The sequence below is a fragment of the Marichromatium sp. AB31 genome (assembly GCF_003718685.1).
Classification (GTDB): Bacteria; Pseudomonadota; Gammaproteobacteria; order Chromatiales; family Chromatiaceae; genus Marichromatium; species Marichromatium gracile.
Genome location: NZ_RHFI01000008.1, coordinates 115,344 through 158,799, shown reverse-complemented (window position 1 = coordinate 158,799; position 43,456 = coordinate 115,344). Strand labels below are relative to the sequence as shown.

General features: G+C 68.4%; 46 protein-coding genes. 31 read left to right on the top strand and 15 right to left on the bottom strand.

All coding sequences use genetic code 11. The annotated features are described in order from the left end of the window. The 7 genes from EBL84_RS08500 to minE form a co-directional block, all read left to right on the top strand. A partial coding sequence (locus tag EBL84_RS08500; RefSeq protein WP_305027359.1) for a DNA polymerase III subunit gamma/tau C-terminal domain-containing protein occupies nucleotides 1–524 on the top strand: 524 nt, incomplete at its 5' end. A gap of 172 nt (nucleotides 525–696) precedes the next feature. Beyond that, nucleotides 697–1,020 (top strand): YbaB/EbfC family nucleoid-associated protein, encoded by a 324-nt coding sequence (locus EBL84_RS08495; protein ID WP_062275538.1) that lies wholly within the window; start codon nucleotides 697–699, stop codon nucleotides 1,018–1,020. Nucleotides 1,021–1,039: 19 nt separating this feature from the next. After that, complete coding sequence (gene recR / locus EBL84_RS08490; protein ID WP_123140426.1) at nucleotides 1,040–1,636, top strand: recombination mediator RecR; 597 nt, start codon at nucleotides 1,040–1,042, stop codon at nucleotides 1,634–1,636. A gap of 78 nt (nucleotides 1,637–1,714) precedes the next feature. After that, nucleotides 1,715–2,059 (top strand): histidine triad nucleotide-binding protein, encoded by a 345-nt coding sequence (locus EBL84_RS08485; protein ID WP_123140425.1) that lies wholly within the window; start codon nucleotides 1,715–1,717, stop codon nucleotides 2,057–2,059. A gap of 199 nt (nucleotides 2,060–2,258) precedes the next feature. Further along, entirely contained in the window at nucleotides 2,259–2,990 is a 732-nt protein-coding gene (minC, locus tag EBL84_RS08480; RefSeq protein ID WP_123140424.1) for a septum site-determining protein MinC, read from the top strand. Between the two features lie 51 nt (nucleotides 2,991–3,041). Then, complete coding sequence (gene minD / locus EBL84_RS08475; protein WP_123140423.1) at nucleotides 3,042–3,851, top strand: septum site-determining protein MinD; 810 nt, start codon at nucleotides 3,042–3,044, stop codon at nucleotides 3,849–3,851. Nucleotides 3,852–3,854: 3 nt separating this feature from the next. Then, nucleotides 3,855–4,130, top strand: a complete 276-nt coding sequence (gene minE / locus EBL84_RS08470) for a cell division topological specificity factor MinE (RefSeq protein WP_005220349.1) — start codon at nucleotides 3,855–3,857, stop codon at nucleotides 4,128–4,130. A 30-nt stretch (nucleotides 4,131–4,160) separates the two neighbouring features. Here the strand turns inward: minE and dapE are convergent, their stop codons facing one another. The 6 genes from dapE to map form a co-directional block, all read right to left on the bottom strand. Continuing rightward, nucleotides 4,161–5,303, bottom strand: coding sequence for a succinyl-diaminopimelate desuccinylase (gene dapE / locus EBL84_RS08465; protein WP_123140422.1), 1,143 nt, complete (start codon nucleotides 5,301–5,303; stop codon nucleotides 4,161–4,163). Continuing rightward, complete coding sequence (locus EBL84_RS08460) at nucleotides 5,300–5,653, bottom strand: ArsC family reductase (RefSeq protein WP_123140421.1); 354 nt, start codon at nucleotides 5,651–5,653, stop codon at nucleotides 5,300–5,302. Before EBL84_RS08460 ends, dapE begins: the two co-directional genes overlap by 4 nt. Continuing rightward, a complete protein-coding gene (gene dapD / locus EBL84_RS08455) occupies nucleotides 5,650–6,471 on the bottom strand; it encodes a 2,3,4,5-tetrahydropyridine-2,6-dicarboxylate N-succinyltransferase (RefSeq protein WP_123140420.1) in 822 nt (273 codons plus the stop codon). Before dapD ends, EBL84_RS08460 begins: the two co-directional genes overlap by 4 nt. A gap of 55 nt (nucleotides 6,472–6,526) precedes the next feature. Then, entirely contained in the window at nucleotides 6,527–7,723 is a 1,197-nt protein-coding gene (dapC, locus tag EBL84_RS08450) for a succinyldiaminopimelate transaminase (protein ID WP_123140419.1), read from the bottom strand. Nucleotides 7,724–8,057: 334 nt separating this feature from the next. Beyond that, nucleotides 8,058–10,718 (bottom strand): [protein-PII] uridylyltransferase, encoded by a 2,661-nt coding sequence (gene glnD / locus EBL84_RS08445; protein WP_123140418.1) that lies wholly within the window; start codon nucleotides 10,716–10,718, stop codon nucleotides 8,058–8,060. A gap of 4 nt (nucleotides 10,719–10,722) precedes the next feature. Next, nucleotides 10,723–11,493 carry a type I methionyl aminopeptidase gene (gene map / locus EBL84_RS08440; protein WP_123140417.1) on the bottom strand — a complete coding sequence of 257 codons (771 nt, stop codon included), beginning with the start codon at nucleotides 11,491–11,493 and terminating at the stop codon, nucleotides 10,723–10,725. A gap of 535 nt (nucleotides 11,494–12,028) precedes the next feature. Here map and rpsB point away from each other — a divergent pair. The 15 genes from rpsB to rnhB all read left to right on the top strand — a co-directional run bounded on the left by rpsB (nucleotide 12,029) and on the right by rnhB (nucleotide 26,451). Continuing rightward, nucleotides 12,029–12,760 carry a 30S ribosomal protein S2 gene (gene rpsB / locus EBL84_RS08435; RefSeq protein ID WP_123140432.1) on the top strand — a complete coding sequence of 244 codons (732 nt, stop codon included), beginning with the start codon at nucleotides 12,029–12,031 and terminating at the stop codon, nucleotides 12,758–12,760. A 156-nt stretch (nucleotides 12,761–12,916) separates the two neighbouring features. Then, nucleotides 12,917–13,804 carry a translation elongation factor Ts gene (tsf, locus tag EBL84_RS08430; protein WP_123140416.1) on the top strand — a complete coding sequence of 296 codons (888 nt, stop codon included), beginning with the start codon at nucleotides 12,917–12,919 and terminating at the stop codon, nucleotides 13,802–13,804. 72 nt (nucleotides 13,805–13,876) lie between these two features. Then, on the top strand, nucleotides 13,877–14,605 hold the full coding sequence (pyrH, locus tag EBL84_RS08425; protein ID WP_123140415.1) for a UMP kinase: 729 nt from the start codon (nucleotides 13,877–13,879) through the stop codon (nucleotides 14,603–14,605). 1 nt (nucleotide 14,606) lies between these two features. Beyond that, on the top strand, nucleotides 14,607–15,164 hold the full coding sequence (gene frr, locus EBL84_RS08420; protein WP_123140414.1) for a ribosome recycling factor: 558 nt from the start codon (nucleotides 14,607–14,609) through the stop codon (nucleotides 15,162–15,164). A gap of 80 nt (nucleotides 15,165–15,244) precedes the next feature. Beyond that, entirely contained in the window at nucleotides 15,245–15,985 is a 741-nt protein-coding gene (uppS, locus tag EBL84_RS08415; protein WP_223806158.1) for a polyprenyl diphosphate synthase, read from the top strand. A 4-nt stretch (nucleotides 15,986–15,989) separates the two neighbouring features. Next, nucleotides 15,990–16,820 carry a phosphatidate cytidylyltransferase gene (locus tag EBL84_RS08410; RefSeq protein WP_123140412.1) on the top strand — a complete coding sequence of 277 codons (831 nt, stop codon included), beginning with the start codon at nucleotides 15,990–15,992 and terminating at the stop codon, nucleotides 16,818–16,820. Continuing rightward, entirely contained in the window at nucleotides 16,821–18,008 is a 1,188-nt protein-coding gene (ispC, locus tag EBL84_RS08405) for a 1-deoxy-D-xylulose-5-phosphate reductoisomerase (RefSeq protein ID WP_123140411.1), read from the top strand. Between the two features lie 6 nt (nucleotides 18,009–18,014). Next, nucleotides 18,015–19,379, top strand: coding sequence for an RIP metalloprotease RseP (rseP, locus tag EBL84_RS08400; protein WP_123140410.1), 1,365 nt, complete (start codon nucleotides 18,015–18,017; stop codon nucleotides 19,377–19,379). 78 nt (nucleotides 19,380–19,457) lie between these two features. After that, entirely contained in the window at nucleotides 19,458–21,788 is a 2,331-nt protein-coding gene (gene bamA, locus EBL84_RS08395; RefSeq protein WP_123140409.1) for an outer membrane protein assembly factor BamA, read from the top strand. A gap of 17 nt (nucleotides 21,789–21,805) precedes the next feature. Continuing rightward, entirely contained in the window at nucleotides 21,806–22,327 is a 522-nt protein-coding gene (locus tag EBL84_RS08390; RefSeq protein WP_123140408.1) for an OmpH family outer membrane protein, read from the top strand. A 40-nt stretch (nucleotides 22,328–22,367) separates the two neighbouring features. Next, on the top strand, nucleotides 22,368–23,414 hold the full coding sequence (gene lpxD / locus EBL84_RS08385) for a UDP-3-O-(3-hydroxymyristoyl)glucosamine N-acyltransferase (protein ID WP_123140407.1): 1,047 nt from the start codon (nucleotides 22,368–22,370) through the stop codon (nucleotides 23,412–23,414). Nucleotides 23,415–23,467: 53 nt separating this feature from the next. Further along, nucleotides 23,468–23,911, top strand: a complete 444-nt coding sequence (gene fabZ, locus EBL84_RS08380; protein ID WP_123140431.1) for a 3-hydroxyacyl-ACP dehydratase FabZ — start codon at nucleotides 23,468–23,470, stop codon at nucleotides 23,909–23,911. Continuing rightward, nucleotides 23,908–24,678, top strand: coding sequence for an acyl-ACP--UDP-N-acetylglucosamine O-acyltransferase (lpxA, locus tag EBL84_RS08375; RefSeq protein WP_123140406.1), 771 nt, complete (start codon nucleotides 23,908–23,910; stop codon nucleotides 24,676–24,678). The genes fabZ and lpxA overlap by 4 nt, the downstream gene beginning before the upstream one ends. Nucleotides 24,679–24,712: 34 nt before the next feature. Then, complete coding sequence (gene lpxB / locus EBL84_RS08370; RefSeq protein ID WP_123140405.1) at nucleotides 24,713–25,870, top strand: lipid-A-disaccharide synthase; 1,158 nt, start codon at nucleotides 24,713–24,715, stop codon at nucleotides 25,868–25,870. Continuing rightward, the gene (rnhB, locus tag EBL84_RS08365) at nucleotides 25,867–26,451 is read left to right on the top strand and encodes a ribonuclease HII (protein WP_123140404.1); all 585 of its coding nucleotides are present in this window, start codon (nucleotides 25,867–25,869) and stop codon (nucleotides 26,449–26,451) included. The genes lpxB and rnhB overlap by 4 nt, the downstream gene beginning before the upstream one ends. A 321-nt stretch (nucleotides 26,452–26,772) precedes the next feature. Here rnhB and EBL84_RS08360 read toward each other — a convergent pair whose 3' ends face one another. The 6 genes from EBL84_RS08360 to ubiG form a co-directional block, all read right to left on the bottom strand. Then, entirely contained in the window at nucleotides 26,773–27,267 is a 495-nt protein-coding gene (locus tag EBL84_RS08360) for a DUF4124 domain-containing protein (protein ID WP_132230545.1), read from the bottom strand. Between the two features lie 504 nt (nucleotides 27,268–27,771). Next, complete coding sequence (locus tag EBL84_RS08355) at nucleotides 27,772–29,091, bottom strand: MFS transporter (protein WP_123140402.1); 1,320 nt, start codon at nucleotides 29,089–29,091, stop codon at nucleotides 27,772–27,774. A gap of 12 nt (nucleotides 29,092–29,103) precedes the next feature. Then, nucleotides 29,104–29,844, bottom strand: a complete 741-nt coding sequence (locus EBL84_RS08350; protein WP_123140401.1) for an SDR family NAD(P)-dependent oxidoreductase — start codon at nucleotides 29,842–29,844, stop codon at nucleotides 29,104–29,106. Nucleotides 29,845–29,961: 117 nt separating this feature from the next. Continuing rightward, a complete protein-coding gene (locus tag EBL84_RS08345; RefSeq protein WP_123140400.1) occupies nucleotides 29,962–30,771 on the bottom strand; it encodes a squalene/phytoene synthase family protein in 810 nt (269 codons plus the stop codon). Next, on the bottom strand, nucleotides 30,768–31,445 hold the full coding sequence (locus EBL84_RS08340; protein ID WP_123140399.1) for an HAD family hydrolase: 678 nt from the start codon (nucleotides 31,443–31,445) through the stop codon (nucleotides 30,768–30,770). The genes EBL84_RS08345 and EBL84_RS08340 overlap by 4 nt, the downstream gene beginning before the upstream one ends. Next, nucleotides 31,438–32,163 carry a bifunctional 2-polyprenyl-6-hydroxyphenol methylase/3-demethylubiquinol 3-O-methyltransferase UbiG gene (ubiG, locus tag EBL84_RS08335; RefSeq protein WP_123140398.1) on the bottom strand — a complete coding sequence of 242 codons (726 nt, stop codon included), beginning with the start codon at nucleotides 32,161–32,163 and terminating at the stop codon, nucleotides 31,438–31,440. Before ubiG ends, EBL84_RS08340 begins: the two co-directional genes overlap by 8 nt. Before the next feature lie 206 nt (nucleotides 32,164–32,369). Here ubiG and glyA point away from each other — a divergent pair, with 206 nt between their 5' ends. From glyA to EBL84_RS08290, 9 genes are all read left to right on the top strand, one after another. Next, the gene (gene glyA / locus EBL84_RS08330; RefSeq protein WP_123140397.1) at nucleotides 32,370–33,626 is read left to right on the top strand and encodes a serine hydroxymethyltransferase; all 1,257 of its coding nucleotides are present in this window, start codon (nucleotides 32,370–32,372) and stop codon (nucleotides 33,624–33,626) included. Between the two features lie 83 nt (nucleotides 33,627–33,709). After that, nucleotides 33,710–34,210 (top strand): transcriptional regulator NrdR, encoded by a 501-nt coding sequence (gene nrdR, locus EBL84_RS08325; RefSeq protein WP_123140396.1) that lies wholly within the window; start codon nucleotides 33,710–33,712, stop codon nucleotides 34,208–34,210. A gap of 25 nt (nucleotides 34,211–34,235) precedes the next feature. After that, entirely contained in the window at nucleotides 34,236–35,333 is a 1,098-nt protein-coding gene (ribD, locus tag EBL84_RS08320; protein WP_123140395.1) for a bifunctional diaminohydroxyphosphoribosylaminopyrimidine deaminase/5-amino-6-(5-phosphoribosylamino)uracil reductase RibD, read from the top strand. A 73-nt stretch (nucleotides 35,334–35,406) separates the two neighbouring features. Beyond that, nucleotides 35,407–36,069 carry a riboflavin synthase gene (locus tag EBL84_RS08315; RefSeq protein WP_123140394.1) on the top strand — a complete coding sequence of 221 codons (663 nt, stop codon included), beginning with the start codon at nucleotides 35,407–35,409 and terminating at the stop codon, nucleotides 36,067–36,069. 515 nt (nucleotides 36,070–36,584) lie between these two features. Further along, nucleotides 36,585–37,718, top strand: a complete 1,134-nt coding sequence (gene ribBA / locus EBL84_RS08310) for a bifunctional 3,4-dihydroxy-2-butanone-4-phosphate synthase/GTP cyclohydrolase II (protein WP_123140393.1) — start codon at nucleotides 36,585–36,587, stop codon at nucleotides 37,716–37,718. Between the two features lie 14 nt (nucleotides 37,719–37,732). Then, nucleotides 37,733–38,203, top strand: a complete 471-nt coding sequence (ribE, locus tag EBL84_RS08305) for a 6,7-dimethyl-8-ribityllumazine synthase (protein WP_005220409.1) — start codon at nucleotides 37,733–37,735, stop codon at nucleotides 38,201–38,203. Nucleotide 38,204: 1 nt separating this feature from the next. After that, complete coding sequence (gene nusB, locus EBL84_RS08300) at nucleotides 38,205–38,714, top strand: transcription antitermination factor NusB (protein ID WP_123140392.1); 510 nt, start codon at nucleotides 38,205–38,207, stop codon at nucleotides 38,712–38,714. Beyond that, a complete protein-coding gene (gene thiL / locus EBL84_RS08295; protein WP_123140391.1) occupies nucleotides 38,704–39,666 on the top strand; it encodes a thiamine-phosphate kinase in 963 nt (320 codons plus the stop codon). Before nusB ends, thiL begins: the two co-directional genes overlap by 11 nt. Then, nucleotides 39,644–40,141, top strand: coding sequence for a phosphatidylglycerophosphatase A (locus EBL84_RS08290; RefSeq protein ID WP_123140390.1), 498 nt, complete (start codon nucleotides 39,644–39,646; stop codon nucleotides 40,139–40,141). The genes thiL and EBL84_RS08290 overlap by 23 nt, the downstream gene beginning before the upstream one ends. Nucleotides 40,142–40,197: 56 nt before the next feature. On the opposite strand, the gene EBL84_RS08285 is transcribed toward EBL84_RS08290, so the two are convergent. From EBL84_RS08285 to EBL84_RS08275, 3 genes are all read right to left on the bottom strand, one after another. Then, a complete protein-coding gene (locus EBL84_RS08285; RefSeq protein WP_123140389.1) occupies nucleotides 40,198–40,569 on the bottom strand; it encodes a PilZ domain-containing protein in 372 nt (123 codons plus the stop codon). A 239-nt stretch (nucleotides 40,570–40,808) separates the two neighbouring features. Then, a complete protein-coding gene (locus EBL84_RS08280) occupies nucleotides 40,809–42,542 on the bottom strand; it encodes a cation acetate symporter (RefSeq protein ID WP_123140388.1) in 1,734 nt (577 codons plus the stop codon). Beyond that, nucleotides 42,539–42,847: a DUF485 domain-containing protein gene (locus EBL84_RS08275; RefSeq protein WP_123140387.1), complete on the bottom strand. Its 309-nt coding sequence runs from the start codon at nucleotides 42,845–42,847 to the stop codon at nucleotides 42,539–42,541. Before EBL84_RS08275 ends, EBL84_RS08280 begins: the two co-directional genes overlap by 4 nt. Nucleotides 42,848–43,456 lie beyond the last annotated feature (609 nt).

The following is a 43,456-nucleotide window of genomic DNA, read 5'->3' as shown; positions in this document are numbered from 1 at the left end:
CAGCTGCGCCCTCGCCGGGCAGTGCGCCCGCCGCTGGTGTGCCGCCTTGGGAGGTCGCCGACCCGAGCCCGGCCCCCGAGCCGTCCGCGCCCGAGCCCGTTGCGCCGCCGCCCACGCCTGCCGCCGCCCGTGCCGATCTCGGCTCCCCGGCGCAGTGGCAGCAACTCGTCGCCGGGTTGCGGGTGCGCGGTATCGCCGGCGAGCTGGCGCACAATTGTGGTTTTCTCGACTGGGCCGATGGCCGGTTGCTGCTGAGTCTGGACCCGGCGGTCGAGCATCTGCGTGTGGCCTCGGCCGAGAGTCGTTTGCGCGAGGCGCTCGAGGCCGCGCTCGGCGAACCGGTGCGCCTCGAGTTCCAGGTTGCCCGCCCCGAACAGGAGACGCTCGCCCAGCGCCGCGTGCGCGAGGCCGAGGCGCGTCAGCGCACGGCCGAGGAGACGATGCACGCCGATCCGGTGGCCGAGCGAATGCGCGAGCAGTTCGCCGCCGACTGGGTCCCGGGCAGTATCGAGCCGCAGGGCTGAGTCCGCGCATGCCGGGCGCTGGCCGCTGTCATGCCTCCCCGCGTCCGCTCGAGCCATGTATCCTTGCGTCCGGTCGCGACGCGCACACCGCCCCGGGCCGGCGCTCCGTCATGCGCTGTCCCTTGCCGGGGGCGCGATGTCCCCAATCATCCGTCAACGAGGTAGATCCAAGATGAAAGCTGGACTCGGTGGCCTGCTCAAGCAGGCGCAGAAGATGCAGGAAGAGATGCAGCAGGCGCAGGCGCGTCTGGCCGAGGAAGAGGTGACCGGCGAGGCCGGTGGCGGTATGGTCAAGGTGACCATGAACGGCAAGTACCAGGCCAAGCGTGTCGAGATCGATCCCTCGCTGCTCGGCGACGACAAGGAGATGCTCGAGGACCTGATCTCCGCGGCGATCAACGACGCCACCCAGCGCGTCGCCGAGAAGATGAAGGAGACCATGTCGTCGGTGACCGCCGGCATGCCGCTGCCCCCGGGCATGAAGTTCCCCTTCTGAGCCCGTTGGTCGAGCGCGCATGAGCGAGCGGGCCCTGCTCGATCAGCTGATCGATGCGCTGCGCTGTCTGCCCGGGGTCGGGCCGAAGTCGGCGCAGCGCATCGCCTTCCACCTGCTCGAGCGTGATCGTGAGGGCGGGGCGCGGCTGGCGCGGGTGATGGCCGAGGCGATGACCCGCATCGGCCACTGTGATCGCTGCCGCACCCTGACCGAGCGCGAGCGCTGTGCGATCTGCGCCGATCCCCGTCGCGATGCCGGATTGCTGTGCGTGGTCGAGCAGCCCTCCGAGGTCGTCGCCATCGAACAGGCCACCGACTTCGGCGGGCGCTATTTCGTCCTCGGCGGGCGGCTCTCGCCGCTCGACGGCATCGGTCCGGCCGAGCTCGGGCTCGACCGGCTCGAGGCGCTGCTGGCCGAGGGCGGGGTGCGCGAGCTGGTACTCGCCATCAGCCCCACGGTCGAGGGCGGAGCGACGGCCCAGTTCGTCGCCGAGCTGGCCGCGGCGCAGGGTGTTGCGGTCACCCGGATCGCCCAGGGCGTGCCCCTGGGCGGCGATCTGGACGCGCTCGACGGTGGCACCCTGGCGCTCGCCCTTGCCGGGCGCCGCGCCTTCTGAAGGGACCGGCGGGCCAGTGCCGCGCCGGTCATCCGCCCCGAGCGGGGCGATATCTCGATCTTGGGAGCGAACATCAGGATGACCGATACCATCTTCGGCAAGATCGCCCGTGGTGAAATCGAGGCCGACCTCGTCTACGAGGACGAGGACGTCGTCGCCTTCCGCGACCTCAACCCGCAGGCGCCCACCCATCTGCTGGTGATCCCGCGCAAACCGATCCGGACCCTCAGCGAGGCCGGTGCGGAGGATGCCGAGCTGCTCGGCAAGTTGTTGCTGGTCGCCGCCAAGGTGGCCGAGCAGGCCGGGATCGCCAAGGGTGGCTATCGCACCGTGATCAACTGCAACGCCGGTGCCGGGCAGACGGTGTTCCATCTGCACCTGCATGTGCTCGGTGGTCGCGCGCTGCAATGGCCGCCCGGCTGAGGGCGATGGGCTGACGGGAGGTGGCGTCGCGTCACACCGCCGACTGGCGGGCGCGTGGCGACGGTTCGTCCCTCTCACTCTATGCCGGCGCGCGTCGAACGGGTAGCATTGCCGCTCGACAGGGTGGTCGTCCGCGCTGCAGCGGCCGGCGGGACTACAGCATGGAGACCTGGGGGCGCGAGACGCTCGAGATCACACTATGGCAGCGAATCCACAATCGCTCGAAGGTGAGGCCGCAGCGGCCTTCGAGCTCAAGGCGGCGGGGTTCACCCTGCCGATCTTCAGACTGCTCGGTGACGACATGGAGGCCGTGGCCAATCAACTCAGCGCCAAGGTCGGCCAGGCCCCCGATTTCTTCCGCAACACCCCGATCGTGATCGATCTCGGCGACTTTGCCGGCGGCGAGGTCGAGTTCCCGTTGTTGGTGGGGCTGCTGCGTGGCTACGGGATGATCCCCTTCGGTGTGCGCGGCGGCAGCAAGGCGCAGCACGCCAGCGCCGAGACCATGGAGCTGGCGGTGCTGGGCGAGACCTATTCTCGTGCCGCGCGTCCGAGTCCCGCCAACGCCGAGAACGCCGAGCGTGCCGCCGCCGATGAGGCGGTCCACGCCTCGATGCTGGTGGCCCGTCCGGTGCGCTCCGGACAGCGTCACTATGCCGCCGGCGGCGACCTCTCGGTGGTCGGGGCGGTCAGCTCCGGGGCCGAGTTGATGGCCGACGGCAACATCCATGTCTACGGCCCGCTGCGCGGTCGCGCGATGGCGGGTGTCAACGGTGACCTGGAGGCGCGAATCTTCTGCCAGGACCTGCAGGCCGAGCTGGTCGCCATCGCCGGCCACTACCGGGTGAGCGAGAACATCCCCGCCGAGCTGCAGGGGGTCCCGGTGCAGATTTTTCTCGATCAGAAGATCCTGCGCATCGAGAAACTGTGAATCGATCCGGGGACCGACAAACGGAACACTCCCCATTAGGAGGCTGCAACTTTGGCGAGAATCATCGTAATCACCTCGGGTAAGGGCGGGGTCGGCAAGACGACCACTGCTGCTGCGCTGGCCATGGGGCTGGCCCTGAAGGGTAAGCGCACGGCGGTGGTCGACTTCGACGTGGGACTGCGCAACCTCGACCTGATCATGGGTTGCGAGCGACGTGTCGTCTACGACTTCGTCAATGTCATCAAGGAGGAAGCAACCCTCAACCAGGCGCTGATCCGCGACAAGCGCAGCGACCATCTCTATATCCTCCCGGCCTCGCAGACCCGCGACAAGGATGCGCTGGCCAAGGATGCGGTGGGCCGGGTGCTCGAGGAGCTCTCCGACAGCTTCGACTTCGTCGTCTGCGACTCGCCCGCCGGGATCGAGCATGGCGCGACCATGGCGATGTACTATGCCGATGACGCCATCGTGGTCACCAATCCCGAGGTCTCCTCGGTGCGTGACTCCGATCGCATGCTCGGCATCCTGTCGAGCAAGTCGCGCCGCGCCGAGAACGGCGATGAGCCGATCCGCGAGCACCTGCTGCTCACCCGCTACGATCCGCGTCGGGTCGACAACGGCGACATGCTCAGTGTCGAGGACGTGCAGGAGATCCTGTCGCTGAGCCTGATCGGGGTGATCCCCGAGTCCAAGGCGGTGCTGAGCGCCTCCAATGCCGGTATCCCGGTGATCCTCGACCATGACAGTGATGCCGGCCAGGCGTACGCTGACACGGTATCGCGCTATCTTGGGGAGGATATCCCGCACCGCTTCACCGAAGCGGAGAAGAAGGGCTTCCTGAGCCGTCTATTCAAAGGGTGACCCATGGGCCTACTCGACTACTTCCGCTCCTCGCAGCCGAAGGGCTCCGCCAACGTTGCCAAGGAACGGCTGCAGATCCTGGTGGCGCACGATCGAGCCGCACGCGACCGTCCCTCCTATCTGCCCAAGCTGCAGCAGGAGATCATCGACGTCATCCGCAAGTACGTCGATGTCGACATGAACGCGGTCTCGGTGAACTACGAGCAGGAAGACGCCCACGAGGTGCTGGAGCTCAACATCGTGTTGCCGGAGGCGGCGCAGCAGCGGCTGGCGCCCTGAACGCGCCCGCCGCTGTTGCCTGCCGAAGCCTCAGTCCGCGTCCCCGAGCAGGCGCTCGAGGATGCCGGCGTAGACGTCGCTGAGCAGGTCGAGTTCGTCGACCCCGACGCATTCGTTGACCTGGTGGATGGTGGCGTTGCGCGGGCCGAGCTCGACCACCTGGGCGCCGCTCGGGGCGATGAAGCGCCCGTCTGAGGTGCCGCCGGCGGTCGACAGCTCGGTGGCGATGCCGCAGTGCGCGGCGATCGCCGCGCGCGCGGCCTCGACCAGGGCGCCGCTGGGGGTGAGGAAGGGTTCGCCCGAGAGTCGCCAGTCGAGCGTGTAGTCGAAGCCGCCGGCGTCGAGGATGGCGCCCACCCGGCGTTGGATGGTGGCGGCGTCGAGTTCGGTGGAGAAGCGCAGGTTGAACTGTGCGCAGAGCTCGCCCGGCACCACGTTCTCTGCCCCGGTGCCCATGTTCAGGTTGGCGATCTGCAGGCTGGTCGGCGGGAAGTGCGCGTTGCCCTGGTCCCACACCTCGGCGACGAGATCGGCCAACGCCCGGGCGCTCTCGTGGAAGGGGTTGCGCGCCAGTGCCGGATAGGCGACGTGTCCCTGCTTGCCACGCACCTTGAGAAAGCCGCTGATACTCCCCCGTCGACCGTTCTTGATGGTGTCGCCGAGCCGTGCGCTGCTCGAAGGCTCGCCGACCAGCGCATAGTCGATGCGCTCGCCGCGCGCCCTGAGCCGGCGCATCACCTCCACAGTGCCTGCGGTCGCAGGCCCCTCCTCGTCACTGGTGATCAGCAACGCGATCGAGCCGTGGTGATCGGGATGACGCGCGATGAACGCCTCCAATGCGCAGACGAAGGCGGCGATCGAGCCCTTCATGTCCGCCGCGCCACGCCCGTAGAGCAGGCCGTCGCGGATGCTCGGCTCGAAGGGGGGCGAGTCCCACTGCTCGAGCGGCCCCGGCGGCACCACGTCGGTGTGCCCGGCGAAGCAGAACAGCGGCCCCTGGTCGCCGCGACGGGCCCAGAGGTTGGTGACGCCGTCGCAGGGCATCGTCTCGATCCGGAAGCCGAGCGCGGTCAGACGCTCGGCGAGCAGCTGCTGACAGCCCTGGTCGTCGGGGGTGACGGAGGGGCGGGCGATCAGCTCGTGGGCGAGCTGTAGGGTGGGGGAGAGGGTCATTGCTGGAACCAGGTCTCGTAGTCCGTGGCGCTGAAACCGACCCGGATGGTCGCGCCGTGCTCGAGCAGCGGGCGGCGGATCAGGGTGGGGTGGGCGAGCACCAGCGCGCGGGCGCGCGTCGTGTCGAGATCGGCGCGCTGCTCGGGCGGGAGCTGGCGCCAGGTCGCCGAGCGGCGGTTGATGAGCTGCTCCCAGCCGAGCGTCTCGAGCCAGGTGTCGAGCCGTTCGGGGTCGATGCCGTCTGCGCGCAGATCGTGGAAGCGATGATCGATGGCACGCGCCTGCAGCCAGGCGCGTGCCTTGCGTACGGTATCGCAGTTGGCGATACCGTAGAGCACGATGGTCATCAGATGTCGCGCAGCAGCTCGTTGATGCCGACCTTGCCGCGGGTCTTCTCGTCGACCTGCTTGATGATCACCGCGCAGTAGAGGCTGTGGCTGCCGTCCTTCGCGGGCAGACTGCCGGGGACCACCACGGCGCCGGGCGGCACCCGGCCGAAGCAGATCTCGCCGGTCTCGCGGTTGTAGATCTTGGTGCTCTGGCCGATATAGACGCCCATCGAGATCACCGCGCCCTCGCCGACGATCACGCCCTCGACGATCTCCGAGCGCGCGCCGATGAAGCAGTTGTCCTCGATGATGGTGGGCGCGGCCTGCACCGGCTCGAGCACACCGCCGATGCCGACGCCGCCGGAGAGGTGCACGTTCTTGCCGATCTGCGCGCAGGAGCCGACCGTGGCCCAGGTGTCGACCATGGTGCCGGAGTCGACATAGGCGCCGATGTTGACGTAGGAGGGCATCAGCACGCAGCCGGGGGCGATGTAGGCGCCCTTGCGCGCGGTTGCCGGCGGCACCACGCGCACCCCGCCGGCGCGGAATTCGCGCGAGTTGGCGTCGGCGTACTTCGAGGGCACCTTGTCGTAGTAGTTGGTGAAGCCACCCTTCATGAACTCGTTGTCGGTGATGCGGAAGGACAGCAGCACCGCCTTCTTCACCCAGTCGTTGACCACCCAGTCGCCGTCGCGCTTCTCGGCCACGCGCAGCTCGCCGCGGTCGAGCCGCTCGATGGTGTCCTGGATGGCGTCGCGCACATGGGTCTCGACCGCGCGCGGGGTGATCTCGGCGCGGCGCTCGAAGGCCTCGACGATGATGGATTGTTGCTCGGTCATGGGTTCGGTTCTCTCGTTGCTGAAGGTTGGAACGGATTCGGTCGGGTGCGCCGGGTCACAGTCGCGCGAGACAGCGGCGGATGCGTCGGGCGGCGTCGACGCACTCGTTGAGCGGGGCCACCAGGGCGAGACGGATACGCCGCTCGCCCGGGTTGTGGCCATCGACGGTGCGCGAGAGGAAGCTGCCCGGCAGCACGGTGACGTGCTCCTCGGCATAGAGCCGGCGCGCCAGCTCGGTGTCGCTGATCGGGGTCTCGGGCCAGAGATAGAAGCCCGCTTCGGGGAGACTGAGCGGGAGCGCGCCGTCGAGCACCTCGGCGACGGCGGCGAACTTCTCGCGATAGCGCGCGCGATTCTCGCGCACGTGCGTCTCGTCGCGCCAGGCGGCGATGCTCGCGTGCTGATGGTGCAGCGGCATGGCGCAGCCGTGATAGGTGCGGTAGAGGAAGAAGCGCTCGATCACCTCGGCGTCACCGGCGACGAAGCCCGAACGCAGCCCCGGCGCGTTGGAGCGCTTGGAGAGGCTGTGGAAGACCACGCAGCGCGAGAAGTCGGGGTTGCCGATCGCCGCCGAGACCTCCAGCAGCCCAGGCGGTGGCGCCTGTTCGTCGAGATAGAGCTCGGAGTAGCACTCGTCGGAGGCGATGACGAAGTCGTGGCGGTGTGCCAGGGCGATCAGCTCGGCCAGGGTCTCGCGGTCGGCCACCGCGCCCGTGGGGTTGCCCGGTGAGCACAGATAGAGCAGCTGACAGCGCTCCCAGGTCGCCGCATCGACCGCCGAGAAATCGGGCAGGAACCCGGTCTCGGCGGTGCAGGGCAGGTAGCACGGCTCGGCGCCGGCGAGCAGCGCCGCGCCCTCGTAGATCTGGTAGAAGGGGTTGGGCATCAGCACCAGCGGGGCCGGTGTGGTGCGCTTCACGCAGGCCTGGGCGAAGGCGAACAGCGCCTCGCGGGTGCCGTTGACCGGCAGCACCTGATGCTCCGGGTCGACCGTCGCGCCGAGGGCGAAGCGCTGGCCGAGCCAGTCGGCGATCGCCTCGCGCAACGTCGGCAGCCCTCGGGTGGTGGGATAGCCCGAGAGTCGGTGCAGGTGCGCGATCAGCGCCTCGCTGACCAGGCTCGGCGTGGGGTGCTTGGGCTCGCCGATCGAGAGTGCGATGTGATCGCGGTCGACCGGCGGCTCCAGCCCCTGCTTGAGGGCCGCGAGACGCTGGAAGGGATAGGATTGGAGACGGTCCAGATCCGGGTTCATAGGGACAAGAGGCCTGCTCGCCGACGGGCCGCATGGACACGTTGGGCGCTGGGAAAAAGCGTCTAGTATAGGCCAAGGGCGGGGGCGGCTCCATGGGGGCGCCGCCGTCAGCGGATTGAACCGCAAAGCCGCCAAGGACGCGAAGGGGAAAGCGGCCAGCGGTCAGCGGTTAGCCACCAGCGGTCAGCCACCAGCCACCAGCCGCCAGCCGCGAGCGGCGTCGCCGCCCCGCCGGTCCGTGGTGTCCTCGCGAGGCCAGCTCTGCCCTTCTTGCCCTTCGGCCCCTTGGCGTCCTTTGCGCCTTTGTGGTTCAAACTCTCGCTGGCCGCCTGGGTCAGCGCTCGTCCCGAGTGTGTTGTTCGAGACGCTTGCACACCTCGCGGCGCAGGCAGGCGAGGGCGTTCTCGCAGGTGATCGGGGTGTCGTCGGTGTCGGTGATGAAGAAGACGTCGTCGACTTCGGCGCCGACGGTGGCGATCTTGGCGTTTTGCAGCCGTACCCCGCAGTCGCGGAACACCGCGCCGACCTCGGCGAGCAGGCCGGGGCAGTCGAGGGTGCTCAGACGCATGATGGTGCGGCGGTTGGGCTCGTCGGTGGAGAAGCTCACCCGGGTGTCGACCGGGAAACAGCGGTGACGGCGCGGCAGCGTGCGCGCGACGCGGATCTCGCTGTCCTCCTCGTGCCGCAGCTCCTCGGTCAGCGCGGTGCGGATCTCTTCCATGCGCAGTGCGCCGTCGACCGGGTTGCCGCCCTGGTCGAGCACCTGGTAGCTGCTCACCGCCATGCCGTCGTCGGTGGTCATGACTCGCGCGTCCATGATGCTCAGTCCGAGCTGGTCGAGCATGGCGGTGGTGCGACCGAACAGGTTGGTGCGGTCGGCGGTGTAGATGAAGAGTTCGCTGGCTCCGCGCGCGGTCACCGGGCGGATCACCGTCAGCGGCAGGGTCTCGGGGGCGGAGCAGAGGATCTGGCGACTCTGCCAGGCGATCTCGTCAGGCGAGTTGTGGAGGAAGAAGTCGAAGCTGAACTTGCTCCACAGCCGGCGGCAGGCCTCGGGGTCGGCGCCGTAGCGCGCGACCAGTCGCAGCGCCTCGACCTGTTTCTGCTGGATCAGTTCGTCCTGCGCCTGGGGGTTGTCGAGTCCGCGCAGCAGGGCACGACGGGTGCCGTGATAGAGCTCGCGCAGCAGCGCGTCCTTCCAGCCGTTCCAGCGTTCGGGGTTGGTGGCGCGGGCATCGGCGACGGTGAGCAGGTAGAGATAGTCGAGCCGGTTGGGGTCGCCGATGCGCTCGGCGAAGGTCTGGATCACCTCGGGGTCGCTGATGTCCTTGCGCTGGGCGGTCATCGACATCACCAGGTGGTTCTCCACCAGCCAGGACACCAGACGGCTGTCGAAGGCGCTGAGGCTGTGCTGCTGGCAGAAGTCCCAGGCGTCGCGGGCGCCGAGCTGGGAGTGATCGCCGCCGCGCCCCTTGGCGATGTCGTGGAACAGCCCGGCGAGATAGAGCAGTTCGATCTTGGGGATGCGCCGGGCGATGGCGCTGCACAGCGGGAACTCGGCGTCGTGCTTGGGGATGGCGAAGCGCCGCAGGTTGCGGATCAGGGTGAGGGTGTGCTCGTCGACGGTATAGACGTGGAGCAGGTCGTACTGCATCCGCCCGACGATGTTGGCGAAGGCGGGGATATAGGCGGCGAGCACGCCGTAGCGGTTCATCCGTCGAAACGCGTGGGTCAGTCCGTTGGGCTCGCGCAGGATCTCCATGAACAGGCTGCGCGCGCGCAGGTCGTTGCGGAAGCGGGTATCGATGCGGTGATGGTTCTCGCGGATCAGGCGAATGGTGCTGGCGCGGATGCCTTCGAGCTCGGGACGGGTCTGGAGCAGGTGGAAGACCTCGAGCAGCGCCAGCGGGTAGCGCTGGAAGACCCGTGAGTTGACCACCTCGAGATAGCCGCTGCGCGACTGGAAGCGACGGTTGATGGGGATGGGCGGGCCGAGCGCGTCGCGCAGCAGGATCGCCTCGCGAAATAGCTGCAGCAGCATCTCGTTGAGACGATTGAGCTCCTGCACGGTACGGTAGTACTGCTGCATGAACTGCTCGACGGCGAGGTTGTTGGGGCCGTCGCAGAAGCCGAAGGCGTGGGCCAGGGCGCGCTGGTGGTCGAACAGCAGTCGGTCCTCGCGACGCCCGGCGAGGCGGTGCAGCGAGAAGCGGATGCGCCACAGCAGCGCCTGGCCCTCGATCAGGGTGTGGTACTCGGCCTCGGTGAGGAAGTCGTGGCGGACCAGGTCGTGGAGTGTCCTGGCGGCGAAGTGGCGCTTGGCCACCCAGGCGATCATCTGGATGTCGCGCAGCCCGCCGGGATTCTCCTTGATGTTGGGCTCGAGGTTGTAGGCGGTGCCGCCGTATTTCTCCCAACGCGCCTGTTGCTCGGCGGTCTTGGCGGCGAAGAAGCGGGCGCTGTCCCAGAGCTGGGCCGGGCTGGTGACCTCGAGCATGCGGGCATAGAGCGCGCTGCCGCCGGCGAGCAGGCGCGCCTCCATCAGGTTGGTCATCACGGTGACGTCCTGATCGGCCTCGCGCACGCAGTCATCGATGCTGCGCACGCTGTGCCCGACCTCGAGTCCGATGTCCCACAGCAGGGTGAGCAGGATCTCGAGCTGGGTCGAGAGGCGGGACTCGGCGTCGGGCGCGACCAGGATCATGATGTCGACGTCGGAGGCCGGTTGCAGCTCGCGTCGGCCATAGCCGCCGACGGCGACCAGCGCCGCGCTCTCGGTGTCGCCGAGATGCTCGGTCCAGAGGTCGCGCAGCACGCCGTCGATGAGGTCGCTGTGGGCGAGCACCAGTTCGGTGACCGGTGCGCCCTGGTCGAAGCGGCTGTAGAGCGACTCGCGCCCGGCCCTGAGTCGTTCCCGGTAGCTGTCGATGCGAGCGCGGTGCGGCTGCGGGTCGGGCGTCTGGGGTGGGGCGGGGGTGGGCGCGGTGTCGCTCATGGCTTCAGTCCTCGCGCTCCTCGCGTCTCAGGGTGAGGATCTCGCTGCCGTCGCTGGTGACCAGCAGGGTGTGCTCCCACTGTGCCGAGAGGCTGCGATCCTTGGTGACCACGGTCCAGCCGTCGGGGAGCTGCTTGATGTGGCGCTTGCCGGCGTTGACCATCGGCTCGATGGTGAAGATCATCCCCTCGCGCAGCTCCAGGCCGGTGCCGGGCGAGCCGTAGTGAAGGATCTGCGGGTCCTCGTGGAAGCCGCGCCCGATGCCGTGACCGCAGTACTCGCGCACCACCGAGAAGCCCTTGCCCTCGACGAAGCGCTGGATGGCGTGGCCGATGTCACCGAGGGTGGCGCCGGGGCGCACCTGGTCGATGCCGACGAACAGCGCCTCGCGGGTGACGTTGACCAGGCGGCGGGCGAGGATCGAGGGCTCGCCGACGAAGAACATCTTGCTGGTGTCGCCGTGGAAGCCGTCCTTGATGACGGTGACGTCGATGTTGACCACGTCGCCCTTCTTGAGGCGCTTGTTGCCGGGGATGCCGTGGCAGACCTGGTGGTTGACCGAGGTACAGATCGACTTGGGGAAGCCGTGATAGTCGAGCGGCGCGGGGATCGCCTGCTGCTCCTCGGTGATGTATTGGTGACAGATGCGGTCGAGCTCTTCGGTGGTCACGCCGGGCTGGACGTGCGGCTCGATCATGTCGAGCACGTCGGCAGCGAGCCGGCAGGCGACACGCATCTTCTCGATTTCTTCTGGGGTCTTGATCGGCACACTCATCGGCTGGTCGCTGGAGTCCAGGTAAAAATGATAATCGGTTTCTTCAGGGGGCCATCGGCCAGGTGCCGGGTGCGGGCTTGTGTCGGCGGAGGACGCCCGGGCTCGGACGAGCCGGAATGGCGAGGCGCCGGGGACCGTTCACGCCGTCCCCGGGAACACCGCGATGCCTCGGCAGCGCGGGACCGAATGTATCGGTAATTGCTCGTAGTGAGCCGCCTATGCTATAAAATGCGGCGCGTTGCCGCAAACTGCATGGACCCTTCGCCCGTTCATGTGAGGGTGCGAGGCAGGCTTGCCAAGCGAAAGACTGCGGTTTTTCGCTGTCGTTTTTCAGGTCAAACCTCCAAGATACGCGCCGGTCGCGATTGACTCTCGCGCACGGGCCTTGTGTCCGTCGTCCGAGATCGTCCGCCGAAACCACTGCTCACACACGCGTCGACACATGCGACTGGGTGCCTGCCTGGCAGGTTGTCGCGTGGGATGCGTGGAGGCCCAACCCGATATCACAGGAAGCAATACCTTGAGCAAGATCACGATGCGCCAGATGCTGGAAGCCGGTGTCCACTTCGGTCACCAGACCCGGTACTGGAACCCCAAGATGGCCCCCTTCATCTTCGGCCACCGCAACAAGATCCACATCATCAACCTGGAGAAGACCCTGCCGCTGTATGAAGAGGCGGTCAACTTCATGGGTTCGCTGGCCGCCAACGGCGGCAAGATCCTCTTCGTCGGCACCAAGCGCGCCGCGCGCGACGTGCTCAAGGAAGAGGCAGCGCGTTGCGGGATGCCCTACGTCAACCACCGTTGGCTCGGCGGCATGCTCACCAACTTCAAGACCATCCGTCAGTCGGTCAACCGCCTGAAGGAGCTTGAGGCGATGTTCGAGGATGGCTCGATCGAGCGCTTCAACAAGAAGGAGGCCCTGGGCCTGTCGCGCGAGCGTGACAAGCTCGAGCAGAGCATCGGCGGCATCAAGAACATGGACGGCCTGCCCGACGCCATGTTCGTGATCGATGTCGGTCACGAGAAGAACGCGGTCAACGAGGCCAACAAGCTCGGTATCCCGGTCATCGGCGTGGTCGATACCAACAACGAGCCGAGCACCGTCGACTTCGTCATCCCCGGTAACGACGACGCCCTGCGCGCCGTGCGTCTCTACATCACCGGCGCCGCTGACGCCATCCTCGACGGGCGTGATACCGCCGCGGCGATGGTCGGTCGCGACGAGGTCGAGCCGGTCGCAGCCGAAGAGGCTGGCGCGGAGTAAGGCCCGCGCGGCCGCTTGGCTGCGCATCCGCACCAGGCGCGCCGGGGCTCCGGCGCGCCACAGATTCCCTGGGCCCGCCGTCATCCATGATGACGGCGGGCCCTTTCCGAGATCCCGAATTCAATCGCCCGCAGGGGCGGCAGAGGTAGCTTAGACATGGCGATTACCGCGGCATTGGTGAAGGAACTGCGCGAGCGCACCGGCGCCGGCATGATGGAGTGCAAGAAGGCGCTGGTCGAGAGCAACGGCGACATCGAGGCAGCCATCGAGGCGATGCGCAAGTCCGGCCAGGCGAAAGCGGCGAAGAAGTCCGGCCGTACCGCGGCCGAGGGTGTGGTGATGGTTGCCATCGCCGAGGACGGCAAGCGCGGCGTGCAGCTCGAGGTCAACTGCGAGACCGACTTCGTCGCCAAGGACTCCAACTTCGAGGCCTTCGCCGAGGCCGCCGTGGCCACCGCGCTGAACAGCGACGCGGCCGATATCGAGGCGCTCGCCGCGCTGCCGCTCGCCGGTGATGCCGAGACCACCGTCGAGGGCGCACGCGCCGCGCTGGTGGCCAAGATCGGTGAGAACGTCCAGCTGCGCCGTCTGGTGCGTTTCGACGACGTCGAGGGTGCCCTCTACAGCTACAGCCACGGCGCGCGTATCGGCGTGGTGGTCGAGCTGGTCGGCGGCGACGCCACCCTGGGCCGCGACATCGCCATGCACGTGGCCGCCAGCAAGCCGCTGTGCGTGAGCGCCGAGCAGGTGCCCGCCGAGACCCTCGAGAAGGAGCGCGAGATCTTCAAGGCACAGGCGCTCGAGAGCGGCAAGCCCGAGGCGATCGTCGAGAAGATCATCGAGGGCCGGGTGCGCAAGTACCTCGAGGAGATCACCCTGCTCGGTCAGGCCTTCGTCAAGGATCCCGACCAGTCGGTCGAGAAGCTGCTCAAGCAGGCCGGCGCTCAGGTGCGTCGTTTCTCGCGCGTCGAGGTCGGCGAGGGCATCGAGAAGAAGACCGAGAACTTCGCCGAAGAGGTGATGGCTCAGGTTCGCGGCAGCTGATCGTCTGCTGTATCCTGACCGACACTGAAGAAACGCTTTCCCCGACCGCAACCCTGACGAGGTATACCGGGCATGACCGCCGCCGCCCCAGCCTATCGACGCATTCTGCTCAAACTCAGTGGTGAGGCGCTGATGGGTGGGGGAGGACACGGTATCGACCCGGATATCCTCGAGCGCTTTGCGTGCGAGGTCCGCGACCTGGCGGCCGATGGTGTCCAGGTCGCGCTCGTCATCGGCGGGGGCAACATCTTCCGTGGTGCCGGTCTGGCGGCGCGGGGCATGGATCGCGTCACCGGCGACCAGATGGGGATGCTGGCGACGGTGATGAATGCCCTGGCGATGCAGGACGCGCTCGAGCGCCTGGAGGTCTCCTGCCGGGTGATGTCGGCGCTGAAGATCAACCAGGTCTGCGAGGACTACATCCGTCGGCGCGCCATGCGCCATCTCGACAAGGGGCGGGTGGTGATCTTCGCCGCCGGCACCGGCAATCCGTTCTTCACCACCGATTCGGCGGCCAGTCTGCGCGCGATCGAGGTGGGCGCGGAACTGCTGGTCAAGGCGACCAAGGTCGACGGCATCTATTCCGCCGACCCGGTCCAGCACCCCGACGCGGTCTTCTACAGCCGGATCAGCTACGATCAGGCGCTGCGCGAGGGTCTCAAGGTCATGGACACGACGGCGATCGTGCTCTGTCGGGACCATGGAATGCCACTGCGTGTAATGAACATCAACGAGTCGGGTGCCCTGCTGCGGCTGGTCCGCGGCGAGGACATCGGCTCGCTGGTCGTAAGCGGGAACTAACATGATCGACGATATCAAGAAAGACGCTGCAGAACGCATGGCCAAGAGCGTCGAGGCGCTGTCGCACGAGCTGGCGAAGATTCGCACCGGTCGTGCCCACCCCTCGCTGCTCGATCACGTCATGGTCTCCTACTACGGCTCCGATGTGCCGATCCGTCAGGTCGCCAACATCAACGCCGAGGATGCCCGCACCCTGAGCGTGGTGCCCTGGGAGAAGAACCTGGTGCAGGCGATCGAGAAGGCGATCATGCAGTCCGATCTCGGCCTCAACCCGAACTCCGCCGGCACCGTGATCCGCGTACCGATGCCGCCGCTCACCGAAGAGCGTCGTCGCGATCTGATCAAGGTCGCTCGCAGCGAGGCCGAGCAGGCGCGCGTGGCGATCCGCAACATCCGTCGCGACGCCAACAACGAGCTCAAGGAGCTGGTCAAGGAGAAGATGATCTCCGAGGACGACGAGCGTCGTGGTCAGGAGATCGTGCAGAAACTCACCGATCAGAACGTCAAGGAGATCGATGTCGTCCTCGCCGAGAAGGAAGAGGACCTGATGTCGATCTGACCAGGGGCACGGTGCCAGCCTGTTCAAGTATTGTGGAAACTGTAACGTCTCCCGGCGTCGTCGCCGCCCCCGAGACCCCGGTGCCCGCTCATGTCGCCATCATCATGGACGGCAATGGGCGCTGGGCAAAGCGGCGAGGAATGCCGCGTACAGCTGGTCACCGCGAGGGCGTCAAGAGTGTGCGCGCGGTGGTCGAGGAGAGCGTGCGTCGGGGTGTCGGAACCCTCACCCTGTTCGCCTTCAGTAGCGAGAACTGGCGCCGCCCGCCCTCCGAGGTCAACATCCTCATGGAGCTGTTCATGAGTGCGCTGCGCGGCGAGGTCCGGCGGCTGCACCAGCACGATGTGCGGTTGCGGGTGATCGGCGAGCGCGTCGCCTTCTCCGAGCGGCTCCAGCAACGCATCGCCGAGGCCGAACAGCTGACCGCTGAGAATACCGGTCTCAATCTGCAGGTGGCGGCCAATTACGGCGGGCGCTGGGACATCACCCGCGCTGCGCGCCAACTGGTCGCCGATGTCCAGGCCGGGTCGCTCGATCCCGACAGTATCGACGAGACGGCACTCGCCGAGCGTCTCTCCTTTCCCGATCTCCCCGAGCCCGACCTCTTCATCCGCACCGGCGGCGAGCAGCGTCTGAGCAACTTCATGCTCTGGCAGTCGGCTTACTCGGAACTCTTCTTCAGTCCGGTGCTGTGGCCGGACTTCGATGCCTCGGCCTTTGCCGAGGCGCTCGATTTCTACGCCGGCCGCCAGCGCCGTTTCGGCCGCACCGGCGAGCAGGTCGAGGCACTGAGCGCGGTCGGCCGCTATGGACGGGGTTGATTGCATGGCCGTTGCAACGACAAGCGCGCTGCGCCAGCGCACACTCACCGCGTTGGCACTGGTGCCGCTGGTCATCGGCGCGGTGCTGTGGCTGCCGACGCCACTGTTCGCGCTGGTCCTGGCCGGGGTGATCGGGGTCGGCGCCTGGGAGTGGGCGGCGCTCGCCGGCGTCGCCGGTCAGCGCCTGCGGGCGCTCTATCCGCTGCTGGTGGGCGGCGCCATGGCGCTGCTCTGGCCATTCCCTCAGGGGTTGTTCTGGCTCGCCATCGCCAGCGCGCTGTGGTGGCTGTGGCAGATCCGCCGACTGTTGTCGATGCGCCGGATCGTCCCGGCCGCTGGCGTCGACGGGCGGCTGTTGGCCGTCGGGCTGCTGGTGCTGGTCGCGCCCTGGGCTGCGCTGGTGACACTGCACGACGCCCCCGGTGGGCCGGCGCTGGTGCTCTTCCTGCTCTTCGTCATCTGGAGCGCCGATACCGGCGCCTATTTCGCCGGTCGGCGCTGGGGACGGACCAAGCTCGCCCCGGTGCTCAGTCCCGGCAAGACCCGCGCCGGCGTCTACGGCGGCGTCCTGGGGGCGGTGCTGTGCGCACTGGTGTTCGCCTGGCTCCAGAGGCTCGCGCCGCTGCATGGGCTCCTGCTGTTGTTGATCAGCGCCGCGACCGCGCTGATCTCGGTGGCCGGGGATCTTTACGAAAGCCTGCTCAAGCGCCGCTGTGGCGCAAAGGACTCGGGCCAGCTCCTGCCCGGTCACGGTGGCATGCTCGATCGTATCGACAGCCTGACCGCGGCCGCGCCCCTGTTCCTGTTGGGCACCACCTTGATCGGAGTTCGATAAGTGATAGGCGTGACCGTACTTGGCTCGACGGGGTCGATCGGGGTCAGCACGCTCGACGTGCTCGCCCGCCATCCCGACCGTTTCCGGGCCGTGGCCCTGACCGCCAACACCGATGCCGAGCGCATGGCCGAGCAGTGCCGCGCGCACCGCCCGCTGTTCGCGGTGATGGTCGATGCCGCCGCCGCCGCGCGGTTGCGCGCGCTGCTCGCCGACATGCCCGACCGGCCCGAGGTGCTCGAGGGCGTCGAGGGGCTCGAGCAGGTTGCGGCGATGCCCGAGGCCGACTATGTGATGGCCGCGATCGTCGGTGCCGCCGGGTTGCGCCCGACCCTGGCCGCCGCGCGCGTCGGCAAGCGGGTGCTGCTCGCCAACAAGGAGTCGCTGGTGGTCGCCGGCGCGCTGCTGATGCAGGCCGTCGCCGACAGCGGCGCCGAGCTGCTGCCGATCGACAGCGAGCACAATGCCATCTTCCAGTGCCTGCCGGCGAACTTCGCCGACGGGCTCGAACGCGTCGGCGTCGAGCGCATCCTGCTCACCGCCTCCGGCGGACCCTTCCGCGACTGGCCGCTCGAGCGCCTCGCCGGCGTCACCCCGGAGCAGGCCTGCGCCCACCCGACCTGGGCGATGGGGCGCAAGATCTCGGTCGATTCGGCGACCATGATGAACAAGGGGCTGGAGGTGATCGAGGCCTGCTGGCTGTTCGGTACCGATACCAGTCGTATCCAGGTGGTGGTGCACCCGCAGAGCATGATCCACTCGCTGGTGCAGTACACCGACGGCTCGGTGCTCGCCGAACTCGGCAATCCCGACATGCGCACCCCGATCGCCCACGCCATGGCCTGGCCCGAGCGCTTCGCCTCCGGGGTCGAGCCGCTCGACCTGTTCGCCGTCGCCCGGCTCGATTTCCAGGCCCCGGACTTCGAGCGCTTCCCCTGTCTGGCGCTGGCCTTCCAGGCCGCCGAGCAGGGCGGTACCGCGCCGGCGGTGCTCAACGCCGCCAACGAGGTGGCGGTGGCCGCCTTCCTCGACGGGCGCATCGACTTCCCCGGCATCGCCGCCGTGGTCGGTGGTACCCTCGAGGCCATCCCCAACGTCTCGGTCGAGGGCGTGGACGTCGCCTTCCTGCTCGAGGTCGATCGTCAGGCGCGCGAGCGCGCGGAACTGTTCGTCAGACAGCGGGTCAGCTAGTCGCATATGGACCTCCTCTTCACCATCGCCGCTTTCATCGTCGCCCTCGGGATCCTCATCGCGGTCCACGAGTTCGGTCACTTCTGGGTCGCGCGACGGGTGGGGATCAAGGTCCTGCGCTTCTCCATCGGCTTCGGTCGGCCGCTGTTGCGCTGGCGGCGCGGCGCCGACCAGACCGAATACGTGATCGCCGCCATCCCGCTCGGCGGCTATGTGCGGATGCTCGACGAGCGCGAGGAGGCGGTCGACGAGACCGAGCTGCATCGCGCCTTCAACCGTCAGCGGCTGTGGAAGCGCAGCGCGGTGGTGGTCGCCGGGCCGCTGTTCAACCTGCTCTTTGCGGTACTCGCCTACTGGGGGCTGTTCGTCGCCGGTGACACCGGGCTGCGCCCGGTGATCGGCGAGGTCGCCGCCGAGTCGGTGGCCGAGCAGGCCGGTTTCGCGCCTGGGGACGAATTGCTGCGCATCGGTGACCGCCCGGTGCAGAGCTGGGAGACGGCGCTGTTCGCGCTTACCGCCGAGGCGCTCGAGGGTGGGGCGGTGGCGGTCCAGGTGCGCGAGAAGGACGGTGCCGAGGCGGCGCGCGTGTTGCCGGCCGCGGCCCTGGCCTCGATCGCCGAGTCGCCCGATCTGGTCGGCCAGCTCGGGCTCGAACCCGAGCGCCCGCGGGTGGCGCCGGTGATCGGTCGGGTGGTGGCCGGGGAGCCTGCCGAGCAGGCCGGGTTCATGCCGGGGGATCGCATCCTCAGCGCCGACGGCACCGCCATCGCCGGCTGGCGCGATTGGGTCGACTGGGTGCGTGAGCGTCCGCAGACACCGATCGCCGTCGAGATCGTGCGTGCTGGTGAGCCGCTGTCGCTGACGGTGATCCCGCGTGCGGTGGAGGATGCCGAGGGCGGGCGTACTGGGCGCATCGGCGCCGGCGTGGAGATGCCCGAGGACCTGATGGCCGACTATCGTGTCGAGGTCCACTACGGGCCGATCGAGGCACTGGTCAAGGCCGCCGACAAGACCCTGGACACCAGCGTGATGATGCTCAAGGTGGTCGGGCGGATGCTGGTCGGCCAGGCCTCGGTGGAGAACCTCAGCGGCCCGATCACCATCGCCGAGACCGCCGGACGGACCGCCAGCTACGGGCTCGATGCCTTCGTCAAGTTCCTCGCCGTGGTCAGCATCAGTCTCGGCGTGCTCAACCTGTTGCCGATCCCGATGCTCGACGGCGGCCATCTGGTCTACTTCCTGATCGAGTGGGTCAAGGGCAGTCCCGTCTCCGAGGGCGCCCAGGTGCAGGCGCAGAAGGTCGGTCTGGTGCTGCTGGCGGGGTTGATGTCGCTCGCCTTTTACGTCGATCTCTCCCGGCTCTTTGGCTAGACCCGCTCGATCCCTTATACTAGCGCCCCTCGACCGTCGACTGCGTCGCACACTCGGCTCGATCCAGAGGACTCTCTCTTGCGCGCGATATCTCCGAATCCACGCGGCCGCGTCCGGCGACCGATCCTGCTGCTCGTCCTGCTGCTGACGATGCCCGTCTCGGCGCTGGCCGAGGTGTTCCAGATTGCCGACATCCGTGTCGAGGGGCTGCAACGCATCGCCCCCGGCACGGTGTTCAACTACCTGCCCGTCCAGGTCGGCGACACCGTTGGTGACGGCGTCACCGGCGGCATCATCCGCTCGCTCTATCGCACCGGTTTCTTCGACGACGTCCGCGTCGAGCGCGACGGCAACGTGCTGGTGCTGTGGGTGCGCGAGCGTCCGGCGATCGCCGAGATCGAGATCGTCGGCAACAAGGACATCGAGACCGAGGCGCTCGACTCCGCGCTCGCCGACATCGGCCTCAAGGAAGGGCGGGTGTTCAACCGCTCGGTGCTCGATCGCATCGAGCAGGAACTCGAGCGCCAGTACTTCGCCCGCGGCAAGTACGGCGTGTTGGTGCAGTCGACCGTCTCGCCGCTCGAGCGCAACCGGGTGGCGGTGCGTATCGAGATCACCGAGGGGCTGACCGCGCGCATCAAGCAGATCAACATCATCGGTAACGATGCCTTCAGCGAGAAGGCGCTGCGTCAGCAGTTCGAGCTGGGGCCGACGCGCTGGAGCTCGTTCTACTCGAAGAACGACCAGTACTCCAAGCAGAAGCTCGCCGGTGACCTGGAGCGGCTGCGCGCCTTCTATCTCGATCGCGGCTACATCAAGTTCGAGATCAAGTCGACCCAGGTCTCGATCAGCGCCGACAAGAAGGAGATCTATGTCACCGTCGTCATCGACGAGGGTGAGCCCTACCGCATCAGCGACATCCAGCTCGCCGGCGAGCCCTCGGTGCCGACCGAGAAGCTCTTCCCGCTGATCGAGCTCACACGCGGCGATCTGTTCTCGCGCAAGCACGTCACCGAGAGCGCCGAGCGCATCTCCAACCTGCTCGGCGACGAGGGCTATGCCTTCGCCAACGTCAACACCGTGCCCGAGATCGACGAGGAGTCGCACGAGGTGGCGGTGACCTTCTTCGTCGACCCGGGCAAGCGCGTCTATGTCCGTCGCGTCAACATGAAGGGCAACACCCGCACCCGTGACGAGGTGTTGCGGCGCGAGATGCGCCAGCTCGAGACCGCCTGGTTCTCCGCCGATCTGGTGCGCAAGTCGCGCGAGCGGCTGCAGCGTCTCGGCTACTTCGACGATGTCAGCATCGAGACCCCGCCGGTCCCGGGCTCGCCCGATCAGGTCGACGTCGACGTCACCGTCGAGGAGAAGCCCGCGGGCAACCTCGCCGCCGGTATCGGCTTCTCGCAGTCGCAGGGCATCCTGCTCAACGCCAGCGTCACCCAGAACAACTTCCTCGGCACCGGCAAGCGCGTGGCGCTGGCCTTCAACACCAGTACCGCCAACCGTCGCTATCAGCTCGCCTACACCAATCCGTACTACACGGTCGATGGCATCAGTCGCGGCTTCAACCTCTCCTACCAGGAGACCGACTACGACGAGCTGATCGGCGCCGACTACTCCACCGACGTCGGTGTCGCCGGCTTCTCCTTCGGGTTGCCGATCTCCGACACCAGCCGCGCCGGTCTCGGTCTGCGCTACCAGTACACCGACTTCTCCCCGGGCGAGTCGGAGCTGGCCGATGAGTTCGTCGCGCGCAACGGGCACACCTTCAACGACTTCGTGCTCTCGGCCAACTACTCCAGCGACTCGCGTGACACCGCGCTGTTCCCGACCCGCGGCGCGCTGCGCACCCTGCGCGCCGAGGTCGCTCTCCCGGGCAGCGATCTGGAGTACTACAAGCTCACCTACAAGGAGCAGATCTACATCCCGCTGACCTCGCGCTTCGTCTTCTCGTTGAGCGGCGACCTCGCCTACGGCGACGGTTACGGCGAGATCGATTATCTGCCCTTCTTCGAGAACTTCTACGCCGGTGGTCCGCGCTCGGTGCGTGGCTGGCAGGCCAACACACTCGGCCCGCGCGAGCTCAGTACCAACGACCCGGTCGGCGGCAATCTCAAGCTGGTCGGCAGCATCGAGCTGTTCGCCCCGCCGCCGGTCGGCGGCGAGTTCGAGAAGACGCTGCGGCTCGGCGCCTTCTTCGACTTCGGCAACGTCTGGTTGACCGATGACTCCTCGCTGGTCGACAACACCGGCTTCGACCTCGGCGATCTGCGCTACTCGGCCGGTCTGTCGGTGAGCTGGCTCTCGCCGGTCGGGGCGCTGTCGGTGAGCGTGGCCTATCCGCTCAACGAGAAGGATGGCGACGAGACCCAGGTGTTCCAGTTCGGATTCGGTCAGACCTTCTGATCCAGGGGAGGGTACCCGTGAATTTCCGTCTCATCGTCTCGATCGTCCTGCTGCTGGTCGCCACCCAGGCCCTGGCCGAGGACGCCGTCGAGGGCTACCGTATCGCGGTGGTCGACCCCAATCGGGTGGTCGAGCAGTCGCCCCAGTATGATGCCGCGGGCGATGCCCTGCAGCGTGAGCTCGAGGAGCGCGAACGCACCCTGCGCGAGCAGCAGGAGCAGGTCGCCGCGCTGCAGCGCAAGCTCGAGCGCGACGGCGCGCTGATGAGCGAGAGCGAGATCCAGCGGCTGCAGAACGACATCCGTAGCCGCACCCGCAAGCTGAAGTACGCCCGCGACGAGTTCCAGGAGGACTTCGTGCTGCGTCAGAACGAGCTTCGCACCAAGCTGGCCCGCCAGGTCCAGGAGGTGGTGGTCGAGCTGGCCAAGGAGCAGGATATCGATCTGGTGATCACCGAGGGCGTGGTCTATTTCAGTGATCGTATCGATATCTCCGATCTGGTCATCGAGCGCCTCAAGGCGGAGTTCGAAAAACGGTGACCGACGCCTTGTGCGCGCCGGCCGCCCAGAGGTGAATCCCTTGGAAATCAGTCTGAAAGAACTCGCGGCACGCCTCGGCGTGCCTGTGCGTGGTGATGGTGCCGTCCGTCTCGCGCGTGTCGCGCGGCTGACCGATGCGACCGCGGACAGCCTGAGCTTTCTCGGCGATCGCAAGTACCGTCGTCACCTCGCCGAGACCCGCGCCGGTGCGGTGATCCTCACCGAGGCCGATGCCGAGCACGCCGCGGTGCCGGTGCTGATCAGCGATAACCCCTATCTCACCTATGCCCGTGCCGCGCGCATCCTCCATCCGCGCGAACCGGTCGTCGGCGGCGTGCATCCGAGCGCGGTCGTCGACCCCGCCGCGCGGATCGATCCCAGCGCCTGGGTCGGCCCGCTCTCCGTGGTCGAGGCCGAGGCCGAGATCGGTCCCGGGGTGTTTGTCGGGCCGAGCTGCGTGATCGGGCGCGGGGTGCGCATCGGCGCCGAGTCGCGTCTGGTCGCCCGGGTCACCCTGTGCGAGGGTGCGGTGGTCGGCGCGCGGGCGCTGCTCCATCCCGGCGCGGTGATCGGACGCGAGGGCTTCGGTTTCGCCAAGGACGGCGAGCGCTGGGAGCGCATCCCCCAGGTCGGGCGGGCGGTGCTCGGCGATGACGTCGAGATCGGCGCCAACACCTCGGTCGATCGCGGTGCGATCGGCGACACCCTGATCGGCGACGGGGTCAAGCTGGATAATCACATCCAGATCGGCCACAACGTCGAAATTGGCGACAATACCGCCATCGCCGCCAACACCGGGATCTCGGGCTCGACCCGGATCGGACGCAACTGCACCATCGCCGGTGCCGTCGGCATGGCCGGCCACCTCGAGATCGGCGACAACGTCCACTTCACCGGGATGGCCATGGTCACCCGCTCCTTCCCCGAGCCCGGGCTCTACAGCAGCGGTGTCCCGGCGATGCCGAGCGCGGATTGGCGGCGTAACGTGGCGCGCTTCAGACATCTCGACGAGCTGACGCGCCGAATCAAACAGCTAGAGACACACATCGAAACAATGAAACAGACAACAGGGCAGGGGGGTTGCTAATGGCGGGATCTCAGGTTGTGGCGGATTCCGCGCAGATGCAGGAAGCGGGCAAGATGATGGACATCCACAAGGTGATGAGTCTGCTGCCGCATCGCTATCCCTTCCTGCTGGTCGATCGGGTGCTCGACTACAAGGTCGACGAGTATCTGATCGCGATGAAGAACGTCTCCATCAACGAGCCCTTCTTCACCGGCCACTTCCCGGTGCGTCCGGTGATGCCGGGCGTGCTGATCGTCGAGGCCATGGCCCAGGCCACGGGGCTCTTGGCGATGGCCTCACGTCCCGAACAGGTCGGCGAGAAATCGCTCTACTACTTCGTCGGCATCGACAAGGCCCGCTTCAAGCGCCCGGTCGAGCCTGGTGATCAGCTGATCATGGAGGTGCGACTGGGTCCGGTGCGTCGTGGCATCTGGAAGTTCGACGGCGAGGCCCGGGTCGATGACCAGGTGGTCGCCACCGCCGAGATCATGTGTACCGCCCGGGACTTCACTGCTTGATCCATCCCAGCGCCCTCGTTGACCCGGGCGCCCGCCTCGACCCCGGGGTCGAGGTCGGCCCCTTCGCGGTGATCGGCCCCGAGGTCGAGATCGGCGCCGGGACCCGGATTGGTCCGCACGCGGTGGTGCGCGGGCCGACCCGGATCGGGCGCGACAACCGCATCTTCCAATTCACCTCGATCGGCGAGGATCCGCAGGACAAGAAATACGCCGGCGAGCCGACCCGGTTGGAGATCGGCGATCGCAACCAGGTCCGCGAGTTCGTCACCATCCATCGCGGCACCGTTCAGGACCAGGGCGTCACCCGCATCGGCGACGACAACCTGCTGATGGCCTACACCCACGTCGCCCACGACTGCCGTATCGGCAACGACGTGATCATGGCCAATGCCGCCTCGCTCGGCGGTCATGTCGAGGTGCAGGACTGGGCGATCCTCGGCGGTTTCACCATCGTCCACCAGTTTACCCGCATCGGCGCCCACAGCTTCTGTGCCATGGGCTCGGTGCTCGGGCGCGATGTGCCGCCCTATGTCACCGTCGGCGGTCATCCCGCAGCGCCCCACGGCATCAACAGCGAGGGGCTGCGTCGGCGCGGTTTCGAGCCGGCGGCCATCCAGGCGATCAAGCGAGCCTATCGCAGCCTGTATCTCGCCGGACTCAGACGCGAGGAGGCGCTCGAGCGCATCGCCGCGATGACCACCGAGACCCCCGAGCTGCGCCCACTGATCGACTTCATCGCCGCCAGCGCGCGCGGCATCGTGCGCTGACCTCGGGTCGCGCCCCCTCGCGGAGTCCTCTGTCATGCTGACCATCGGCATCGTCGCCAATGAACCCTCGGGCGACCTGCTCGGCGCCGCCGTGGTGCGCGAGCTGCAACGCCAGCTCGGTGACACCCGGGTGCGCTTCGTCGGTGTCGCCGGACCACGGATGCAGGCGCTCGGCTGCGAGAGCCTGTTCGAGATGGAGCGGCTCTCGGTGATGGGCCTGACCGAGGTGCTCGGCCAGCTGCGCGAGCTGCTCGGGCTGCGTCGCGAGCTGCTGCGCTTCATGCTGCGCGAGCGCCCGGCGGTGCTGATCGGGGTCGACGCCCCGGACTTCAACCTCGGGCTCGAGCGGCGCGCGCGGCACGCCGGCATCCGCACCGTGCACCTGGTCAGCCCCACCGTCTGGGCCTGGCGACCGGGGCGGGTCAAGGGGATCCGCCGCGCCGTCGACCTGATGCTCAGCATCTTCCCCTTCGAGGAGCGCTTCCTGCGCGAGCACGGCGTGCCGGCACGCTATGTCGGTCACCCGCTGGCCGACGAGATCCCGTTCGAGGTCGATCGCGCAGCCGCCCGCGCCGAGCTCGGGCTCGACCCCGAGGCGCCGCTGGTGGCGCTGCTCCCGGGCAGTCGTCTGGGCGAGGTCGAGCGCCTCGCCGCGCCCTTCATCGAGACCGCCCGCGCGGCCCATGCCGCGCGGCCCGAACTGCGTTTCGTGGTGCCGCTGATCAACGCCCGGGTCGGCGAGCGCTTCCGTGCCGAGCTGCAGCGCTGCGCCCCCGAACTCCCCCTGACCCTGCTCGAGGGCCAGGGGCGCGAGGCGATGAGCGCCGCCGATGTGGTGCTCACCGCCTCGGGGACCGCCACCCTCGAGGCGCTGCTGCTCGGGCGGCCGATGCTGGTCGGCTACCGTCTCCACCCGCTGACCTATCACCTGGTCAAGCAGCTCGGGCTGGTCAAGGTGCCGCACATCGCCATGGCCAACCTGCTCGCCGGGCGCGAACTCGCCCCCGAGTTCGTGCAGTCGCGCTGTCGCGCCGAGCTGCTCGCCCCGGCGCTGCTCGAGCTGCTCGACGATCACGCGCGCCGCGCCGAGATCGAGCGCGAGTACGCCCGTATCCACCGTGACCTGCGCTGCGACGCCGCCCGCGAGGCCGCGCGCGCAGTGCTCGACCTGATCGGAGAGACCCCGAGATGACCGCCCCCGTCCTCACCGCCGGCGTCGACGAGGCCGGCCGCGGCCCGCTCGCCGGCCCGGTCGCCGCCGCCGCGGTGATCCTCGACCCCAGTCGCCCGATCGCCGGACTCGACGACTCCAAGCGACTCAGCGCCAAGCGCCGAGAGGCGCTCTACGACGCCATCCGCGAGCGCGCCCTGGCCTGGTCGCTGGCCTGGGGCAGCGTCGAGGAGATCGAGACACTCAACATCCTCCACGCCTCGATGCTGGCGATGCGTCGCGCCGTCGAGGGGCTCGCCACCGCCCCCGGTCTGGTGCTGGTCGACGGCAATCGCTGCCCGGAGCTGCCCGCGGGGCTGGAGGCGCGCGCCGTGGTCGGCGGTGATGCGCTGGTGCCCGAGATCGCCGCCGCCTCGATCATCGCCAAGGTTGCGCGCGACCGGCTGATGCTCGACTACGAGCGCGACTACCCCGGCTACGGCTTCGCCGGCCACAAGGGCTATCCCACCCGCGCCCATATCGAGGCCCTCCAGCGCCTCGGCCCCTGTCCCACCCACCGCCGCGGCTTCGGCCCGGTCAAGCGACTGCTCGAGACGGAGTGATCGGGGCGGGGGGAAAGCCGTCAGCGGATTGAACCGCAAAGCCGCAAAGGACGCGAAGGGGAATAAGCCGCCAGCGATCAGCCGCCAGTGGGTACGGACCCGCGCCGCCAGTGGCCTCACGCCGACATCACACATCATTCACTTTGCGCGCTTCGCGGCTTTGCGGTTCGAACCAGCTTCCAGCGATCAGCTTCCAGCCTCCAGTCGGGGAGGCTGGTGTTGCATGGTCGGCGGTTGACGGACAAGACGGTATCTTTGCGGTTCAATCCTGCTGGCTGCTGGCTGCTGGCTGCTGGCTGCTGGCTGCTTCGTCTCGCCGTACTATCCCGGGTGCGGGGTCAGCCGAAAGCCGGGCTTGGTCTCGGGTTCCGGTTCGGGCGGTTCCGGTCGGGGGTGGGGTGGTCGCACCCAGGGTGGCGGGCGATGCGGCGGTGGGGTGAGGTAGATCGCTGGTGGGGCCGTCGGACGTGCCGCCTCGATCTCGGCGCGGCGCTCGGCCGCCGCCGCGCGGCGCTCCTCGGCCTCGACGCGTCGCTCCTCGAGTTTGCGCGCCCGGCGCTCCTCGGCCTCGGCGCGATCGCGCGCGCGTTCCTGCTCCAATTGCGCGCGGATGCGTGCGGCGCGTGCCTCGGAGGCCGCGGCCTCGGTGCGGTCGACCGGCTCGGTCTCGATCCGGCGCGCGTGCTCGCCACGCTCGCAAGGCGATTGCTGATAGCGCACCCCGGTTTCGTCCTCGCAACGATAGACCTCCGCCCGTACCGGCGCGCAACAGCATGCTGCGATCACCAGCAGTCGCAGGTGACGGGATCGGGACATGATGCCTCCAGCGCTCCGATGACGGTCTGTCGAGCATAAGGAATTTTTCAGCCTCCAGCCTCCAGCCTCCAGCCTCCAGCCTCCAGCCTCCAGCCTCCAGCCTCCAGCCTCCAGTGGATTGAACCGCAAAGCCGCGAAGAACGCGAAGCGGTTCAAGGTGCCGGCGATCAGCTACCAGCTACCAGCTACCAGCTACCAGCTACCAGCTACCAGCTACCAGCTACCAGGGGATTGAACCGCGAAGACACCAAGGACGCAAAGGGGAATAAGCCGCCAGCCTCCAGTCGCCAGCGGATTGAACCGCAAAGCCGCGAAGCACGCGAAGCGGTTCAGGTTGACGGCGACCAGCCGCCAGCGGCTGTCTGTCCTCAAACACTGGCGCCCAAGCCGTGCTGTTGTCGAGGGCGCTCGCCCGTGGCGACTGGAGGCTGACTGCTGGAGGCTTTTTTCTCCTGCGCGCCCTTTGCGGCTTTGCGGTTCAACCTTTCCGGCCGGTGGCCACGTTCAGTCAGGCTCCGAGACCTCGCGTAGCCGCATGACGTAGAGCGCGGCGAACAGCGCGCCGAGGGCGAGGGCGAGGATCACGCTGGCCGCGCCGTAGTAGTCGCCGAGCACGCCGATCAGGCCGCCGGCGAGCATCACCACGCCGATCACGGTGTTGCTGACCGCAACCATGGCCGCACGGGTCTCGCTGGTGGCCATGTCGACCAGATAGACCTTGCGGCCGAGCCGCACCCCGGCGTGGGCGATGCCGAGCACCAGGAAGAGTCCGGCGAAGGCCAGCGGGTCGGCGAGCAGCGGGCTGGCGCTGGTCGCCAGCGCCCAGGTCAGCAGCCCGGTCGCGCCGGCCAGGGCGGCGGCGAGGGCCATCGCCAGACGCGCCGAGCGGTCGCCGAGCCGTCCCCACAGCGGTGCGCTGAGGCTGCCGGCGATACCGTTGGCGATGATCAGCAGCCCGAGGCCGGAGAGGTCGCCGCCGCTCTGCGCCTGTGCCAGCAGGACGTAGAAGGGCGGGGCGAGGGCGACGCTCAGCAGTGCCGAGCGGGCGATCACGAAGCGGCGGAAGTCGGCGTCGCTGCGCAGCAGACCGATGCTCTCGAGCGCGGTCGCGATGGCGTTGCCGCCGCCCTCGGTGGCGCCGGGCTGTTCACGGATCGACCGGAACACCAGGGCGCCGAGCAGGAAGCAGAGCGCGCCGCCGAGCAGCAGGGCGACGAAGATCAGGATGTTGGCGTGGGCGTCGGCGACGAACTGCAGATAGAGACCGAGCGCCAGGGTGGCGAGCCCGGCGATCCCCGCAGAGAGCCCCATCAGGTTGCCGCGCCTGGACTTGGAGACGGTCTTGCCGAGGACGTCCTTGGCCGAGACCGAGCACAGCCCGCGCGCCAGGCTGAAGACCACCAGCAGCGCGATGATGGTCCAGCCGGCGAGCGCGCCCTCCAGGGTCAGCGCGGCGACGGCCATCAGCGCCAGGGCCAGCGCCGAGAGCACCGAGCCGAGGATCCACACCCCCTTGCGCAGCGGCAGGCGGCGGATGTAGGCGGCCACCGCCAGCTGTGGCAACAGCACGCCGGCCTCGCGGATCGGTACCAGCAGGCCGACCAGCAGCCCGGGGGCGCCGAGATAGCCGAACAGCCAGGGCAGGATCAGCTTGGCGCTGGAGAGCTCGTCGGCGACCTTGCTCATCAGGTTGGCGCCGAGATAGACGAAGAAGTTGCGCGGCTGATCGTTGCACGAGGCGCTGGGGATGTCCTTGCAGACACGGGCGTCCTCGTCGCCGGTGACCAGGTCGTAGAGCCCCTCGATCGGGTGGGTCTTGCTCATCACCGCATCCCGTCAGGCCGTCGGCTGGGCCTGGATGCGCTGCCCGGTGATGCCGCGCCCGGCGGGGCCGAGCAGGCGCAGATAGGGCTCGACCACGCTCTCCGGGGCGGGGTGCTGCATCGGGTCCTCGCCGGGATAGAGGGTCGCGCGCATGGCGCAGCGCACCACCCCGGGGTCGATGCTGTTGACGCGGATCTGGCCGGCCTCGCTGGTCTCCTCGGCGAGCACCTGCATCAGCCCCTCGAGGCCGAACTTGGCGGCGGCGAAGGCGCCCCAGTAGGCCTTGCCGGTCTGGCCGACGCGATCGCTGGTGAACACCACCGAGGGGTCGGCGGCGGCGCGCAGCAGCGGCAGACAGGCCTGGGTGAGCATGAAGGGGGCGGTGAGGTTGACCTTGAGCACCCGCTCCCAGTCCTCGGCGTCGTAGTCGTCGATGCGGCTGAGGTAGGGGGTGAAGGCGGCGCAGTGGGCGAGCCCGTCGAGCCGCCCGAAGGTGTCGCCGAGGATGTTGGCCACGGCGATGTAGTCATCCGCGGTGGCCGCCTCGGGGTCGATCGGCAGGATCGCCGGCTGCGGGTGCCCGGCCGCCTCGATGGCGTCGTAGACGGGATCGAGTTCGTGCTCGTCGATCGCCGAGAGCACCACGGTGGCGCCGGCCTCGGCGGCGGCCATGGCGACGGCGCGACCGATGCCCTCGAGCGCGCCGGTGACCAGGATGACGCGGTCCTGGAGTGGTTGGTTCTGTTGTTCCATGGGTCGTGTCTCTCGCTGACTGTTTGGGTCCGCCCCGAGCGCTTGCGGCGCCCGGGTCGATGGATGCGAATGATGCGACAAGACGCCGCCCGTGGCATTGCGTCTTGCCGGTATGGCTCAGCGTCGTTGCTCGCGCCAGGCGTGCCAGAGCTTGCGCAGCGGGGGCAGGGCGATGCGCTGGTCGACCACGGCATAGTCGCTGGCGGCGAGTTCTGCGGCGAGCACCCGGGCGAGACGGGCGCGGATGCGTACGCTGCGGGCGCGACAGGTGCCGCGCTGGGTCTCGGCGCGCAGCTGTTCGGCACGCGCGGCGGTGGTCGCGAGCAGCGTCGGCAGTCGTTCGGGCAGCCGCTCCGGGTCGTTCGGCAGCAGATCGGCGCTGATGAAGTCGAGCTGGCCGCGGCGCCACCACCAGCCGCCGTCGCGGATCCCGGCGATCAGCCGGCAATAGGCGCCGAGCGCTCGTGCCTCGCGCAGCGACTCGGGCGAGCGCTCGCCCTCGCAGCGGGCGAGCAGCTCGAACAGTGCGCCGAGGTCGGTCTCGGCGTGCGCGGCCAGGGCCGCGAAGTGCGGCGGGCAGGGCGCGGCGAGGCGCGCGTCCTGGTGCGCGATCACCTCGATGAAGGGCTCGAGCGGCAGCGCCTGCTCGGCGATCAGCGCCGCCAGCGGCGCGCCGAGCGGGTGGGTCGGCGCGCCGCTGGCGCAGCGCTCGATCTCCTCGCGCCACCAGTCGAGCTTGGCCGCCCCGATCCTCGCCTCGGAGACCGCGCCGGGGATGGCGCGCAGCTGCGCGTGCCACAGCACCAGCAGCGCCAGGGCATCGCGACGCGTCGCCGGGGCGAAGCGCAGGGCGTAGTAGCGGGCACTGCCGAGCGGGGTGGCGTCGTTGGGGAAGCGCCACGCGGTCTCTGCGATGGTCACGCTCATGTCGGGGTTTCGGGCAGCCAGTCGAGCAGCGCGAGCGGGTGATCGATGGCGCCGTGCGCGCCCCAGCCGTCGGGGTCGTCGTGTGCCCCGAGATAGCCGAACAGGGCGACCAGGGTGCCCATGCCGGCGGCGCGCCCGGCCTGGATGTCGCGCTCGGCGTCACCGAGGTACCAGCAGCGCTCGGGGTCGACCCCGAGCAGCTCGCAGGCGTGGAACAGGGGGCGCGGGTGCGGCTTGGGCGTGGGCGTGGTGTCGCCGCAGACCACGCAGGCGGCGCGCTCGGCATAGCCGATGCGTTCGAGCAGCGGCCGGGTGAGATAGCCCGGCTTGTTGGTGACGATCCCCCAGGGGATGGCGCGCGCCTCCAGGGCGCTGACCAGCTCGGCCATCCCCGGGAAGGGTGCGGTGTCGCGCACCAGCGCCTCGGCATAGCGATCGAGGAAGGCGCGGCGCATCGGCTCGTAGTCGCTGTCCCCGGGGCGCAGCCCGAAGCCGACCTCGAGCATGCCGCGCCCGCCGTGCGAGACGAAGGGACGGATCTCGGCGAGCGGCAGCGGCGCCCGGTCGTGGGTCGCGCGCAGCCGGTTGAGCGCGGCGGCCATGTCCGGGGCGGTGTCGGCGAAGGTGCCGTCGAGGTCGAACAGTACCGCCGCGTCGCGCACCGGCTCAGGCATCGGCGTCGTCGCGCACGCAGCTCACCAGATAGTTGACGCTGAGGTCGCTGGCGTCGAGCTGGTAGGTCTTGGTCAGCGGGTTGTAGGTCATGCCGCTGAGGTCGGTGGTGCGCAGCGCGGTGCGGCGCACCCAGGCGTCGAGTTCGGAGGGGCGGATGAAGCGCGAATAATCGTGGGTGCCGCGCGGCAGCATGCCCATCACGTACTCGGCGCCGACGATCGCCAGCAGATAGGCCTTGGGGGTGCGGTTGAGGGTGGAGAAGAACACCTTGCCGCCGGGGCGTACCAGCCGCGCGCAGGCATCGATCACCGAGGCCGGCTCGGGGACGTGTTCGAGCATCTCCATGCAGGTGACCACATCGAAGCTCGCCGGGCGCTCGGCGGCCAGGGTCTCGACCGGCACCTGGCGGTAGTCGACCTCGACCCCGGTCTCGAGGGTGTGGAGGTCGGCCACGCGCAGCGGCATTGCGCCCATGTCGATGCCGGTGACCTTGGCGCCGCGCAGCGCCATGCTCTCGGAGAGGATGCCGCCGCCGCAGCCGACGTCGAGCACCTCCTTGCCCGCCAGCCCGTCGGCGCCGCGCTCGATGTAGTCGAGACGCAGCGGGTTGATGTCGTGCAGGGGCTTGAACTCGCTGTCGGGATCCCACCAGCGCGAGGCGAGCTCCTCGAACTTGCTGATCTCGGCTTGGTCGACGTTATGAATGGTATCGGTCATGGTCTTTATCTGGTCCCGGGGTTGGGTGAGACGCACGCGCGTCTCCGGCGTTCGATCGATCTCCATTCTAAACGACACCACCGCGATCTGGCCGATCGCGGTGGTGACGCCCGGTGGCGTCGGGTGTCTTTTTGTTTCCAAAGGCGCGACGCGCGGCCCGATCATCCGTTAAACTAACCCGTTTTGCATTGCCCGGAATAATCATCATGTTCGATACCAAGTTGCAGATCAGTGATTACGACCCAGCGCTCTGGGCTGCTATCCAGGACGAGGAGCGTCGCCAGGAAGAGCACGTCGAGCTCATCGCCTCGGAAAACTACACCAGCCCGCTGGTGATGCAGGCGCAGGGTGGTGTGCTGACCAACAAGTATGCCGAAGGCTATCCGGGCAAGCGCTACTACGGCGGCTGCGAGCATGTCGACGTGGTCGAGCAACTGGCCATCGATCGCGCCAAGGCGCTGTTCGGCGCCGATTACGCCAACGTCCAGCCGCACTCGGGCTCGCAGGCCAATGCCGCGGTCTTCCAGGCGCTGTGCCAGCCCGGTGATACCGTGCTGGGGATGAGCCTCGCCCACGGCGGTCACCTCACCCACGGCGCCAAGCCGAACTTCTCGGGCAAGATCTACAACGCGGTGCAGTACGGTCTCGATCCGGCCACCGGCGAGATCGACTACGCCGAGGTCGAGCGTCTGGCCCAGGAGCACAAGCCGCGGATGATCATCGCCGGCTTCTCGGCCTATTCGCGCGTGGTCGACTGGCAGCGTTTCCGCGACATCGCCGATGCCGTCGGCGCCTATCTGATGGTCGACATGGCCCATGTGGCCGGTCTGATCGCCGCCGGCGTCTATCCGAGCCCGGTCGGCATCGCCGACGTCACCACCACCACCACCCACAAGACCCTGCGTGGTCCGCGTGGCGGTCTGATCCTCGCCAAGTCCAACCCCGAGATCGAGAAGAAGCTCAACTCGGTGGTCTTCCCGGGCACCCAGGGCGGTCCGCTGATGCACGTGATCGCGGGCAAGGCGGTGGCCTTCAAGGAGGCGCTCGAGCCGGCCTTCAAGACCTATCAGCAGCAGGTCGTCGACAACGCCCGCGCCATGGCCGAGGTGTTCATCGCGCGTGGCTTCGACGTCGTCTCCGGCGGCACCGACGACCACCTCTTCCTGGTCAGCTTCATCGCCCAGGGGCTCACCGGCAAGGACGTCGACGCCTGGCTCGGCGCGGCCAACATCACCGTCAACAAGAACGCCGTGCCCAACGACCCGCAGTCGCCCTTCGTCACCAGCGGGATCCGCGTCGGTACCCCGGCGATCACCACCCGTGGCTTCGGCGTCGCCGAGGCCCGTGATCTCGCCGGCTGGATGTGCGACCTGATCGACGCTCGTGGCGATCAGGCCGCAATCGAGGCGGCCAAGGGCAAGGTGGTGGAGCTGTGTCGCCGCTTCCCGGTCTACGGTTGCTGATGGCGGTGCGCGGGGCGTCGCAGGGCGTCCCGGCGCGCGCCGATCGAGACGCCGGCCCCGCGCCGGCGTCGGAGGGCTAGAGCGTGCGCTGTCCATTCTGTGGTGCCCATGACACCAAGGTCGTCGACTCACGACTGTTCGACGAGGGTGATCAGGTGCGCCGGCGGCGCAAGTGTGTGGTGTGCGAGGAGCGCTTCACCACCTACGAGCGCGCCGAACTCAACCTGCCCCGGATCGTCAAGCGCGACGGTACCCGGGTCCCGTTCGATCCCGATAAGCTGCGCTCGGGGATGATGCGGGCGCTGGAGAAGCGCCCGGTCGGTACCGCCGAGATCGAGGCCGCGCTCTCGCGCATCCGTCGCACCCTGATGTCCTGTGGCGAGAGCGAGGTCGACTCGATGCGTCTCGGTGATCTGGTGATGGACGAGCTGCGTGGGCTCGATCAGGTCGCCTACGTGCGTTTCGCCTCGGTCTATCGCAAGTTCGAGGACGTGGCCGCCTTCCGCGCCGAGATCGAACGGCTCGAGCGCGAGCCGGTCGGCGCGACGGTGGCAGCGGATGACGATGATGGCGACACCGACTGAGGTCACGCCTACGGATCAGGCCTGGATGGCGCACGCGCTGCGTCTGGCCGAGCAGGGACGCTACAGCACCGCGCCCAACCCGCGCGTCGGCTGCGTCATCGTGCGCGACGGGGTGCTGGTCGGCGAGGGCTGGCACCGACGCGCCGGCGGTCCGCACGCCGAGCGCCACGCCCTGGCCGCAGCCGCCGAGCGTGCCCGCGGCGCCACCGTCTATGTCACCCTCGAGCCCTGCAGCCATCACGGTCGTACCCCGCCGTGCGCCGATGCGCTGGTCGAGGCGGGCGTCGGTCGGGTGGTCTGCGCCATGGTCGATCCCAACCCCCGGGTCGCGGGGCGCGGCATCGCCCGGCTCGAGGCCGCCGGCATCGCCACCCTGGTCGGGGTGCAGGCCGCCGCCGCCGAGGCGCTCAACCCGGGGTTCGTGCAGCGGATGCGCGCGGGTCGTCCACTGGTGCGCTGCAAGCTCGCCGCGAGCCTCGATGGCCGGACCGCGATGGCCGACGGCGAGAGCCGCTGGATCACCTCCGAGCAGGCGCGCGCCGACGTGCAGCGGCTGCGTGCGGGCAGCGGCGCGATCATCACCGGGGTCGAGACCCTGCTCGCCGACGATCCCAGCCTCAACGTCCGGCTCGCCCCCGAGGCGCTGCCCGGGCTGATGCCCGGCGATCCGGTGCTGCAGCCGCTGCGGGTGGTGCTCGACAGCCGCTGGCGCACGCCGCCGACGGCGCGGATGCTGGGGCTGCCCGGCACCACCCTAGTGGTCGGCGCGACGCCCGACCCCGAGCGCGAGCGCGCGCTCGTTGCCGCCGGCGCCGAGACGCTGGTCTGCGGCGGTGCCGACGGGCGCGTCGATCTCGCCGCGCTGCTCGCCGAGCTGGGACGACGCGAGGTCAACGAGGCGCTGATCGAGAGCGGTCCGACCCTGGCCGGGGCGGCGCTCGCCGCCGGGCTGGTCGATGAGCTGGTGGTCTATCTCGCCCCGCACCTGATGGGTGACTGCGCCCGCGGGCTGGCGCGCCTGCCCGGTGTCGAGCAGATGGCCGATCGGCTCGCGCTGGCCTTCGTCGATGTCCGTCGCATCGGCCCCGATCTGCGCCTGTTGCTGCGCCCGTCGGCGCGCTAGCGTCGGCGTCGGTGGCGCCTCGTCCCCCGAGTCAACCTCGACGCCGTCGCGCGTCATCGCTGAGGAGTCCGTCATGTTCACCGGAATCATCCAGGCCGTCGGGCGTATCGCGCGCCAGGAGCCGCGCGGCGGCGATGTCAGGCTGCATATCGATACCGCCGATCTCGATCTCTCCACGACCGCGCTCGGCGACAGCATCGCGGTCAACGGTGTCTGTCTGACCGCAGTCGAGCTGGGGGCCGCGCGTTTTGCCGCCGATGTCTCGCGCGAGACCCTGTCGCTGACCACCCTGGGTGCGCTGGGGCAGGGCGGCGCGGTCAATCTGGAGCGCGCGCTCACCCTCTCGACCCCGCTCGGCGGTCATCTGGTCAGCGGTCATGTCGACGGCCTGGGCGAGGTGCTGGAGGTCGGCGCCGACGGCCGCTCGACCCGGCTGCGCATCCGCGCCCCGGACGCGCTGGCGCGCTATATCGCGCCCAAGGGCTCGATCTGCATCGACGGCACCAGCCTCACCGTCAATCGTGTCGAGGGCGCGGTGTTCGAACTCAACATCGTCCCCCACACCCTGGAGGAGACCATCATCGGCGGCTATCGCGCCGGCAGCCGGGTCAACCTCGAGGTCGACCTGATCGCCCGCTATCTCGAACGCCTGGTGCTCGGCGAACAGGCCGCCGCACCCGAGGGCGAGGGCGAGCGCATCACCCGCGACTTCCTCAGTCGTCACGGGTTCGGCTGAGACCGCCTTCGCCAGCTTTCAGCCGCCAGCCGCCAGCCGCCAGCGGATTGAACCGCAAAGCCGCCAAGGGCGCGAAGGGGAGAAGAGCTGCCAGCGATCAGCCTCCAGCCGCCAGTGGCCGCCTGTCTTCGAGTGTTGGTCGAAAACGTACGCCAACCGGTCGCTGACAGTGAATGGTGAGTGGCGCTATCGTCGAGGCCGTCCCTCCACTGGCGGCTGGCCGCTGATGGCTGGCCGCTTGAATCCCTTCGCGCCCTTGGCGGCTTTGCGGTTTCAATCTCCTGGTCGCTGGTCGCTGGTCGCTGGTCGCTGGTCGCTGAACCCCTGATGGGCGCGCTGCGCTTTGTTCATCCTAGGGTGTGGCGGGGCGTCGTTCCATTGGCGACGGCGGGAGAGAACGCCTGCTGGCGGCTGGATGCCGATGGCTGGAGGCTGACTTGCGGCCGCTTCCGTCCACGCAGGTGCTTGGCCGTCTGTTAAACTTAACGGCTTCGCTCGAAAAGACCCAATTTGCTATGAGCCATACCGGCCTGAACACGACCGAGGAGATCATCGCCGAGCTGCGCGCCGGGCGCATGGTGGTGATCATGGACGACGAGGATCGCGAGAACGAGGGCGATCTGCTGCTTCCGGCCGACTGTGTCACCCCTGAGGCGATCAACTTCATGGCCAAGTACGGTCGCGGGCTGATCTGTCTGACCCTCACCCGTGAGCGCTGCGAGCAGCTGCGTCTGGCGCCGATGGTCAACGACAACCAGGCCCCGCACGCGACCGCCTTCACCGTCTCGATCGAGGCCGCCCGGGGCGTCACCACAGGCATCTCCGCAGCCGATCGTGCGACCACGGTGCGCGCCGCGGTCGCGCCTGACGCGACCGAGCGCGATCTGGTGCAGCCCGGACACATCTTTCCGCTGATCGCCCAACCCGGCGGGGTGCTGGTGCGCGCCGGTCATACCGAGGCCGGCTGCGATCTCGCCCGGCTCGCCGGTTTCACCCCGGCGGCGGTGATCGTCGAGGTCCTCAACGAGGACGGCACCATGGCGCGCCGCCCCGATCTCGAGCGCTTCGCCGAGACCCACGGGCTGAAGATCGGCACCATCGCCGATCTCATCCACTATCGGGTGCGCAACGAGCGCGCGGTGGTGCGCGAGAGCGGCTGCGAGCTGCCCACGCCCTACGGGACCTTCAAGCTGCACGCTTATCGCGACAGCATCGATCACGAGCTGCACCTGGCGCTGACCCTCGGCGAGATCGATCCGGAGCACCCCACCCTGGTACGGGTGCACCTGCAAAACAGCCTCTGCGATCTGTTCGAGGCCGATCACGGCGCCTGCGGCTGGCCGCTGCGCGACGTGATGCGTCAGGTCGGCGAGGCCGGCGAGGGGGTGATCGTGGTGCTGCGCAACCGCGATCGAGCCGAGGATCTGCTGGCGCGGATCAAGGATTTCGATTTCCATGACCGTGACGACGAGGTGCCGCCGCGCCGGCAGCAGGACGGTCATACGCTGCGCACCTTCGGTATCGGCGCGCAGATCCTCGCCGATCTCGGCGTGCGCAAGATGCGCGTGATGAGCGCGCCGAAGTCGATGCATGCCATCTCCGGGTTCGACCTGGAGGTGGTTGAGTACACCGGTGGTCGCCAATCCTGAGAGGACAAACCGAGATGACCATTCATACCATCGAAGGCACCATGCGTGCCGATGGCGCCCGCTTCTGTCTGCTGGTGGCGCGCTGGAACAACTTCGTCGTCGATAGCCTGGAGCGGGGCGCGATCGACGCGCTGCGTCGTCACGGTGTCGAGGAGTCGGACATCACCATCGTGCGCGTGCCCGGTGCCTTCGAGATGCCGGTGGCCGCCGAACAGATCGCCGCGCGCGGCGGTTTCGACGCCATCGTCGCCCTCGGCGCGGTGATCCGTGGCGGCACCCCCCACTTCGAGTACGTCGCCAACGAGTGCGTCAAGGGGCTCGCCCAGGTCGGTCTCAGCCACCGGCTGCCGATCGCCTTCGGCGTGCTCACCGTCGACAGCATCGAGCAGGCGATCGAGCGCGCCGGCACCAAGGCCGGCAACAAGGGCGCCGAGGCCGCGCTCTCGGCGCTGGAGATGGTCTCGCTGGCACGGCAGTTCGACTGAAATGGTGAGTCCACGCACCCAGGCGCGTCGCTATGCGGCGCTGGCCCTCTACCAGTGGCGTCTCACCGGTGAGGACCCGATGGCGATCAAGCGCCACATGCTCGATGACCCGGATTGGCTCGATGCCGTCTCGGCATCGCTGCAGGGCATCGATGAGGACGAGACGCTGGCCTCGGCGCACCGTTTTCGCTTCAACCTCGAGCTGTTCGAGCAGCTGCTCGCCGGGGTCCCCGAGCGCATCGAGCCGATCGACGCCCAGCTCACCCGCTTTCTCGATCGCCCGATCGAGCAGGTCGATCCGGTGGAGCTGGCGATCCTGCGTATCGGCGCCTTCGAGATCCTGTTCTCGGCGGCGATCCCCGACGGGGTGGCGATCAACGAGGCCGTCGAGCTCACCAAGTTGCTCGGCGCCCACGAGGGCCACAAGTACGTCAACGGCGTACTCGACAAGATCGCCCGTCATCAGGCGGTGGCGCGGCGCGCCGCCGAACGTCCCGACGGTGACGGCTGAACCCGGCGCCGAGTTCGCGCTGATCGGGGCGCACTTCGCCGGGCTCGGCGCGGCACGCGAGGATGTGCTGCTCGGGGTCGGCGACGACTGCGCCCTGCTGCGGGTGCCACCGGGGCAGTCGTTGGCCGTCAGCCTCGACACCCTGGTCGCCGGCGTCCACTTCTTCCCCGACTGCGATCCCCACGCGCTCGGTCACAAGACCCTGGCGGTGAGCCTCAGCGATCTCGCCGCGATGGGCGCGGAACCCGCCTGGGCGACCCTGGCGCTGACCCTCCCTGCCTCCGATCCGGCGTGGCTCGCGGCCTTCGCCGCCGGTCTCGGCGAGCTGGCTTGCGCCCACGGGGTGCGGCTGGTCGGTGGCGACACCACCCGGGGGCCGTTGACCATCACCCTGCAGCTCCAGGGGCTGGTACCGTCCGAGGCGGCGCTGCGTCGTGATGGCGCATGTGCGGGCGATCGCATCTGGGTCAGCGGCACCCTGGGCGACGCGGCGCTGGCGCTCGCCGAGCTGCAGGCTGGTCGCGATCCCGATCCGGCGCTGCGCGCGCGGCTCGAACGTCCGACCCCGAGGGTCGCGCTCGGGCGCGGGTTGCGTGGCATCGCCAGCGCCGCGATCGATCTCTCCGATGGGCTCGTCGCCGACCTCGGGCATGTGCTCGCCGCCTCCGGCGTCGGCGCCGAGCTGCAGCTCGGCGCGCTGCCGCTCGGTGAGGCGGTGGCCGCGCGCGCGGACTGGTCGCTCGCGCTCGCCGGCGGCGACGACTACGAGCTCTGTTTCTGCGCGCCGCCCGGTCGCGACGGTGAGATCCTGGCGCTGGGGCAGCGTCTCGGCTGTCGTCTGACCCCGGTCGGTATCATCCGCGGCGATGACGACGCGCTGCGTTGCCTGCTGCCAGACGGCACCGTGCTGAACCCCACGAGGAAGGGCTATGACCACTTCGCCGGCGCCTGAGCGCCCGGCGCGCGCGGGCTTCGATCCGCGTCGCGCACACCATTGGATCGCCTTCGGGTTCGGCTCGGGGCTGGCGCCGCGCGCACCCGGCACCTTCGGTACCCTGGCGGCGATCCCGCTCTATCTGCTGTTCGCCGGGCTGTCCTGGCCCTTCTATCTCGGCTTGCTGGTGCTCGCCACCGGCATCGGTATCTGGGCCTGTGGGCGCACCGCGCGCGAGTTGGGGCTGCATGATCCCTCGGCGATCGTGTGGGACGAGTTCGTCGGTTTCTGGCTGACGATGGCGGTCGCCCCCGCCGGCTGGGGCTGGATCCTCGCCGGGTTCCTGTTGTTCCGGCTGTTCGATATCTGGAAGCCCTGGCCGGTGCGCCTCGCCGATCGTCACGTCGAGGGCGGGCTCGGCATCATGCTCGATGACCTGATCGCCGGTGCCATGGCCGCGCTGGTGCTCCTCGGCGCGGTCTGGTTGCTCTGATCGGCAGGGGGGGTGATGAGACTGGGCGCGCCGTCCTGCTGGCGCGTGCGGCGGACTCAGTGGGCGTGGGTCTCGGCGGTGGTGTGACGGTCGATGCGCGGCGGATAGGCCGGCGGCGCACAGAAGGCGATGCCGATCATCCAGCGCTGGGCATCGTGTCCGGCCTCGACCCAGACCACCGAGCCGGTCACCTGCAGCGGCTCGATCGTATCCTCGAGCGCCATCTCCAGCAGCAGTCGCGAGCGGATGGCGAAGCGCTCGCCGGCGCTGATGCACATCCCCCCCTCGCCGATGTCGTGGCCGTTGACGTGATAGATGTGCTGACGTCGCTCGATCCGTTCTCCGGAAAGCGGGATCAGCCGCGCCTCACCGGTCCATTCGCGGCGCTCGTAGCGGCGGCGTTCGGCATCATCGCGATTTGCGTACATGGTGTTTTCATCCTCCCGGGGCTGCCTGTTTAATCCGCTGTTTTTCTTGTTTTTATCCAGTATAGACGCTGCTGCGTCCGGTGCTGCCGGGTGAGTGGGCCGTAGATGGCGAAAACGGGAGGGATGCGGGGCGGGAGATGAGGGGCGTCCGGGCGTTGCGCCCGGACGATCGGAGCAGTGGTGGCGCGTCCCTGCGCCTCGACGCCCACCGCCCGCGTGCGCGGGCGGTGAGTGGGACCTCAGTGGCTCGCGGCCCCCTCGGCGCCGATCCCGGTCTCGCAGCGGATGCGCTGGGCACGATAGGCGCTGCGCTCGCGCTGGGCCTGCTCGGAGTTGTCGAGCAGCGAGACCAGCCAGATGAAGAAGAAGGCCATCGGGATGGAGACGATCGCCGGGTTGTCGAGCCCGATCAGGCCGACCGGCACCGGGGTGCCGTCGGGGCCGGGCGCGGTGTGACCGAGCACATCGCCCCACACCGCCTTCGACAGCACCGTCAGCACCACCGCGCTGAGCAGACCGGCGAGACCGCCGGCCAGTGCTCCGCGGGTGGTCATCCGCCCCCAGAAGATCGAGGCGGCCAGCACCGGGAAGTTGGCGCTGGCAGCGATCGCGAAGGCCAGGCCGACCATGAAGGCGACGTTCTGGCTCTCGAAGGCGATGCCGAGTGCGATGGCGACCAGTCCCAGCCCGAAGGTGGCGAAACGCGAGATGCGGATCTCGGTGGCTTCGTTGCCGCGACCGCGCGCGATCACGCTGGCATAGAGGTCGTGGGAGATGGCCGAGGCGCCGGCCAGGGTCAGCCCGGCGACCACGGCGAGGATGGTGGCGAAGGCCACCGCCGAGATGAAGCCGAGGAAGAGGTTGCCGCCGACGGCCTCGGCCAGCCGGATCGCGACCATGTTGGAGCCGCCCTCGACCCCGCTGACCAGGCGCTCGCTGAGTACCGCACCCTCGGCGCTCAGTGCCTCGGGCTTGAAGAACTCGGGGTGCTGGGCGAGCAGCACGATCGAGGCGAAGCCGATGATGAAGGTGAGGATGTAGAAGTAGCCGATGAAGCCGGTGGCGTAGAACACCGACTTGCGCGCCTCCTTGGCATCCGGGACGGTGAAGAAGCGCATCAGGATGTGCGGCAGGCCGGCGGTGCCGAACATCAGCGCCAGCCCCAGCGAGATGGCGTTGATCGGATCCTGCACCAGCGAGCCCGGTCCCATGATGTCGAGACCGTTGGGGTGGATCTCGGTGGCCTGGCGGAACATCTCCTCGGGGGAGAAGCCGAAGGCCGAGAGCGCGGCGAAGGCCATGAAGGTGGCGCCGGAGAGCAGCAGCACCGCCTTGATGATCTGCACCCAGGTGGTGGCGGTCATGCCGCCGAAGATGACGTAGACCATCATCAGCACGCCGACGGCGACCACCGCCATCCAGTACTCGAGACCGAACAGCAACTGGATCAGCTTGCCGGCGCCGACCATCTGCGCGATCAGATAGAAGGCGACCACGACCAGCGAGGAGAGCGCGGCCATGGTGCGGATCTGGGTCTGGCCGAAGCGGTAGGAGGCAACGTCGGCGAAGGTGAACTTGCCGAGGTTACGGATCTGCTCGGCGAGCAGGAACATGATCACCGGCCAGCCGACGAGGAAGCCGATCGAGTAGATCAGGCCGTCGTAGCCGGAGGCGAAGACCAGCCCGGAGATGCCGAGGAAGGAGGCCGCCGACATGTAGTCGCCGGCGATCGCCAGACCGTTCTGGAAGCCGGTGATGCCGCCGCCGGCGGTATAGAAATCCTTGGCGCTGCGGGTGCGGCGCGCCGCCCAGTAGGTGATGCCGAGGGTGCCGACGACGAAGGCGACGAACATGCTGATGGCGGTGACGTTGACCGCCTGTTTCTCCACCGCGCCGCTCATTGCCGGGGCGGCGGCGAGACCGAAGGGGATGAGCAGGGCGGCGAGTACGCCCCAGGGTGCGAAGCGTCTCATCGTGCCTCCTCCTGGATCTCTTTGGTCAGGCGGTCGAAGTGACCGTTGGCGCGCACCACGTAGATGCCGGTGAGCAGGAAGGCGCTGAGGATGATGACCACACCGAGCGGCATGCCGATGGTCATGATCGCGCCCTCGGCGACCGGGATCGCCAGGAGTTCAGGGGCGAAGGCGATGGTGAGGATGAAGCCGTAATAGATGCCCAGCATCAGCAGGGTCAGCACCCAGGCGAAGCGCTTGCGTGATCTGACCAGCTGTTGATAGCGCGGATTCGCCTCGATAGCGTCGATCGATTCTCGTTGCATGGGTTTATCCGAAACACGATGAGTGGGGTCTGTGCCTCGACTCGGCGCCGCGCGCCGCTGCCTGCGGCCCCAGACCAGTGCCGCTCGGCGCTCGATGTCTGTGTTTCGGGTCCAGCTCAGCGGGGACGCGGTGCGCTTGTCGCTTTCCGCACAAAACAAAAGGAAAGACCGATTCTCTTGGTCATTCCTCGCCGATGTCAACAAAAAGTTGATGCGTTATCTCAATCGGGTGGATTGTGAAACTGCACCGGCGCACACAGCATCAAAGGTGGACGAGACGTGTCTTCCGTGCGCGAGCATGGTGGTTACCGATGGCGATGGCGCATGTGTCTTGGGGAACGTTCGGCGCATGGTGCAGTCTCTAGGCAACACCGCATGGACCCGGGGCCGGTCTCGGGGCGAGAATGGTCGGGTCGGGTTCGATGTCAGGGCGGGTTGCGCCCGACACGCCCGGTTGTCTGTCCGCAATCACTCGAGGTGGGCGCGGGCCTCTCGCTCGTCGGGTAGCGCATCGCGTGGCCCGGGCCGCGGTACGACGAATTTCGGGACGCTGTCCCCCGTACCGCCATGGGGGCTGCGTCCTTGTCAGACTTTCAGTCAGTAAGGAGT

Bases quoted from the DNA above. Each gene is read 5' to 3' on its own strand.
- EBL84_RS08290 (WP_123140390.1), top strand. From the start codon at position 39,644: ATGACCACTTCGCCGGCGCCTGAGCGCCCGGCGCGCGCGGGCTTCGAT.
- minC (WP_123140424.1), top strand. From the start codon at position 2,259: ATGGCAGCGAATCCACAATCGCTCGAAGGTGAGGCCGCAGCGGCCTTC.
- rnhB (WP_123140404.1), top strand. From the start codon at position 25,867: ATGACCGCCCCCGTCCTCACCGCCGGCGTCGACGAGGCCGGCCGCGGC.
- rpsB (WP_123140432.1), top strand. From the start codon at position 12,029: ATGCGCCAGATGCTGGAAGCCGGTGTCCACTTCGGTCACCAGACCCGG.
- ribE (WP_005220409.1), top strand. From the start codon at position 37,733: ATGACCATTCATACCATCGAAGGCACCATGCGTGCCGATGGCGCCCGC.
- lpxB (WP_123140405.1), top strand. From the start codon at position 24,713: ATGCTGACCATCGGCATCGTCGCCAATGAACCCTCGGGCGACCTGCTC.
- dapE (WP_123140422.1), bottom strand. From the start codon at position 5,303: ATGACCCTCTCCCCCACCCTACAGCTCGCCCACGAGCTGATCGCCCGC.
- tsf (WP_123140416.1), top strand. From the start codon at position 12,917: ATGGCGATTACCGCGGCATTGGTGAAGGAACTGCGCGAGCGCACCGGC.
- EBL84_RS08360 (WP_132230545.1), bottom strand. From the start codon at position 27,267: ATGTCCCGATCCCGTCACCTGCGACTGCTGGTGATCGCAGCATGCTGT.
- EBL84_RS08410 (WP_123140412.1), top strand. From the start codon at position 15,990: ATGGCCGTTGCAACGACAAGCGCGCTGCGCCAGCGCACACTCACCGCG.
- fabZ (WP_123140431.1), top strand. From the start codon at position 23,468: ATGATGGACATCCACAAGGTGATGAGTCTGCTGCCGCATCGCTATCCC.
- EBL84_RS08350 (WP_123140401.1), bottom strand. From the start codon at position 29,844: ATGGAACAACAGAACCAACCACTCCAGGACCGCGTCATCCTGGTCACC.
- EBL84_RS08285 (WP_123140389.1), bottom strand. From the start codon at position 40,569: ATGTACGCAAATCGCGATGATGCCGAACGCCGCCGCTACGAGCGCCGC.
- minE (WP_005220349.1), top strand. From the start codon at position 3,855: ATGGGCCTACTCGACTACTTCCGCTCCTCGCAGCCGAAGGGCTCCGCC.
- pyrH (WP_123140415.1), top strand. From the start codon at position 13,877: ATGACCGCCGCCGCCCCAGCCTATCGACGCATTCTGCTCAAACTCAGT.
- ubiG (WP_123140398.1), bottom strand. From the start codon at position 32,163: ATGACCGATACCATTCATAACGTCGACCAAGCCGAGATCAGCAAGTTC.
- dapC (WP_123140419.1), bottom strand. From the start codon at position 7,723: ATGAACCCGGATCTGGACCGTCTCCAATCCTATCCCTTCCAGCGTCTC.
- rseP (WP_123140410.1), top strand. From the start codon at position 18,015: ATGGACCTCCTCTTCACCATCGCCGCTTTCATCGTCGCCCTCGGGATC.
- ribD (WP_123140395.1), top strand. From the start codon at position 34,236: ATGGCGCACGCGCTGCGTCTGGCCGAGCAGGGACGCTACAGCACCGCG.
- EBL84_RS08485 (WP_123140425.1), top strand. From the start codon at position 1,715: ATGACCGATACCATCTTCGGCAAGATCGCCCGTGGTGAAATCGAGGCC.
- EBL84_RS08340 (WP_123140399.1), bottom strand. From the start codon at position 31,445: ATGCCTGAGCCGGTGCGCGACGCGGCGGTACTGTTCGACCTCGACGGC.
- EBL84_RS08355 (WP_123140402.1), bottom strand. From the start codon at position 29,091: ATGAGCAAGACCCACCCGATCGAGGGGCTCTACGACCTGGTCACCGGC.
- EBL84_RS08495 (WP_062275538.1), top strand. From the start codon at position 697: ATGAAAGCTGGACTCGGTGGCCTGCTCAAGCAGGCGCAGAAGATGCAG.
- glnD (WP_123140418.1), bottom strand. From the start codon at position 10,718: ATGAGCGACACCGCGCCCACCCCCGCCCCACCCCAGACGCCCGACCCG.
- EBL84_RS08275 (WP_123140387.1), bottom strand. From the start codon at position 42,847: ATGCAACGAGAATCGATCGACGCTATCGAGGCGAATCCGCGCTATCAA.
- dapD (WP_123140420.1), bottom strand. From the start codon at position 6,471: ATGACCGAGCAACAATCCATCATCGTCGAGGCCTTCGAGCGCCGCGCC.
- ribBA (WP_123140393.1), top strand. From the start codon at position 36,585: ATGAGCCATACCGGCCTGAACACGACCGAGGAGATCATCGCCGAGCTG.
- EBL84_RS08315 (WP_123140394.1), top strand. From the start codon at position 35,407: ATGTTCACCGGAATCATCCAGGCCGTCGGGCGTATCGCGCGCCAGGAG.
- map (WP_123140417.1), bottom strand. From the start codon at position 11,493: ATGAGTGTGCCGATCAAGACCCCAGAAGAAATCGAGAAGATGCGTGTC.
- frr (WP_123140414.1), top strand. From the start codon at position 14,607: ATGATCGACGATATCAAGAAAGACGCTGCAGAACGCATGGCCAAGAGC.
- recR (WP_123140426.1), top strand. From the start codon at position 1,040: ATGAGCGAGCGGGCCCTGCTCGATCAGCTGATCGATGCGCTGCGCTGT.
- EBL84_RS08280 (WP_123140388.1), bottom strand. From the start codon at position 42,542: ATGAGACGCTTCGCACCCTGGGGCGTACTCGCCGCCCTGCTCATCCCC.
- nusB (WP_123140392.1), top strand. From the start codon at position 38,205: ATGGTGAGTCCACGCACCCAGGCGCGTCGCTATGCGGCGCTGGCCCTC.
- EBL84_RS08345 (WP_123140400.1), bottom strand. From the start codon at position 30,771: ATGAGCGTGACCATCGCAGAGACCGCGTGGCGCTTCCCCAACGACGCC.
- glyA (WP_123140397.1), top strand. From the start codon at position 32,370: ATGTTCGATACCAAGTTGCAGATCAGTGATTACGACCCAGCGCTCTGG.